At 67.7% G+C, this 55,583-nt stretch carries 53 protein-coding genes, 1 tRNA gene and 1 pseudogene (2 of these 55 cut by a window edge); 23 read left to right on the forward strand and 32 right to left on the reverse strand.

Annotated elements, in window-relative coordinates:
- A protein-coding gene (gcvP, locus tag ACPYIS_RS13475; RefSeq protein ID WP_424894514.1) for an aminomethyl-transferring glycine dehydrogenase crosses the window boundary here: on the forward strand, nucleotides 1-2,738 show its 3' portion. It extends 196 nt beyond the left edge of the window; the window shows 2,738 of its 2,934 coding nt (coding positions 197-2,934); its start codon lies beyond the left edge, outside the window; it ends in the stop codon at nucleotides 2,736-2,738.
- 237 nt (nucleotides 2,739-2,975) lie between these two features.
- Here the strand turns inward: gcvP and ACPYIS_RS13480 are convergent.
- A pseudogene (locus ACPYIS_RS13480) lies at nucleotides 2,976-3,598 on the reverse strand (dioxygenase); the annotation flags it as partial.
- Between the two features lie 201 nt (nucleotides 3,599-3,799).
- Here ACPYIS_RS13480 and aroE point away from each other — a divergent pair.
- The 5 genes from aroE (at nucleotide 3,800) to ACPYIS_RS13505 (ending at nucleotide 6,955) form a co-directional block, all read left to right on the forward strand.
- Complete coding sequence (aroE, locus tag ACPYIS_RS13485; protein WP_299019607.1) at nucleotides 3,800-4,633, forward strand: shikimate dehydrogenase; 834 nt, start codon at nucleotides 3,800-3,802, stop codon at nucleotides 4,631-4,633.
- Between the two features lie 39 nt (nucleotides 4,634-4,672).
- Nucleotides 4,673-5,629, forward strand: coding sequence for a transaldolase (tal, locus tag ACPYIS_RS13490; RefSeq protein WP_425973718.1), 957 nt, complete (start codon nucleotides 4,673-4,675; stop codon nucleotides 5,627-5,629).
- Nucleotides 5,630-5,644: 15 nt separating this feature from the next.
- Entirely contained in the window at nucleotides 5,645-6,346 is a 702-nt protein-coding gene (locus tag ACPYIS_RS13495; protein ID WP_299019604.1) for a glutathione S-transferase family protein, read from the forward strand.
- Nucleotides 6,347-6,389: 43 nt separating this feature from the next.
- A complete protein-coding gene (locus ACPYIS_RS13500) occupies nucleotides 6,390-6,869 on the forward strand; it encodes a MerR family transcriptional regulator (protein ID WP_299019600.1) in 480 nt (159 codons plus the stop codon).
- Nucleotides 6,870-6,878: 9 nt separating this feature from the next.
- A tRNA-Pro gene (locus ACPYIS_RS13505) sits at nucleotides 6,879-6,955 on the forward strand.
- Nucleotides 6,956-7,051: 96 nt separating this feature from the next.
- On the opposite strand, the gene ACPYIS_RS13510 is transcribed toward ACPYIS_RS13505, so the two are convergent.
- Entirely contained in the window at nucleotides 7,052-8,608 is a 1,557-nt protein-coding gene (locus ACPYIS_RS13510; protein ID WP_425973719.1) for an AAA family ATPase, read from the reverse strand.
- A gap of 62 nt (nucleotides 8,609-8,670) precedes the next feature.
- Complete coding sequence (pmbA, locus tag ACPYIS_RS13515) at nucleotides 8,671-10,092, reverse strand: metalloprotease PmbA (RefSeq protein WP_299020575.1); 1,422 nt, start codon at nucleotides 10,090-10,092, stop codon at nucleotides 8,671-8,673.
- Nucleotides 10,093-10,114: 22 nt separating this feature from the next.
- On the opposite strand from pmbA, the gene yjgA reads away from it, so the two are divergent.
- Together yjgA and mog are read left to right on the forward strand one after the other, a co-directional pair.
- Entirely contained in the window at nucleotides 10,115-10,753 is a 639-nt protein-coding gene (yjgA, locus tag ACPYIS_RS13520) for a ribosome biogenesis factor YjgA (RefSeq protein ID WP_299020550.1), read from the forward strand.
- Entirely contained in the window at nucleotides 10,750-11,346 is a 597-nt protein-coding gene (gene mog / locus ACPYIS_RS13525; RefSeq protein WP_424858915.1) for a molybdopterin adenylyltransferase, read from the forward strand. Before yjgA ends, mog begins: the two co-directional genes overlap by 4 nt.
- 42 nt (nucleotides 11,347-11,388) lie before the next feature.
- On the opposite strand, the gene cysE is transcribed toward mog, so the two are convergent.
- Together cysE and ACPYIS_RS13535 are read right to left on the reverse strand one after the other, a co-directional pair.
- Entirely contained in the window at nucleotides 11,389-12,159 is a 771-nt protein-coding gene (gene cysE / locus ACPYIS_RS13530) for a serine O-acetyltransferase (RefSeq protein WP_299020573.1), read from the reverse strand.
- 53 nt (nucleotides 12,160-12,212) lie between these two features.
- Complete coding sequence (locus ACPYIS_RS13535) at nucleotides 12,213-12,971, reverse strand: RNA methyltransferase (RefSeq protein ID WP_424860181.1); 759 nt, start codon at nucleotides 12,969-12,971, stop codon at nucleotides 12,213-12,215.
- A gap of 98 nt (nucleotides 12,972-13,069) precedes the next feature.
- Here ACPYIS_RS13535 and ACPYIS_RS13540 point away from each other — a divergent pair, with 98 nt between their 5' ends.
- The 5 genes from ACPYIS_RS13540 to ACPYIS_RS13560 all read left to right on the forward strand — a co-directional run bounded on the left by ACPYIS_RS13540 (nucleotide 13,070) and on the right by ACPYIS_RS13560 (nucleotide 19,200).
- A complete protein-coding gene (locus ACPYIS_RS13540; RefSeq protein WP_299020543.1) occupies nucleotides 13,070-13,924 on the forward strand; it encodes an inositol monophosphatase family protein in 855 nt (284 codons plus the stop codon).
- 2 nt (nucleotides 13,925-13,926) lie between these two features.
- Nucleotides 13,927-16,611: a DNA mismatch repair protein MutS gene (gene mutS, locus ACPYIS_RS13545; RefSeq protein WP_424895244.1), complete on the forward strand. Its 2,685-nt coding sequence runs from the start codon at nucleotides 13,927-13,929 to the stop codon at nucleotides 16,609-16,611.
- Nucleotides 16,612-16,702: 91 nt separating this feature from the next.
- Nucleotides 16,703-17,395, forward strand: coding sequence for a protein-L-isoaspartate O-methyltransferase family protein (locus tag ACPYIS_RS13550; RefSeq protein ID WP_299020541.1), 693 nt, complete (start codon nucleotides 16,703-16,705; stop codon nucleotides 17,393-17,395).
- Between the two features lie 15 nt (nucleotides 17,396-17,410).
- On the forward strand, nucleotides 17,411-17,761 hold the full coding sequence (locus ACPYIS_RS13555; protein WP_299020539.1) for a rhodanese-like domain-containing protein: 351 nt from the start codon (nucleotides 17,411-17,413) through the stop codon (nucleotides 17,759-17,761).
- A 71-nt stretch (nucleotides 17,762-17,832) separates the two neighbouring features.
- Nucleotides 17,833-19,200 (forward strand): TolC family outer membrane protein, encoded by a 1,368-nt coding sequence (locus tag ACPYIS_RS13560; RefSeq protein WP_424894512.1) that lies wholly within the window; start codon nucleotides 17,833-17,835, stop codon nucleotides 19,198-19,200.
- On the opposite strand, the gene ACPYIS_RS13565 is transcribed toward ACPYIS_RS13560, so the two are convergent.
- Genes ACPYIS_RS13565 through ACPYIS_RS13575 form a run of 3 tightly spaced genes read right to left on the reverse strand, consistent with a single transcriptional unit; the run spans nucleotide 19,175 to nucleotide 23,077 of the window.
- Complete coding sequence (locus ACPYIS_RS13565; RefSeq protein WP_424894511.1) at nucleotides 19,175-20,506, reverse strand: 3-deoxy-D-manno-octulosonic acid transferase; 1,332 nt, start codon at nucleotides 20,504-20,506, stop codon at nucleotides 19,175-19,177. The two genes, ACPYIS_RS13560 and ACPYIS_RS13565, sit on opposite strands and share 26 nt — an antisense overlap.
- Nucleotides 20,507-20,561: 55 nt before the next feature.
- Nucleotides 20,562-21,650: a glycosyltransferase family 4 protein gene (locus tag ACPYIS_RS13570; RefSeq protein ID WP_424894510.1), complete on the reverse strand. Its 1,089-nt coding sequence runs from the start codon at nucleotides 21,648-21,650 to the stop codon at nucleotides 20,562-20,564.
- Nucleotides 21,651-21,664: 14 nt separating this feature from the next.
- Nucleotides 21,665-23,077, reverse strand: coding sequence for a phosphomannomutase/phosphoglucomutase (locus tag ACPYIS_RS13575; RefSeq protein WP_299020531.1), 1,413 nt, complete (start codon nucleotides 23,075-23,077; stop codon nucleotides 21,665-21,667).
- 68 nt (nucleotides 23,078-23,145) lie between these two features.
- Between ACPYIS_RS13575 and ACPYIS_RS13580 the strand changes: the two genes are divergently transcribed.
- Nucleotides 23,146-24,048: a DMT family transporter gene (locus tag ACPYIS_RS13580; protein WP_424894509.1), complete on the forward strand. Its 903-nt coding sequence runs from the start codon at nucleotides 23,146-23,148 to the stop codon at nucleotides 24,046-24,048.
- Here ACPYIS_RS13580 and ACPYIS_RS13585 read toward each other — a convergent pair.
- The 7 genes from ACPYIS_RS13585 to thrS all read right to left on the reverse strand — a co-directional run bounded on the left by ACPYIS_RS13585 (nucleotide 23,996) and on the right by thrS (nucleotide 31,448).
- A complete protein-coding gene (locus ACPYIS_RS13585) occupies nucleotides 23,996-24,355 on the reverse strand; it encodes an integration host factor subunit alpha (protein WP_424858911.1) in 360 nt (119 codons plus the stop codon). The two genes, ACPYIS_RS13580 and ACPYIS_RS13585, sit on opposite strands and share 53 nt — an antisense overlap.
- A 62-nt stretch (nucleotides 24,356-24,417) precedes the next feature.
- Nucleotides 24,418-26,841, reverse strand: a complete 2,424-nt coding sequence (gene pheT, locus ACPYIS_RS13590; protein ID WP_424894508.1) for a phenylalanine--tRNA ligase subunit beta — start codon at nucleotides 26,839-26,841, stop codon at nucleotides 24,418-24,420.
- 21 nt (nucleotides 26,842-26,862) lie between these two features.
- Entirely contained in the window at nucleotides 26,863-27,933 is a 1,071-nt protein-coding gene (gene pheS, locus ACPYIS_RS13595) for a phenylalanine--tRNA ligase subunit alpha (RefSeq protein WP_424894507.1), read from the reverse strand.
- A 125-nt stretch (nucleotides 27,934-28,058) separates the two neighbouring features.
- Nucleotides 28,059-28,439, reverse strand: a complete 381-nt coding sequence (rplT, locus tag ACPYIS_RS13600) for a 50S ribosomal protein L20 (RefSeq protein WP_299020516.1) — start codon at nucleotides 28,437-28,439, stop codon at nucleotides 28,059-28,061.
- 35 nt (nucleotides 28,440-28,474) lie between these two features.
- On the reverse strand, nucleotides 28,475-28,678 hold the full coding sequence (gene rpmI / locus ACPYIS_RS13605) for a 50S ribosomal protein L35 (RefSeq protein ID WP_299020512.1): 204 nt from the start codon (nucleotides 28,676-28,678) through the stop codon (nucleotides 28,475-28,477).
- Between the two features lie 223 nt (nucleotides 28,679-28,901).
- A complete protein-coding gene (infC, locus tag ACPYIS_RS13610) occupies nucleotides 28,902-29,507 on the reverse strand; it encodes a translation initiation factor IF-3 (RefSeq protein WP_299020554.1) in 606 nt (201 codons plus the stop codon).
- A 15-nt stretch (nucleotides 29,508-29,522) separates the two neighbouring features.
- Nucleotides 29,523-31,448, reverse strand: coding sequence for a threonine--tRNA ligase (gene thrS / locus ACPYIS_RS13615; RefSeq protein WP_424894506.1), 1,926 nt, complete (start codon nucleotides 31,446-31,448; stop codon nucleotides 29,523-29,525).
- Nucleotides 31,449-31,665: 217 nt separating this feature from the next.
- Between thrS and ACPYIS_RS13620 the strand changes: the two genes are divergently transcribed.
- Nucleotides 31,666-32,244, forward strand: a complete 579-nt coding sequence (locus ACPYIS_RS13620) for a malonic semialdehyde reductase (RefSeq protein WP_425973720.1) — start codon at nucleotides 31,666-31,668, stop codon at nucleotides 32,242-32,244.
- A gap of 28 nt (nucleotides 32,245-32,272) precedes the next feature.
- Here the strand turns inward: ACPYIS_RS13620 and aceA are convergent, their stop codons facing one another.
- The 4 genes from aceA to nadC form a co-directional block, all read right to left on the reverse strand.
- Nucleotides 32,273-33,592: an isocitrate lyase gene (aceA, locus tag ACPYIS_RS13625; RefSeq protein ID WP_425973721.1), complete on the reverse strand. Its 1,320-nt coding sequence runs from the start codon at nucleotides 33,590-33,592 to the stop codon at nucleotides 32,273-32,275.
- 332 nt (nucleotides 33,593-33,924) lie between these two features.
- Entirely contained in the window at nucleotides 33,925-34,539 is a 615-nt protein-coding gene (locus ACPYIS_RS13630; protein ID WP_299020501.1) for a hypothetical protein, read from the reverse strand.
- 160 nt (nucleotides 34,540-34,699) lie between these two features.
- Complete coding sequence (gene nadA, locus ACPYIS_RS13635; protein ID WP_299020498.1) at nucleotides 34,700-35,797, reverse strand: quinolinate synthase NadA; 1,098 nt, start codon at nucleotides 35,795-35,797, stop codon at nucleotides 34,700-34,702.
- A gap of 7 nt (nucleotides 35,798-35,804) precedes the next feature.
- Nucleotides 35,805-36,701 carry a carboxylating nicotinate-nucleotide diphosphorylase gene (nadC, locus tag ACPYIS_RS13640; protein ID WP_424858908.1) on the reverse strand — a complete coding sequence of 299 codons (897 nt, stop codon included), beginning with the start codon at nucleotides 36,699-36,701 and terminating at the stop codon, nucleotides 35,805-35,807.
- Nucleotides 36,702-36,795: 94 nt separating this feature from the next.
- Between nadC and panB the strand changes: the two genes are divergently transcribed.
- A complete protein-coding gene (gene panB, locus ACPYIS_RS13645; RefSeq protein WP_299020493.1) occupies nucleotides 36,796-37,671 on the forward strand; it encodes a 3-methyl-2-oxobutanoate hydroxymethyltransferase in 876 nt (291 codons plus the stop codon).
- Between the two features lie 13 nt (nucleotides 37,672-37,684).
- Nucleotides 37,685-38,536 (forward strand): pantoate--beta-alanine ligase, encoded by an 852-nt coding sequence (gene panC / locus ACPYIS_RS13650; protein WP_424858907.1) that lies wholly within the window; start codon nucleotides 37,685-37,687, stop codon nucleotides 38,534-38,536.
- 21 nt (nucleotides 38,537-38,557) lie between these two features.
- Here panC and ACPYIS_RS13655 read toward each other — a convergent pair whose 3' ends face one another.
- From ACPYIS_RS13655 to ACPYIS_RS13670, 4 genes are all read right to left on the reverse strand, one after another.
- Entirely contained in the window at nucleotides 38,558-39,580 is a 1,023-nt protein-coding gene (locus tag ACPYIS_RS13655) for an NAD(P)H-dependent glycerol-3-phosphate dehydrogenase (protein WP_299020487.1), read from the reverse strand.
- 45 nt (nucleotides 39,581-39,625) lie between these two features.
- Nucleotides 39,626-40,078, reverse strand: a complete 453-nt coding sequence (gene secB / locus ACPYIS_RS13660) for a protein-export chaperone SecB (RefSeq protein ID WP_299020484.1) — start codon at nucleotides 40,076-40,078, stop codon at nucleotides 39,626-39,628.
- 156 nt (nucleotides 40,079-40,234) lie between these two features.
- A complete protein-coding gene (gene grxC, locus ACPYIS_RS13665) occupies nucleotides 40,235-40,495 on the reverse strand; it encodes a glutaredoxin 3 (RefSeq protein WP_424858906.1) in 261 nt (86 codons plus the stop codon).
- A gap of 22 nt (nucleotides 40,496-40,517) precedes the next feature.
- Nucleotides 40,518-40,922, reverse strand: coding sequence for a rhodanese-like domain-containing protein (locus ACPYIS_RS13670; protein ID WP_299020479.1), 405 nt, complete (start codon nucleotides 40,920-40,922; stop codon nucleotides 40,518-40,520).
- Between the two features lie 106 nt (nucleotides 40,923-41,028).
- Here ACPYIS_RS13670 and gpmA point away from each other — a divergent pair, with 106 nt between their 5' ends.
- From gpmA to ACPYIS_RS13685, 3 genes are all read left to right on the forward strand, one after another.
- Nucleotides 41,029-41,772, forward strand: coding sequence for a 2,3-diphosphoglycerate-dependent phosphoglycerate mutase (gene gpmA / locus ACPYIS_RS13675; protein WP_424858905.1), 744 nt, complete (start codon nucleotides 41,029-41,031; stop codon nucleotides 41,770-41,772).
- A 97-nt stretch (nucleotides 41,773-41,869) separates the two neighbouring features.
- Nucleotides 41,870-43,342, forward strand: coding sequence for a S41 family peptidase (locus ACPYIS_RS13680; protein WP_424858904.1), 1,473 nt, complete (start codon nucleotides 41,870-41,872; stop codon nucleotides 43,340-43,342).
- A 23-nt stretch (nucleotides 43,343-43,365) separates the two neighbouring features.
- Nucleotides 43,366-44,115, forward strand: a complete 750-nt coding sequence (locus ACPYIS_RS13685) for a HesA/MoeB/ThiF family protein (RefSeq protein WP_424858903.1) — start codon at nucleotides 43,366-43,368, stop codon at nucleotides 44,113-44,115.
- On the opposite strand, the gene ACPYIS_RS13690 is transcribed toward ACPYIS_RS13685, so the two are convergent.
- From ACPYIS_RS13690 to ACPYIS_RS13715, 6 genes are read right to left on the reverse strand one after another with little or no spacing between them, the layout of a single operon-like run.
- Nucleotides 44,060-45,001, reverse strand: a complete 942-nt coding sequence (locus tag ACPYIS_RS13690; RefSeq protein WP_424858902.1) for a DUF429 domain-containing protein — start codon at nucleotides 44,999-45,001, stop codon at nucleotides 44,060-44,062. The genes ACPYIS_RS13685 and ACPYIS_RS13690 overlap by 56 nt on opposite strands.
- Nucleotides 44,998-45,423: a BLUF domain-containing protein gene (locus tag ACPYIS_RS13695; protein WP_424858901.1), complete on the reverse strand. Its 426-nt coding sequence runs from the start codon at nucleotides 45,421-45,423 to the stop codon at nucleotides 44,998-45,000. Before ACPYIS_RS13695 ends, ACPYIS_RS13690 begins: the two co-directional genes overlap by 4 nt.
- Nucleotides 45,424-45,435: 12 nt before the next feature.
- A complete protein-coding gene (folE, locus tag ACPYIS_RS13700) occupies nucleotides 45,436-46,167 on the reverse strand; it encodes a GTP cyclohydrolase I (RefSeq protein ID WP_424860179.1) in 732 nt (243 codons plus the stop codon).
- Between the two features lie 41 nt (nucleotides 46,168-46,208).
- Entirely contained in the window at nucleotides 46,209-47,462 is a 1,254-nt protein-coding gene (gene clsB, locus ACPYIS_RS13705) for a cardiolipin synthase ClsB (RefSeq protein ID WP_424858900.1), read from the reverse strand.
- A complete protein-coding gene (locus ACPYIS_RS13710; protein ID WP_424858899.1) occupies nucleotides 47,459-48,244 on the reverse strand; it encodes an endonuclease/exonuclease/phosphatase family protein in 786 nt (261 codons plus the stop codon). The genes clsB and ACPYIS_RS13710 overlap by 4 nt, the downstream gene beginning before the upstream one ends.
- A 48-nt stretch (nucleotides 48,245-48,292) precedes the next feature.
- Nucleotides 48,293-49,573 (reverse strand): HD-GYP domain-containing protein, encoded by a 1,281-nt coding sequence (locus ACPYIS_RS13715; RefSeq protein WP_424858898.1) that lies wholly within the window; start codon nucleotides 49,571-49,573, stop codon nucleotides 48,293-48,295.
- Between the two features lie 253 nt (nucleotides 49,574-49,826).
- On the opposite strand from ACPYIS_RS13715, the gene ACPYIS_RS13720 reads away from it, so the two are divergent.
- The 3 genes from ACPYIS_RS13720 to ACPYIS_RS13730 all read left to right on the forward strand — a co-directional run bounded on the left by ACPYIS_RS13720 (nucleotide 49,827) and on the right by ACPYIS_RS13730 (nucleotide 53,181).
- Nucleotides 49,827-50,645 (forward strand): flagellin, encoded by an 819-nt coding sequence (locus ACPYIS_RS13720; protein ID WP_424858897.1) that lies wholly within the window; start codon nucleotides 49,827-49,829, stop codon nucleotides 50,643-50,645.
- Nucleotides 50,646-50,790: 145 nt separating this feature from the next.
- Nucleotides 50,791-52,203, forward strand: coding sequence for a flagellar filament capping protein FliD (fliD, locus tag ACPYIS_RS13725; protein ID WP_424858896.1), 1,413 nt, complete (start codon nucleotides 50,791-50,793; stop codon nucleotides 52,201-52,203).
- Nucleotides 52,204-52,359: 156 nt separating this feature from the next.
- Nucleotides 52,360-53,181 (forward strand): flagellin, encoded by an 822-nt coding sequence (locus tag ACPYIS_RS13730; RefSeq protein WP_424858895.1) that lies wholly within the window; start codon nucleotides 52,360-52,362, stop codon nucleotides 53,179-53,181.
- Nucleotides 53,182-53,214: 33 nt separating this feature from the next.
- On the opposite strand, the gene ACPYIS_RS13735 is transcribed toward ACPYIS_RS13730, so the two are convergent.
- The 3 genes in view from ACPYIS_RS13735 to ACPYIS_RS13745 are tightly spaced (each overlapping or abutting the next) and all read right to left on the reverse strand, a layout consistent with a single transcriptional unit that may run on beyond the window.
- Entirely contained in the window at nucleotides 53,215-53,919 is a 705-nt protein-coding gene (locus ACPYIS_RS13735) for a cytidylyltransferase domain-containing protein (RefSeq protein WP_424858894.1), read from the reverse strand.
- Nucleotides 53,912-54,973 carry a nucleotidyltransferase family protein gene (locus tag ACPYIS_RS13740; protein ID WP_424858893.1) on the reverse strand — a complete coding sequence of 354 codons (1,062 nt, stop codon included), beginning with the start codon at nucleotides 54,971-54,973 and terminating at the stop codon, nucleotides 53,912-53,914. The genes ACPYIS_RS13735 and ACPYIS_RS13740 overlap by 8 nt, the downstream gene beginning before the upstream one ends.
- A protein-coding gene (locus tag ACPYIS_RS13745) for a NeuD/PglB/VioB family sugar acetyltransferase (protein ID WP_424858892.1) crosses the window boundary here: on the reverse strand, nucleotides 54,970-55,583 show its 3' portion. It continues 34 nt past the right edge of the window; the window shows 614 of its 648 coding nt (coding positions 35-648); the start codon falls outside the window, past its right edge; the stop codon is at nucleotides 54,970-54,972. Before ACPYIS_RS13745 ends, ACPYIS_RS13740 begins: the two co-directional genes overlap by 4 nt.

Here is a 55,583-nt window from a genome sequence, read left to right on the forward strand (position 1 = left end):
AAGCACAAGCGCTGGCCGAACTGAAAGCCATCGCGCAAAAAAACCGTGTGCTACGCAGCTTCATCGGGCAGGGCTACTACGGCACGCACACGCCCGGCGTCATCTTGCGCAACATCCTCGAAAACCCCGCCTGGTACACCGCGTACACACCCTATCAGGCCGAAATCTCGCAGGGCCGCCTGGAGGCGCTGGTCAATTTTCAGACCATGGTCACCGACCTGACGGGCATGGACATCGCCAACGCGTCCATGCTGGATGAGGCGACCGCCGCCGCCGAAGCGATGACCCTGGCGCGCCGCTCGGTCAAGGCCGAGGGTGCGGTCATCGTCGTCTCGGGCGACTGCCATCCGCAAACCCTCGAAGTGGTGCAGACGCGCGCACGCCCGCTGGGCCTGCACGTGGTGGTCACCCACAGCGCCGAGGCGTGGGCGCAAGCGCTGCAGCGCCACGATTACTTTGCCGTGCTCACCCAGTATCCCGCCACCACTGGCCGCATCGACGACTGGCGCGCCGACGTGGCACGGGTGCACGAACGGGGGGCGGCCTTCATCGTCGCCACCGACCTGCTGGCACTCACCTTGCTCATGCCGCCGGGCGAGTGGGGGGCCGACATCGTGGTCGGCAGCAGCCAGCGCTTTGGCATGCCCATGGGCGCAGGGGGGCCGCACGCCGGCTTCATGGCCTGCCGCGACGCCTACAAGCGCTCGCTGCCCGGGCGCTTGGTCGGCGTGAGCGTAGACGCCCATGGCCAGCCCGCGTACCGGCTGGCCCTGCAGACGCGCGAGCAGCACATCCGGCGCGAAAAGGCCACCTCCAACATCTGCACCGCGCAGGTGCTGCCAGCCGTGGTGGCCAGCATGTACGCTGTCTATCACGGCCCCGACGGGCTGCGGCGCATCGCCGAGCGCGTGGCGCGCTACACCGCCATCCTCGCGCGGGGCTTGAGCGAACTGGGCCACGCCCCGGCCAACGGCAGCGCCTTCGACACGCTGTGCCTGCACACCGGCGCAGCCACCCAGTCGCTGCTCAACCGTGCGCGCGAGCGCGGCATGAACCTGCGTGTCATGGGGCATGGCAACCTTGGCATTGCGCTCGACGAGACCACCACCCGCGACGACATCCAGGCGCTGTGGTCGGTGTTTGCCACGCCGGGCCAGCCACTGCCCGACTTCGACGCCTGTGCAGCGGCCACCGACACCCTCATCCCGGCCGGGTTGCGGCGCACCAGCCCGTATCTGACGCACCCCGTCTTTCACCGCTACCACAGCGAAACCGGCATGCTGCGCTACATCCGCAGCCTGTCGGACAAAGACCTGGCGCTGGACCGCACCATGATCCCGTTGGGCTCGTGCACGATGAAGCTCAACGCCAGCAGCGAGATGATCCCCATCACCTGGCCGGAATTTGCGCACGTGCACCCGTTTGCGCCTGCCGACCAGCTGGAGGGCTACCGGCTGCTGGATGCGCAATTGCGCGCCTGGCTATGCCAGGCCACGGGCTACGCCGCCATCAGCCTGCAGCCCAACGCGGGCTCGCAAGGCGAATATGCGGGCTTGCTCGCCATCCAGGCCTACCACGCCGCGCGGGGACAGCCGCAGCGCGACGTCTGCCTCATCCCCACGTCGGCGCACGGCACCAACCCGGCCAGCGCCCAGATGGCCGGGTTGCACGTCGTGCCCGTGGCGTGTGACCCGCAGGGGAATGTCGACCTGGACGACCTGCGCGCCAAGTGCGAGCAGTACAGCGAGCGCCTGTCGTGCATCATGATCACCTACCCCAGCACGCACGGCGTGTTCGAGACCGGCGTCAAGGCCCTGTGCGACCTGGTGCACCAACACGGCGGCAAAGTCTACATCGACGGCGCCAACATGAACGCGCTGGTCGGCCTGGCAGCCCCGGGGGCGTTCGGGGGCGACGTCAGCCACCTCAACCTGCACAAGACCTTTTGCATCCCCCACGGCGGCGGCGGCCCGGGCGTGGGCCCGGTGTGCGTGGTGGCGGATCTGGCCCCCTACCTGCCGGGGCACGCCACGGCCCATGCAGCGTGCGCCTACGCCGGCGGCGCACGCGCGGATGCGACGGTCGGCGCGGTCTCGGCCGCCCCGCTGGGCAACGCCGCCGTGCTGCCCATTTCGTGGATGTACATCCGCATGATGGGGGCCGAGGGCCTGTTGCGCGCCACGCAGACGGCCATCCTGGCGGCCAACTACGTCAGCGCCCGCCTGCGCGCGCATTACCCCACGCTGTACGCCAGCGCCAACGGCCACGTCGCGCACGAATGCATCCTGGACTGCCGCGGCTTCAAAGACACGAGCGGCATCCTGGCCGAAGACATCGCCAAGCGGCTCATGGATTACGGCTTTCACGCGCCCACGTTGTCGTTTCCCGTGCCCAACACGCTGATGGTGGAACCCACCGAGAGCGAGACGCTGCAGGAGCTGGACCGCTTCATCGACGCCATGATCGCCATCCGGGAAGAGATCCGCGCCGTCGAGCTGGGCGTGTGGCCGCGCGAGGACAATCCGCTCAAAAACGCCCCGCACACCGCGCAGCGCTGCCTGGCCGAGGACTGGCCCCACCCCTACACGCGGGAACTGGGTGCCGCCTTGCCGTTTCACCGCGCGCACGGTCGAGCCGGCAGCAAATACTGGCCACCCGTCGGCCGGGTGGATAACGTGTACGGCGACCGCAACCTGTTTTGCAGCTGCGTGCCGATGACGGAGCTGGCCGACGCGTGATCGCTGCCACCCAGCATCATCAGTGGGCGCGGCTCTAGCGACGAAACCAAGTGGGTGTCCTGAGTCGGGTCCCCTTTTCCATCCGCCCCATGGTCAGCTGATGGCATAACTGTCCATCGCCAGATACCGGTACTGGACTTCGCGCGTGATCGCCTGCACCGTCGCTGCCCCCTCCCGGGGCCAGCGCGCCACTCCCAGGGCAAAGAACAACGGCAGCAGGTGCTCGTCGGTCGGGTGCGCGCGCTCCGCTTGCGGCGCCCGCACGCGCCACGCCAGCAGGGCATCCAGATCGCGGGCCTGCAAGGCATTCCAGACCCAGTCCGAAAACGCCACCACATAGGGATCGGGCGGATCCTGAATCGCCGGGCGTTGGCCGAAGAACTCCATCAGGTTGTGGGTAAGGCTGCCCGAGCCCACCATCAACACGCCATCCTCTCGCAGCGCAGCCAGTGCCACACCGATGGCGTACACCTGCGCCGGCCCTGCAGTAGCCGGGAGGGCCAGCTGCACCACCGGCCAGCGGGCCTGGGGCAACAGAAAGCGCAGCGGTGACCAAGCGCCATGGTCGCGCGGGCGCTGCGGGTCCTCGGCCGAAGCGATACCCGCTGCGCGCAACGCTCGACGACCCTGCGCGCCAGCGCGGGATCACCAGGTGCAGGGTACTGCAGGCGGTACAACGCCGGCGGGAAGCCACCGAAGTCGTGCCATGTGGGCGGCTGAGGGTGACTGCCCACCGCAGCCACCTCGTCCATCCAGTGCGGCGACATGACGACCACTGCACGCAAGTCGTCGCGGGCAGCCAGCGACTGCCCCCAACGCTGCAAGGCGACACCGGCGGCGCCGGGCGCCAAGGCCATCATCGGCGAGCCATGCGAGACGAACAGAGCGGGCAAGGCGGACACGGCAAGCTCCAGGCGAACGACGGGTTGTATCGTAGCTGGTCCATGGACGACCACCCGTCAACGGTGTTGACGACCATATCCAAAACGCCGAAGCAACGACGCGAGGCTGCCATGCCCCTGGCTGGTGGCGGAGGGGCCGCCATCGGCGACAATCGCGCCATGGACCGCTACGCCGTCATCGGCCACCCCATCGGCCACAGCAAATCGCCGCTCATCCACACCTGGTTTGCCCAGGCAACCGGGCAGGCGCTCACCTACACCGCCATGGAGGCCCCGCTGGACGGTTTTGCCGCCACGGTGGATGCCTTTCGCGCGGCGGGCGGGCGCGGGGTCAACGTGACACTGCCGTTCAAGATCGAGGCGTGTGCCTATGCCGATGAGGTTAGCGAGCGCGCGCGGCTTGCCGGTGCGGCCAATGCCTTGGCGTTCGACGGCACGCGCTGCCGCGCCGAAAACTTCGACGGCGTGGGGTTGGCGCGCGACATCACGGTCAATCTGGGCCACCCCGTCGCTGGCCGCCGCGTGCTGATGCTGGGCGCCGGGGGCGCCGCGCGCGGGGCGCTGCAGCCGCTGCTGCAGGCCGCACCCACACTGCTGCTCGTGGCCAACCGCAGCGCCGACAAGGCGGCGGCACTCGTGGCGTCGTTTCACGCGCAGGGGTGGGGCCACGGGGTCTTGCGCGCCGCCGCGCTCGATGAACTGGTGGACGCCGGACGGTTCGACATCGTCGTCAACGCCACGTCCGCCAGCCTCGTCGATCAGGCGCTGCCGTTGCCGCCCCAGATCTTCGGCCCCGACACCCTGGCGTACGATATGGTTTATGGTCAGGGGCTGACGCCCTTCTTGCGCCAAGCCCAGCAGGCGGGCGCGGGTCGGCTCGCCGACGGCATCGGCATGCTGGTCGAACAGGCGGCCGAGGCGTTTGCCTGGTGGCGCGGCGTGCGCCCCGACACCGCGGCCGTCATCCAGCGTCTGGCCACGCCGCTGACCTAAACCCGCCCCGGCTTTCTTTCGCCTTCGCTGTCACACCGCATGAACCAGCTCGACGCCCTCAAGCGCCACACCACCGTGGTCGCCGACACCGGCGACTTTTTGCAGATCGCGCAGTACCAGCCCCGCGACGCCACCACCAACCCGTCGCTGATCCTGAAGTCCGTGCTCAAACCCGAGTACGCGCCGCTGCTCGACGACACCGTTACCCGCTACCGCGACCACCCCCTGGACGAAGTGGTCGACCGGCTGCTGGTGCGCTTCGGCACCGAGATCCTGCGCATCGTCCCGGGCCGGGTATCGACCGAAGTCGACGCGCGCCTGAGCTTCGATACCCGCGCCACCATCCAGCGCGCTCGGCGCCTCATCGCGCTCTACGAGGCCGAGGGCGTGCCGCGCGCGCGCGTGCTGATCAAGATCGCTGCCACCTGGGAAGGCATCCGCGCCGCCGAAACCCTGGAGCGCGAGGGTATCCATACCAACCTGACGCTGCTGTTCGCCTTTTGCCAGGCGGTGGCGTGCGCGGACGCGGGCGTGCGCCTGATCTCGCCCTTCGTCGGCCGCATTGTCGACTGGCACAAGGCACGCGCCGGCGCCCAGTGGGACGAGGCGGCAATGGCAGGCACCCAAGACCCAGGCGTGCAATCCGTCACCCGCATCTGGCGGCACTATAAGCACTTCGGTATCGCCACCGAGGTCATGGGCGCGAGCTTTCGTCACACCGGGCAGATCCTGGCCCTGGCTGGCTGCGATCTGCTCACCATCAGCCCCGAGCTGCTGGCGCAACTGGCCGCCACCAAAGGCGACGTCCCGCGCCAGCTCGACCCCGCCGAAGCCGCCCAAGCCGACCTGCCGGAAATCCACTACCGTGCCGGCGACGAGGCCGCCTTTCGGCTCGCGCTCAACGACGACGCCATGGCCACCGAAAAATTGGCCGAAGGCATCCGGCTCTTTTGCGCCGATGCACAGCGGCTCGACGCTCTGATCCACTCACGCTGACCCACGGGAGTGCCCATGACGAGCTTGGTCGTTCATCACTTGGAACACTCGCGCTCGCAGCGCGTGCTGTGGCTGCTGGAAGAACTGGGCGTGCCCTACGAGCTGCGCCTGTACCGGCGCGACGCCCGCACGCGCCTAGCCCCGCCGGAACTCAAGGCCGTGCATCCCTTGGGCAAGTCGCCCGTCATTACCCATGGCGATGTGACGGTGGCCGAATCCGGCGCCATCCTGGAATACCTGGCCGAGACCTTTCCCCCCGCCCCACATAGCGAACTGGCCGGCTTGGTCCCCGCGCCGGGCACGGCCGCGCACCGCGACAACCGGTTTTGGATGCACGTTGCCGAAGGATCGTTGATGAACTGGGTGGTCATGAAGCTCGTATTCGTCAACATCCCCCAGCAGCGCATGCCGTTCTTTGCTCGGCCCATCGCGCGCGAGATCAGCCGGCAAGTGCTGCGGCGCTTCGTCGATCCCAACATCGACACCGCGCTCGAGCTGCTGGACCACACGCTGCGCGATCGCCCCTGGCTGACCGGCGAGCGGCTGGCACTGGCCGACTTTCAGATGAGCTTTGCCGTCGAGGCGGCGCTCGCGCTGGGCGGACCGCACGCTGCTGCGCGTCACCCCCACGTGGCGGCGTACCGCGAGCGCTACCGCAGCCGCCCGGCTTACCAGCGCGCGCTCGCCAAAGGCGGCCCCGAGATCATGGGCCTGTGACGGCGGTTGCGCTACATTAGTGGGCTGCCGACTTCGCTCCACCATGTGCTCTGCACCTGCGCTTCCCCCCATTCCTCCCAAGCGCTACTTCACCATTGGTGAGGTCAGCGAGCTGTGCGGGGTCAAACCCCACGTGCTGCGCTACTGGGAGCAAGAATTCACCCAACTGCGGCCCATGAAGCGCCGCGGCAACCGGCGCTACTACCAGCACCACGAAGTGCTGATGATCCGTCGCATCCGCGAACTGCTGTACGAGCAAGGGTTTACCATCCAGGGCGCACGCAACCGGCTGGCCGAATGGAGCCAGCAAGAGCGCGCCGCGCGCAAGGACCAGGAAGGGGATGGTGAACCCTCTACCCCCCCAGCATCCGCGGGTGAGATCTTGCCCACGAGCGTGGTGGACGCCATCGAGCCGCCGCCCGCCTGGGACGCGTCGCAGCGCCGTTCACTGCTGGCCGAGCTGCGCGCCATCCGCGCCCTGCTCGACCCCGCAGTCCGGAAAGCGCCTGAAAACACCGTATAATGGCGGCTTCGGCGTGTAGCGCAGCCTGGTAGCGCACTTGCATGGGGTGCAAGGGGTCGCGAGTTCGAATCCCGCCACGCCGACCAAACCCATCCAGGGCTGACGTGAGTGATCGCGTCAGCCCTTGTTCTTTCTTGGGTTTAGGGCAGACCCAGCGCTTCGTCACCGGCGCGGTGGAACGTCTATTGGCACGCCAAATGCTCGGCGTCAAACCCCACCACGCGACGCGACTCGCGGCTGAACTCGATGCCCACCAGGTGAATGGGCACGCCCGCCATGCGGTATTTGGCGGCGTAGTCGCGGGCCTTGAGTTGCGCCAAGGCCTTCCCTTCCGGCTCCAGCTCGACCACTTTGAACTCGAACAGGTAGATCCGCTCAGGCAGTTTGACCGTGAGGTCGATACGGCCTTGGCTCGTCACGTCTTCGGCGATCAAATCCAGCCCCAGCGCCGCGATGTGGCTGTAGAAGACGCTGGCCCAGTAGCCCTCGTACTGCGCGATCGGGTTGTTGCGGTACCAGTCGTGCGGGATGGCGGCGTAGAGGCTGTCGATATGGGTTCTGAGGCCCGATAGGTCACCCGCGTGCAGCACGTCGTAGAGCCGACTGATCGCCCGTCCCGCCGCCGACGGCGCACCCACCAGCGCCTTGACCAGCGCGTCGTTGAGGGCGCTTTCGACCTCCAGGTTGGGGTAGCCCAAGGTGTACTCGATGCGCGCGCCAGTGCGGCGCTGGCCGCGAAACGTCAGGTACCCCGTCTGCCACAGCAGCGCCTCGGTGGTCATGCCCTCGACATCGAAGCTGTTGAGCAGCTCGTCATCCGCCCGCAGCGACGCCAGCTCCGGGGTGAAGCAGCCGCGCTGCGTCAACACGTCGATGAGGAACGTCGGCGTGCCCGTCTCGAACCAGTAGGGGCGAAAGACACGTTCCTGAAAAAGCAGCAACAGATCGAAGGGGTTGTAGACCGAATCCCCCAACCAGTTGTAGCCGTTGTACCAGTCGCGGATCGCCTGGCGGTCGAGTCCTTCCAGTTCCGGCGCGAAGACGGTATCGACATCCGCTTCCGTATAGCCACAGATGGCCGAGTATTCCGCCGAGACGGTGATGTCGCGCAGGTTGTTGAGCCCCGAGAAGATCGAGACCTTGCTGAACTTGGAAACCCCGGTCAGGAACGCGAACCGGATGTGGGCGTCCTGATCCTTGATGACGGAGTACAGGTTGCGCAAGCCCTCGCGCATGGCGCGCGCCACCTCCGGCTCGGTTAGGTTGTCCAGGATGGGTTTGTCGTATTCATCGACCAAAACGACGGCGCGCTGGTCGAACCGCTTTTCCCCGGCCTGGATGAGGTTGGCAAAGCAGCCGGCGATGTCGTCCACATTGGGGCATGTGATGCCCAGCCGTTCGCGGTTTTGCTCCAGGTTCCAACGGATGCGCTGATCGAGTTCTGCCCGACTCTGTACCCTCCCCCCGCCGAAGCTGATCCGAATGACGGGATGTTTCTTCCCCCAATCCCACTTGTCGTGGCAGTACAGCCCCCGAAAGAGCGGCTCGTTGCCGGCGAAGAGCTCAGCCAGCGTGTCCAGAAACAGGCTTTTGCCAAAGCGTCGCGGGCGTGACAGGAAGTAGTGCGAGCCCGATTCGATCAGCCGAAGCGCGTACGGCGTCTTGTCGACGTAGTAGTAATCGTCGCCGCGAATCTTGGCGAAGGTCTGGATGCCGATGGGCAGCTTCTTGCGCATCATGGGTCTGATTATGCGCCGCTGCACGCCTTGGGCGCGGGGGGACCTCCCCACGCCTGGGACACTCAGCTGCCCGCCACCTTCATGCGGTCGATCAGCACCGATCCCACGTTCTTGGCCCCCAGGTTATACACATCCGCCCCGATCGCCTGTATGCCGCGAAACATCTCCTTGAGGTTGCCGGCGACGGTGATCTCTTGCACCGGGTAGGCGATGACGCCATCCTCGACCCAAAAGCCCGCAGCGCCGCGCGAGTAGTCGCCCGTCACCGGATTGACGCCCTGCCCCATGAGTTCGGTGACGAACAGGCCGCGGCCGAGCTTGCGCAGCATGGCGGGTAGGTCGTCACCGGGTTCGGTCAGGCGGCTGGTCATGAGCAGGTTGTGCGAGCCACCCGCGTTGCCCGTGGTGCGCATGCCCAGCTTGCGCGCCGAATACGTGCTCAAAAAATACCCCTTGATGCATCCCGCGCCGACCACGGGGCGCGCCACCGTGCGCACGCCTTCGTCGTCGAACGGCGCGCTGCCCTTGGCGCCGATCAGGTGCGGATCTTCCCAAATGTCGATATGGGACGGGAACACCTGCCGCCCCAAGCTGTCGGGCAAAAAGGTGGTGCGCCGGTACAGCGCGCCGCCGCTGATGGCCTGCACGAAGGCCCCCAGCAGCCCGGCAGCCAGCGGGGCATCGAACAACACCGGGCATTCGGTGGTGGCGATCTTGCGTGGCCTCAGGCGCGCCAGGGCCCGCTCGGCCGCGTAGCGACCCACCGCCTCCGGGCTGGCCAGCTCGGCCGGGTTGCGCTGCGAGCTGTACCAATAGTCGCGCTGCATGCCGTTGCCTTTGCCAGCGATGGGGGAGACCGATAGGCTGTGGCGCGAGCTGGGGTAGCCACCGGCGAATATCCCCTGGCGGCCGCGCTCGCCACCGCGCATGTGCTCGGCCCAGAAGTGCGACTGCTGCGCCGACACCGAGGCGCCTTCGCTGTTGGTGATGCGCGGACTGACCGCAAACGCCGCCGCCTCGCAGCGCAGCGCCAGCTCGACCGCCAGTTCGGCCGTGATTGGCCAAGGATAGAACAGCTCCAGGTCGGGATAGTCGTTGGCGATGTCGATCTCGTCCGGCAAGCCAGCAGCCGGATCCTCGGCGGTGAAGCGGGCGATGTCGTACGCCGCCTGCACGGTGCGTCGGATGGCGTCGGGCGAAAAATCCGACGTGGACGCGTTGCCGCGCCGCTGGCCGAGATAGACGGTGATGCCAAGCGACTTGTCCCGGTTGCGCTCGACGTTTTCGAGCGCGCCACAGCGCACCGACACGCTCAGGCCGCTGCCCTCGGAGACCTCGACACCGGCGTCGGCCACGCCCAGCTGGCGCGCGTGTTTGAGGGCCAAGTCGGCCAACTCGCGAAACTGGTCTTGCGAAAACTGAAATCCCGCCAAGGGGCCGGATTCGGCGGCGGGCGCGGGGGAGGGGCGGGTTTTTTTCTTCATGTCGCTGGCTATGATACCGGTCATGCCACGCAAACCGACCAAGGGGTACTGGGTTCGGGGCCACTTCGTCGCCTATGGCAGCGAAGAGGACACCGAACTCAAACGCGCCGCCAAATGGGACGCAGACCTCAGCAAGACCGACTTGAAAAAACGCAGCGCCCATCTGCAGGCGGTGGGTGAGCAGCTGCTCACGCTGAAACCGTCGCTGCTGCAGGGCCTGGACCTGCCGCCATCGCTGCGGGAAGCGCTGGCCGAGGTCAAGCGCATCGATGACTTCGAGGGCCGGCGGCGCCAGCTGCAGTACGTGGGCAAGCTCATGCGCCAGCTCGACGATGCGTTGGTGGCCACCATCGAGGCGACGCTGGCCGAACAACACCGGGGCAGCGCCGCGCAGACCGAGCGCCTGCATGCAGCCGAGCAGTGGCGCGAGCGGCTGGTGGCCGACGATGCCGCCCTCGACGCCTGGCGCGAGCTGGAGCCCGACGCCGACTGGCAGCGCCTGCGCGCCCTCATCCGACAGGCGCGTAAAGACGCGCAGGTTCATCCCGATCCCGCACCCGGCCAGGCCCAGCGCAAGGGCCGCGCCTGGCGGGAGCTGTTTCAACACGTGCGCGCCGTCCTCGACGCGCACGAGAGTCCATCCACCGTTGCCCGCCCATGAACACCCACGACCCCGTCACCATCGGCATCGTCTCCGTCAGCGACCGCGCCAGCAGCGGCGTCTACGAGGACAAGGGCCTACCCGCGCTGCGCGACTGGCTGAACCGCGCGCTCAAAAACCCGGTCACCTTCGTCGAACGGCTCATCCCCGATGAGCGCGAGCGCATCAGCGCCACCCTGGTCGAGCTGGTCGATACCTGCGGCTGCTCGCTGGTGCTGACCACCGGCGGCACCGGGCCCGCGCCGCGCGACGTCACGCCGGAAGCAACGCTGGCCGTCGCCGACCGGGAGATGCCGGGCTTTGGCGAGCAGATGCGCCAGATCAGCCTGCGCTTCGTGCCCACGGCCATCCTGTCGCGCCAGGTGGCGGTCATCCGTGGCCGCAGCCTCATCATCAACCTGCCCGGGCAGCCCAAATCGATCGCCGAGACGCTGGAGGGCATGCGCGACGCCGACGGCAAACCCGTGGTGCATGGCATTTTTGCCGCCGTGCCCTACTGCATCGACCTCATCGGCGGCCCCTACCTGGAGACGAACGACGCGGTGTGTGCGGCGTTTCGGCCCAAGTCCGCCATTCGTGCTCCTCGTGCCTGAGCGGCCAGAGCGGCCACAGCGTCAACAACGCAGGCCGCTGCTTCACTTGCCGATCAGTTGGTTGAGGCGCTCGGCCTCGAAGTGCTCGGTCTTGGCGGCGTCCGAGGGCAGGCATTCGCCGCGCTGGGCGCAGGCCAGCTTTTCGATGGCCTGCCACAGCAGCGCGATCTGGTGCTCGTGGTTGGCCGCGTTGTCGATCAGTCCGCGCATCGCCAGGCTCAGCGGGTCGTCGTTTTGCGTCACGCCGTAAGCCGAAAACCCCATCCTGGCGGCCGCGGCCTCGCGCTTTTCGTCTGCGTCAGCCACGATGATGCGCGCTGGGTTGCCCACTGCGGTGGCACCGGCCGGCACGGGCTTGGTCACGACCGCGTTGCTGCCGATCTTGGCACCATCCCCCACGGTAAAGCCGCCCAGTACCTTGGCGCCCGCGCCGATGATGACGCCGCGCCCGAGCGTCGGGTGGCGCTTGGTGCCCTTGTACAGCGACGTGCCACCCAGCGTCACACCGTGGTAGATGGTGCAGTCGTCGCCCACCTCGGCCGTCTCGCCGATGACCACGCCCATGCCGTGGTCGATAAAGACGCGCTGCCCGATGCGCGCGCCGGGGTGGATTTCGATACCCGTCAGCCAGCGGTTCCAGTGCGAAATCCAGCGCCCCAGCCACTTCCAACCCCGACGCCAGCACGCATGCGCCACACGGTGCAGCCAGATGGCGTGCAAGCCGGGATAGCAGGTCAACACCTCCCAGCGCGAGCGCGCGGCGGGGTCGCGCTCGAGGATGGCGTCGATGTCGGCTTTGAGGCGCTGAAACATGGGGGACATGGTGCAATGTGGCGGGCCTGGCGAGCGCCCATGGGCCCCACAGTCTAGCGCCTGCCGCCGCGCGCGGCGTCGATCATGGCGCGCGCCACCCCGCGCAGGATGTGGACTTCCGACACCGTCGGGGCAGCGCGCAGCAGCAGGCGGCGCAGGCGCGGCATCAGCTTCTTGGGCGCCGCCGGGTCGAGGAAGCCGACCGCGGTGAGCGCCTCCTGCCAGTGGGCCAGCAGCCCGGAGAGCGCGGGCGCGTCCGCGGGCGGGTCGGGCGCAGGGCTGCGCGCCGTCAGCACCTGATGCTCGCTGGCAAATCCACCCAAGGCCAGCCGCCATTCGTAGGCGATGAGCTGGACCGCAGCGGCCAGATTCAGCGAACCATAGTCGGGCGCAGTGGGGATGCGCAGGCACACGTGGCAGCGGTAGACGTCCTCGTTGGCCAGCCCGTAGCGCTCGGGCCCGAACACGAAGGCCACGCCTCCCGTCTGCCCGGCCAGCGCGCGCGGTGCCAGCGCTGGCAAATACCCGCGCGGCTCGGCAGTCGGGGGGCCGAAATCGCGCGGGGTCATGGCCGTCGCACACAGGTGGCTCATGCCCTGCAGGGCGTCATCCAGCGTGGCAACGATGCGCGCGCGTTGCAGCAGATCGGCCGCGCCACTGGCGCGCTCGATCGCCTCGGGCCGCTCGAGCACATCGGGCCAGCGCGGGCGCACCAGCACCCAGTCGTCGAAGCCCATCACCTTGAGCGCGCGCGCCGCGGCGCCCACGTTGCCGGCGTGGCTGGGCTCGATCAGGACGAAACGGGTGGCAATCACGACAGGCGCGCTTGGGTCAACCCCGGGGGTACCGGTACAATGCCATTATCGCCGCTGCCATCGGGCAGTCCCTCTTGCGTTCTTGCCCACCATCCATGTCTGCTCACCTCCACCCCATGCTCAACGTGGCCATCAAGGCCGCACGCGCCGCTGGTGCCCTCATCAACCGGGCTTCGCTCGATCTCGACACGCTGCGGGTCGGGGCCAAGCAGACCAACGACTTCGTGACCGAAGTCGATCACGCCGCCGAAGCCGCGATCATCGAAACGCTGTTGGGGGCCTACCCCGAGCACGGCATCTGGGCCGAAGAGTCCGGCCGCCGCGAGGGCAAGGGCAAAGGCCGCGCCTACACCTGGATCATCGACCCGCTGGACGGCACGACCAACTTCATCCATGGCTTTCCGGTCTATTGCGTCAGCATCGCGCTCATGGTGGATGGCCGCCTCGATCAGGCCGTCATCTACGACCCCACGCGCAACGACCTGTTCACCGCCAGCAAGGGCCGTGGCGCGTACCTCAACGACCGGCGCATTCGCGTGGCCAAGCGCACCCAGCTGCGCGACTGCCTGCTGAGCACGGGCTTTCCGTTCCGGCCGGGCGACGCATTTCAGACCTACCTGCGCATGCTGGGCGACGTCATGCCGCGTGTCGCGGGCGTGCGCCGGCCCGGCTCGGCCGCGCTCGACCTGGCCTATGTCGCAGCGGGCTTCAGCGATGGGTTTTTCGAAATGGGATTGAGCCCGTGGGACGTGGCGGCGGGGGCACTGTTGGTCACCGAAGCCGGCGGCTTGGTCGGCAACTTTACCGGTGAGGCCGATTTCCTGGAAACCAAGGAATGCCTGGCGGCCAACCCGCGCATCTACGGACAGCTGGTGAGCGTGCTCAGCCCCTACAGCCGCTTGGCCTGCGCTCCCGCGGAGCCGACGCGCCCCGACGACCCGACCCCGTGACGATGACGACGCCCGACGCCGCGGACGCCCTCGCCTGCGGCGGCGCCCCCGCTGCGCCGCTGGAAGCCCACACGCCCATGATGCAGCAGTATCTGCGCATCAAGGCGCAGCACCCCCGCACGCTGGTGTTTTACCGCATGGGGGATTTTTACGAGCTGTTCTACGACGACGCGCACAAGGCCGCGCGACTGCTCGACATCACGCTCACCACGCGCGGGCAGTCTGCCGGCGCGCCGGTGGTGATGGCGGGGGTGCCCGTGCATTCGGTCGAGACCTATCTGGCCCGCCTCATCCGGCTGGGCGAGTCGGTGGCCATCTGCGAGCAAGTGGGCGACGTCGGGCAAACCAAGGGGCCCGTGGAGCGGCAGGTGGTGCGCATCGTCACCCCGGGCACCCTCACCGACAGCGAGCTGCTAGCCGACAAGGCCGACGCCGTGTTGCTGGCCGTCCACTTGGGCGCGCGTCGCCGCTGTGGGCTGGCCTGGATGGCCGTGACCGAGGGCACCATCCACCTGGCCGAATGCGACTGGCCGCAACTGCGCGCCTGGCTGACCCGCATCGCTGCGCAGGAGCTGCTGCTCAGCGCTGAGATCCCCCCCGCCGCCGAAGCCGAGCTGCGCGGCTGGCTGGAGCAGGTCGGCACCCCCTCGCACCCGGCGCTGACCGTGCGGCCCGCCTGGGCCTTCGACGCCGCGCTGGGCCAACGCAAGCTGTGCACCCAGCTGCGGGTGGCGAGTTTGGCGGGCTGGGGCGCGCAGGACGTGGCGGACGCGCACGCGGCCGCCTCCGCCCTGCTGGACTATGCCGAGCACACCCAGGGCCGGGCACTGGGCCACGTGCATGCGCTGCGCGTGGTGCGGCCCGATGCGCTTATCGACCTGCCCGCCACCACGCGCCGCAACCTGGAACTCACGCACACCCTGCGCGGCGAACCCGCCCCCACCCTGCTGTCGCTGCTGGACACCTGCGCCACCGGCATGGGCAGCCGCCTGCTGCGTCGCTGGCTGCTCGAACCCCCGCGCGACCGCGCCATCGCCCGCGCCCGGCTAGCCGTGGTGGACGCGCTGCGCGCGCACGGCCCCGAGGCGCTGCGCCCGCGGCTGCGCGGCATGAGTGACGTGGAACGCTTGGCCGCGCGCATCGCACTGCGCCAGGCGCGCCCGCGCGAGCTCGCGGGACTGGCGCAGACGCTGCAGCGCAGCGCGCAACTGGCGCAGGCGGTGGCGGCGCTGGCCGACCAACACCCCGCCCCGCTGCTGGTCGAGCTGGCGCAGCACCTGCAGCCGCCCATGGCCGTGGCCGAGCTGCTGACGCGCGCCCTGCTGCCCGAGCCCGCCGCCCTGCTGCGCGACGGCGGCGTCATTGCCCACGGCTATGACGCCGAGCTCGACGAGCTGCGCGCGTTGCAGTCCAATGCCGACGCGTTTTTGCTCGACCTGGAAGCGCGCGAGCGCGAGCGCACCGGCATTTCCAACCTGCGCGTGCAGTACAACAAGGTGCACGGCTTCTACATCGAAGTCACCCAGGGCCAGCTCGACAAAGTACCCGACGACTATCGCCGACGCCAAACGCTGAAAAACGCCGAGCGCTTCATCACCCCCGAGCTCAAGGCCTTCGAGGACCGAGCGCTCAGCGCGCAAGAGCGCGCGCTCGCGCGCGAAAAATGGCTCTACGACCGCTTGCTCGACGAGCTGCAGCCCCACGTGGTGGCCCTCGGCACGCTGGCGCGGGCGCTGGCCACGCTGGACGTGCTGGCGACACTGGCCGAACGCTCGCTCACACTGGACTGGCACGCTCCCACTTTCGTGCCTGAGCCCCGCATCGACATTCGCCAGGGGCGCCATCCGGTGGTGGAAGCGCGCCTGATGGAAACCGGTGCCGGCCCCTTCGTGCCCAACGACACGGCGCTGGATGCACGCACGCGCATGCAGATCATCACCGGCCCCAACATGGGGGGCAAATCCACCTACATGCGGCAGGTCGCGCTGATCGTGCTGCTGGCCAGCGTCGGCAGCTACGTGCCAGCGCAACAGTGTCGCCTGGGGCCGATCGATGCCATCCACACCCGCATCGGCGCGGCGGACGACCTGGCCAACGCCCAGTCCACCTTCATGCTGGAGATGACCGAAGCCGCCCAAATCCTGCACCAAGCCACCGAACACAGCCTGGTGTTGATGGACGAAATCGGCCGCGGCACCTCCACCTACGACGGCCTGGCACTCGCGGGCGCCATCGCCACCCATCTGCACGACCGGGTGCGCGCGTTCACGCTCTTTGCGACGCACTACTTCGAGCTCACCGAATTCCCCGCGCGCCACCCCGGGGCGGTCAACGTGCACGTCAGCGCCGTCGAGGGCAAAGGGCGCGACATCGTCTTTTTGCACCAGATCGAGCCCGGGCCCGCCAGCCGCAGCTACGGCGTGCAGGTCGCGCGTCTGGCCGGGATACCCGCGGCCGTCATTCAGCAAGCGCGCCACACACTGGCCCAGCTCGAGGCGCACAGCGCGCAGGCGCAGCGCCAAATCGACCTGTTTGCCAGCGCGCCCGAGCCGCAGGCCACACCCAGCCCCGAACACCCCGTGTTGCAAGCGCTGGCCGAACTCGACCCCGACGCGATGAGCCCGCGTGACGCGCTCGATGCCCTGTATCGCCTGCGCGCGCAACTGGATCGCCCGGCTGGCGCGTGATGGCGTCGCATCGATAGGATCTGGGGCGCGCGTGCCCCAGTTCGGTAGAATGACGGCATTGGCCCGCTGAAGATACCTGCAGGAGTATGGCATGAGCGCCGCGACGTTCGACTTCGAAAAAGCCCGCTTCAACATGATCGAGCAGCAAATCCGTCCGTGGGAAGTGCTGGACGCGACGGTGCTGTCGTTGCTCGGCCAAATCAAGCGCGAAGCCTTCGTGCCACCCGCTTATCAAGCGCTGGCGCTGTCGGATCTGGAAATTCCACTGTCGCAGCCACCCGTCGAGGGCGAGTGCATGCTGGCACCCAAGGTCGAGGCCCGCATCCTGCAGGATCTGGCACTCAAGCCCACCGACAACGTGCTCGAGATCGGAGCCGGGTCGGGCTACATGGCGGCGCTCATGGGCCGCATGGCGCGCCAAGTGCTGACGTTGGAGATCAACCCGACGCTGGCCGACATGGCGCGCACCAACCTGGCCCGCGCCGGCATCGACAACGTGCGGGTCAAAACGGCCGACGCCGCCGCGGGGCGCTTCGCCCCTTGCGTCGATCAGGCCCCGTATGACGCCATCGTACTCAGCGGCTCGGTGGCCGAGGTGCCCACCGATTTGCTGGAACTGTTGCGCGTGGGCGGACGGCTGTTCGCCGTCGTGGGTGAAGACCCCATCATGCGCGCCACCCTGGTCGTGCGCGGCAGCGAAACCGGCTACCACAGCGAAGAACCGTGGGACATCGTGATTCCGCGGCTGCGCAATTTCCCTGAACCCGCGCGGTTCCGCTTCTGAAACCCACCCTCCACCATGGTGCCCCACATTCGCCCCGCCCAGTTGCCCCAGTGGCTGCAACAGTGCCGCGCGCAGGATGCGACGGCCCTGCCCATCGTGCTCGACGTGCGTGAACCGTGGGAGGTGCAGACCGCCAGCGTGCGCGCCGATGGCTTCGAGCTGCGCCACATGCCGATGGCCAGCATTCCCATGCGCTTGGCTGAGCTACCCAAAGACCGGCCCATCGCCTGCCTATGTCATCACGGTGGCCGCAGCGCCCAAGTCGCGCATTTCCTGCACCGGCAGGGTTTCGACGACGTGGTCAACATTGCTGGGGGCATCCACGCCTGGGCACACGAACTGGACCCCTCGGTCCCGCAGTACTGACGCGCGCGTGCAGGCGATGGCCGTTCTTCGTATACTCCCGACCGTATAGATTTTGATAGGGACCGTTTGCCATGCTGCCGCTCGCCCATCCCCCGGTCACATCCGCTCGCTCGCTCGCCGCACGGGTCCTGCGCCCCGCCTTCGCCGCCGCCTTGTTGGCCAGTGCCGCCGCAGGCGCACACGCGCAAAATCTGCAGACCCTGCTCGACGCTGCCCAGGCGTACGATGCCGCCTACCTGGCCGCCAAGGCGCAATTCGACGCCAGCCGCGCCCGCGCGGAGCAGGCGCGTGCGCGCGTGCTGCCAACCGTGGGGTTGTCGGCCGAGGCATTCGTCAATCGCCGTGACAGCTCGGTCAGCGCGCTGGACGACACGTTCAACAACCAGTCGGCCAAAATTGCCGCCAGCCATCCGCTGTACCGCCCCGGCAACCACCTCGAGGTCGAACAGGCCGAGCGCTCGCTGCAAGCTGCCCAGGCACAACTGCAAGCCGCCGAGCAAGACCTGATCGTGCGTCTGTCGCAGGCGTACTTCGACGTGCTCGGCGCCGAAGACACCTTGGCGTTCGTGCGCGCCCAAAAGGCCGCCGTCGAGCAGCAACTCGCCGCCGCCAAGCGCAACTTCGAGGTTGGTACCGCCACCATCACCGACACGCGCGAGGCGCAAGCGCGCTACGACCTGGTGCTGGCGCAGGAAATCGCCGCCGAGAACGACCTTCGCGTCAAGCGGCTGGCGCTGGACCAATTGGTCGGACGCAGCGACACCCAGCCATGGCGGCTGCCCGCAGCGGTGGCGCTGCCCCAACCCACCCCCGACGACGTGGCCGCGTGGGTGCAGCGCGCCACGGCCGAACACCCCAGCGTGCGCGCAGCGCAGGCGGCTCTCGACATCGCCCGGCTCGAGGTGCGCAAAGCCCAGGCCGCCAAAGGCCCGACGCTCGATGCGGTGGCCCAGTACCAGTGGGCACGCGCTCCTGGGCAGACGCCGCCCTTCCCCTACGTGCGTAACCAGACGGCCAGCATCGGCGTGCAGTTCAACCTGCCGCTCTACACCGGTGGCGCACTGGACAACCGCATCAAGGAGGCAGTGGCCCTGGAAGACAAGGCCCGCAACGACGTCGAACGCGCGCTGCGTGCGGTCAGCCAAGCCACCCGCGCTGCCTTCTTTGGCGTGCAGTCGGGCTTGGGCCAGGTGCGCGCGCTGGAGGCGGCCGAGGCGTCGAGCCAGAGCGCGCTGGAGGCCAACCAGCTCGGCTATCAAGTGGGCGTGCGCATCAACATCGACGTGCTCAACGCCCAGAGCCAACTGTTCGAAACCAAGGCCCGGTTGGCCAAAGCGCGCTACGACGTGCTGGTCGGCAGCCTGCGGCTGCGGCAGGCGGCTGGCGTGCTCAAACCCGAGGACCTGCAGCCCCTCAACGCGCTGCTGCAGCCCCGCTGAGATCCCACCAGCGCAGCACGGCGTGCGCGCAGCGCTGCGCCGCCCCCGCGTGTTGCGACAGCAAAGCGCGGCAGCCTGCCTGCGCCTGCTGCAGCGCGGCGGGATCGACGAGCAACGCCAGCGCCCGCTCGACGGCCGCGCCCATGTCCTCGACGCGCCACGCGGCGCCGGCCTCGATCGCCGCGCTGGCCGCTTGAGCGAAATTGAAGGTGTGCGGCCCCATCAACACGGGGCATTCGCACGCCGCGGCCTCGATCAGGTTTTGCCCCCCGAGCGGTGCAAAGCTCCCGCCCAGCAGCGCCACTTGCGCCAGCGCGTAGTACCACGGCATCTCGCCCAGGCTGTCACCCAGCAGCACATCGGCCTGCTGGTAAGCCGCTGGCCAGGCGGGCGTCTCGGTATCCAGTGCGCCGAGCGCACTGCGGCGCACCACGGCCAGCCCCGCGCGCTGCAACAGCGCCTCCACCGCATCGACGCGCTGGGGGTGACGCGGCACCACGAGCCACAGCGGCGCTGCGCCTCGACCGAGACCACGCCGGGCGCGCCAGGCGTCGCACCACAGGGCCTCCTCCCCCTCCCGGCTGCTCGCCAGCATCAGCATCGGTCGGCCCTGCGGCCAGTCGGCGGAGCGGGTGGCGGCCTGCCAGGCGATGCGCCAGCGCCGCCCCAGCGACCACGGATCCGGGTGCCACGGCACGTCGAACTTGACGTTGCCGATGATCTGCCCTCGTGGCGGATCGACCGGTGCGCCCAGGTCATGCAAGCGTTTGGCATCCGCCGCCGTTTGCGCCAACACCCCCGACAGCCCCCGATACGTGGGACCGGCGAGCCAGGATAGGCGCCGCGCGCGCCGCCACGACCGTTCGTTGAGGCGGGCGTTGGCCAGCAACAGCGGCACCTGCGCGGCGCGACACCCCGCGACCAGCTGCGGCCAGACCTCGGTCTCCATCAACACTCCCAGGCGCGGCCGAAAATGCGCGAGAAACCGCTGCACCGGCCCCGGCGCATCCCAGGGCAGCCACGCCTGCGCATCACCCGGTTGCAGGTGGCGGCGCCCCTCGGCACGGCCGGTGGCAGTACCATGCGTCCACAGCACGCGAATGTCGGGGCGCTCGGCACGCAGCGCGCGCAACCACAGGGCGGCAGCGCGCGTCTCGCCCAGCGATACCGCATGCACCCACAGCCACCCGGACGAGGGCGGCCCCGCATAGTGGCCAAACCGTTCCTCGACGGCTTCGGCGTAGCCGGGCTCGCGCCGGGCACGGTGCGCGAGTTTGCGCCGCAGGATCGGCGACAGCGCGCCCATGACCCCACCGTAGAGTGCCAGCGCCCACCACTCGGGGAGGGATCGTGTCTCGCCCTCAACCACCGCGAAACAACCGTTCGTACACCGCGCCGATGCCCGCCGCCTCGTGCGCGAGCGAAAACCGCTCCGCCACGCGCGCCCGCGCCGCCTGCCCCATGTGCTGCGCGGCTGCGGGGTCGGCCAGCACCCGGCGCACGGCCGCCGCCAAGCCGACGGGGTCGCCGGTATCGACCAGCTCGCCCTGCACCCCCGGCTGCACCAGCTCCTCGAACGCGCCGGTGCGCGAACACACGAGGGCGCAGCCGCAGGCCGCGGCCTCGAATGGCGTCAGCCCAAACGGCTCGTAGCGCGGGCAGGCCACGCACACCAGGCACCGCTGGTACCAGCGGTGCACCTCGGCCGCCGGTACTTCACCCAGAAAGCGGATGCGCTCGCGCAAACCCGCAGCATCGATGCGTGCCTGCAGCGAGCGCTGGTACGCCTCGTGCTGCGGCATGGCACGCCCGGCGATCACCGCCGTCACTTCCGGCAGGTGCGGCAGGGCAGCGATCATCGCGTCCACGAACACATCCGTGCCCTTGTCGGGCCGCACGCGGCCAAAGACACCGATCCCGTAGCGTCCGGGCAGGCCGCTGTCGGCCCAGGCGCTGGCCTTGTCGGGCGGGGGGCTGAAGCGCTGCAGGTCGACGCCGTGTGGCACCACCGCCGTGGTGTTGGGCACGAAGCTCGCAGCCTTGGGCGTGGTGGCGATGACCGCGTCCATGCGGCTGATGAGCCAACGCGGAAACCACCCGTGGCGGTGCTGCGCGGCCGAGGTGAACACGAGCCGGATGGGCAGCTGCAGCACGTCGCGCGCCCACAGGCCGGCGGCCATTTCGTGGTCGCGCCGCACATGCCAGATGCGAAACGGCCGCCCCACCGGCGCCCGCCGGGACAGGGCGATCGCCTGCCGCAGCGTCATGCCGGGCATGCCGTGCGGCAAGGGAGTGCCACAGTACGCCAGCCGCCACTGGCGCGCCTGCAATGGCACCAAGGCGTTGACCGTGGCCGACACCCCGGTGTAGCGGCGCTTGAGGTTGAAGACGATGACCTCGGGATCCGGGTCCGGCGACAACACGATCTGGTGCACGGGCGCTGCGGTCATGGCGTGGCGGACGGTCAATGGGCGGCGTCACCCAGCACGGCGTCGGGCTTGACGCGGCGCAGCCACTGCAGCATGTCGGCCTGGATGCGCGCCAGCGCCTCGGGCGTGTGCCCCTCGAAGCGCAGCACCAGCACCGGCGTGGTGTTGGAGGCGCGGATCAGCCCAAACCCGTCGGGCCAGTCCACGCGCAGGCCGTCCACGGTGCTCACCTCCGCCGGCGCCTCGAAGCGCGCCACGCGCTGCAGCTCGGCCACCACGCGGTGCGGCTCGCCCTCGGCGCACGCCACGTTGAGCTCGGGCGTCGAGTGGCTATTGGGCAGCGCCTCGAGCACCGCGCCCGCATCGGGGTGGCGGCTCAGGATTTCCAGCAACCGGGCCGCCGCATAGCTGCCGTCGTCAAAGCCATACCAGCGCTCCTGAAAAAAGAGGTGGCCGCTCATCTCCCCCCCCAAGGGCGAGCCGACCTCGCGCATCTTGGCCTTGACGAGGGAGTGACCGGTGCGGTACATCAGCGGCACCCCACCCGCGGCGCGGATGGCGGGGGCGAGCCGCTGGCTGCATTTGACGTCGTACACGATGGTGCCCCCGGGCACCCGCGACAGCACGTCGGCAGCCAAGAGCATGAGCTGGCGATCCGGGTAGATATTCTGGCCACTGGGCGTGACCACACCCAGGCGGTCACCGTCGCCGTCGAACGCCAGGCCCAGCTCGGCCCCGGTGCGCTGCACCGCCTCGATGAGGTCACGCAGATTCTCGGGCTTGGACGGGTCGGGATGGTGATTGGGAAACGTGCCGTCTACTTCGCCATAGAGCACCGTCACCTCGCAGCCGAGCGCCCGCAGCAGCGCCGGCGCCGAGGCACCGGTGACGCCATTGCCGCAATCGACCACCACCCGCATGGGCCGTGCCAGCCGCACGTCGCGCACGATGCGCGCGAGGTACTCGTCCAGGATGTCCAGACGCCGCACCTGGCCCAGCGCGGCCGCAGAACCGGTGGGCTCGCCCGCCTCCATCGCCGTGCGCAGGGCTTGGATGTCGTCGCCGTAGATGGCGCGGCCTGCCAGCACCATCTTGAAGCCGTTGTGGTGTTTCGGGTTATGACTGCCCGTAACCTGGATGCCACTGCGGCAATGAACCGCCGCCGCGTAGTACAGCATCGGGGTCGTCGCCAGACCGATGTCGAGCACATCGACCCCGGCGGACGCCAAGCCGTCGATCAGGGCCGCGGCCAACTCCGGGCTGCTCAGGCGGCCGTCACGCCCGACCGCCACCACCGCTTCACCCATGGCGCGCGCGCGGGCGCCGAACGCCCGCCCGAGCGCGCGGGCAAATCCGGCATCGATAACCTCCGGCACGGTACCGCGGATGTCGTAGGCCTTGAAGGCATGGGCGGGCAAGGTCGGGCGGGCGGCAGCGGCAAGGGTCATGGCAAGCGGGCTTGGCGGTCGGGTGTGTGACAGGGCTCCGATTGTAGGTGCGGTTATCATGCGCGCCTATGTCGCCCCGTCTCGCGGCCGAATTCGTCTTGTTGGCAGCCCTGTGGGGCGCGTCCTTCCTGTTCATGCGCCAGGCGGCGCTGGCCTTCGGGCCCGTGGCCACGGCTGGGCTGCGCGTGGCCATCGCTGGGGCGGTGTTGTTGCCGGTGCTGGTACTCAGTGGGCATTGGCGCGCCTTTCGGGCGCACGCGGGGCGCATTTTGTTCGTTGGCCTGCTCAACGCCGGCATTCCCTTTGGCCTGTTCGCCTACGCGGTGCTGTCCATCAGCACGGGGCTGACGGCCATCCTCAACGCCACCGTGCCGCTGTTTGGCGCGCTGGTGGCCTGGCTGTGGCTGGGCGACCGTCCGGGGCGCTGGCGCGCGCTGGGCCTGGCGCTGGGATTCGTGGGCGTGGCCTTGTTGTCGTGGAACAAGGCGCACTTTGGCACGGGCGGCACCGGCTGGGCCGTGCTGGCCTGCCTGGGGGCGACGGTGCTGTACGCGATCGCGGCCAGCTACACCAAGAAATACCTGATGGGCATCCCCCCGATGGCCACGGCGGCCGGCAGCCAGTTCGGCGCCACGCTGGGGCTGCTGCTGCCCACGGTGTGGACGTGGCCCACGCAGCCGGCTGGGGCCGATGCCTGGCTGGCCGTGGGGGCCGCCGGTGTGTTGTGCACGGCACTGGCCTATCTGCTCTACTTCCGGCTGATCGAAGCCGCTGGCCCCGCGCGCACGCTGACAGTGACGTTTTTGATCCCGGTGTTCGCCGTGGCCTATGGCGCGCTGCTGCTGGGCGAGACGATCACCCCGTGGATGGTGGGCTGCGGCGCCGTGATCTTGATCGGCGTGGCGCTCTCCAGCGGACTCATCGATCCGCGTCGCTGGCGTCTGGCGCGCCGACCTGCAGCGCTTCCTTGAGCTTGGGCGAGGCGTGGAAGGTCACCACGCGCCGCGCCTCGATCGGCACCAGCTCACCCGTGCGCGGGTTGCGCCCCGGGCGCGGTGGCTTGTCGCGCACCTGAAACTGGCCGAAGCCGGCGATGCGCACGTCCTCCCCCGCGATCAGGCGCTCGGCGATGAGGTCGAAAAACGCATCGACGATGTCTTTCGACTCGCGTTTGTTGAAGCCAATGCGGTCGAACAAGCGTTCGGCCAACTCGGCTTTGGTCAGGGTGACGCCGTCGTCGGCGTCTGCGGTGTGCGGTCGGGAGTTGCGCGTCGCCATGGCCGCAATCGTAGCAGGACCGGCGCGGCCAGGGCCAACCGCGCCCCTCGATGCGACCACTGTCAGGCGCGCAGGCGCGCGCCGATGCGCTGCTGCAGGGCCTGCAACACCGACTGCACCACGGCGTCGATCTCGTCGTCGGTCAGGTTGGCATCGTGCCGCTCCAGGGTCAGGCGCACGGCCAGGCTCTTTTCGCCCTCGGCCAGCCCCCCGGCACCGGCCACCTTGGGTCGGTAAACGTCGAACAGCACGGCGTCGCGCAACCACGGCTGCTGCGCGGCCACCTCGCCGATAGCGGCCATCAGCTCGGCGTGCGTGACCGCCTCGCGCACGACGACGGCGATGTCGCGCTGCACCGGGTGGTGGCGGCCAACGGGCTGCGCCGACGGCAACGGGCGCTGCAAGACGGCGTCCAAATCCAGCTCGAACAGCACCGGGGCCTGCAACCAACCCTCGGCCTGGCGCCAACGCGGATGCAACTCACCCACGAACCCGATATCACGGCCGTCGAGGCGCACGCGCGCGCAACGCCCGGGGTGCATGGCCGGATGCTGGGCCGGCTCGAAGACGGCGCGGCGCGGGGCCAGCAGCGCCTCCACATCGCCCTTGACGTCGTAGAAATCGACCGGCCGTGCGGGCACCCCCCATTGCAGCGCCGACTCGTCGCCCCACGCCAGCCCCGCCACGCGGCGCGGCTGGTCGATGCCGGCGACCGTGGTGTCGCTGTCCGGCACCGACGGGTCGCGCCGGAACACGCGGCCGACTTCGAACAGCCGCACGCGCGGCACCTTGCGGTCGGTGTTGTGCTTCAGCACGGCCAGCAAGCTGCCCAACAGGCTGGAGCGCATCACGCTCAAGTGGCTGGCGATCGGGTTGAGCAGCCGGATCGGGTCGGGGTTGCCCGCGTAGTCGCGCTCCCAGCGCTCCTCGACGAAGCTGAAGTTGATCGTTTCCTGATAGCCCAGTTGCGCGAGTTGGCGCCGCAGCGCGTGGATGGAGCGCTGCGACTCGGGCCGCACGCGCGGCTCGACGGGTGCCAGAGGCGGCGTGTCGGGCAGACGGTCGTAGCCGATCACGCGCGCCACTTCCTCGATCAGGTCTTCCTCGAGCTGCACATCGAACCGGTACGGCGGTGGAGTGACGGTCAGCGTGCCTTCGCCTTCGGTCACCGACAGTCCCAGCCGACGCAGCGGCTCGGCACACTCGGCCTGCGTCAGCGGCATGCCGATGACCTGTGCCGCGCGCGCCACGCGCAGCGTCACCGGCTGCGGTTGCGGCACGTTGATCACGTGATCGTCGATCGGCCCGGCCTCGCCGCCGCAAATGTCCAGGATGAGCTGCGTGATGCGCTCGATGTGCTCGCGCGTCGTGCTGGGGTCCACCCCGCGTTCGAAGCGGTGGGCGGCGTCGGTGCTGAAGTGAAAGCGTCGCGCGCGCCCCGCGATCGCACGCGGCCACCAGAACGCCGCCTCGACATACACGTTGCGCGTGGCGTTCGACACCGCGGTCGCCGCGCCGCCCATGATGCCCGCCAGCGATTCGACGCCTTGGTCGTCCGCGATCACCCCCACCGTCTCGTCCAGCGTCACCGTCTGGCCGTTGAGCAGCGTGAGTGTCTCCCCCGCACGCGCCCAGCGCACCTGCAGGCCGCCGTGAATGCGGTCGAGGTCGAAGATGTGCGACGGCCGCCCCAGCTCGAACATCACATAGTTGGAAATGTCCACCAGCGCCGAAATGCTGCGCTGGCCACAGCGCGCCAGCCGCTGCACCATCCACTCGGGCGTGCGCGCCGTGGGGTCGATGCCGCGGATGACCCGTCCCGTGAAACGCCCGCACAGATCGGGGGCTTGCACGCGCACCGGCAACACGTCGCCCAGGCGTGGCGCCACGGGCGCGAACGTGGGCGTTTGCAGCGGCGTGCCCGTCAGCGCCGCCACCTCGCGCGCCACGCCATAGACGCTCAAGCAATGCGCCAGGTTGGGCGTGAGCTTGAGGGTAAAAATCCGGTCGTCGAGTGCCAGCACCTCGCGAATGTCGCGCCCCACCGGTGCATCGGGCGCGAGTTCCAGTAGACCGCCATGGTCGTCGGACAGGCCCAGTTCGCGCGCCGAGCACAGCATGCCGTGGCTCTCCACCCCGCGCAGCTTGCCCACGCGGATCTCGAACGGCCGCCCATCATCGCCCGGCGGCAGCACCGCCCCCACCCGCGCACAGGGCACGCGAATGCCGGCGCGCGCGTTGGGCGCGCCACACACGATGGCCAACGGCGCGCCCTGCCCCACGTCCACCCGGCACACACGCAGCCGGTCGGCGTTGGGGTGCGGCTCGGCGCTCAGGATCTCGCCCACCACGACACCGCTGAAGGGCGGGGCCACCGGCGCAAGCGACTCCACCTCCAAGCCCGCCATCGTCAACACGTCGGCCAGACGGTCGCTGTCGAGTGCCGGGTTGCAAAAGGCACGCAGCCAAGATTCGGGAAATTGCATCGGGAAGCCTTTCTTTCCACCTCAACGGAACTGCGACAGGAAGCGCAAGTCGCCTTCGAAAAACAGGCGCAGGTCGTTGACACCGTAGCGCAACATCGTCAGCCGATCCGGCCCCATGCCAAACGCAAACCCCATGTAGTGCTCCGGGTCCAGCCCCATGTTGCGCACCACGTTGGGGTGCACCTGGCCCGAGCCGGCCACCTCCAGCCAACGCCCGGCCAGCGGGCCACTGGCAAACTGAATGTCGATCTCGGCGCTGGGTTCGGTAAACGGAAAGAAACTCGGCCGAAAGCGCAGCTTCAGATCGTCGCTCTCGAAAAATGCCCGACAAAACGCGGTGAAGACGACCTTGAGATCCTTGAAGCTCACGCGCCGCCCGATCCACAGCCCCTCGCACTGGTGAAACATGGGCGAGTGCGTCGCATCGCTGTCCACCCGGTACGTGCGCCCCGGCGCAATCACGCGGATCTCGGGCATGTCGCCAGCGAACAGGCCCTCACCCGTCACGCCTGCCGCCGCGCGCGCGCGCTTGACGTGCTGCACCGCATGCCGGATCTGCATCGGGCTGGTGTGCGTGCGCAGCAAATACGGCGCGGATTCGCTGCCGCCTTCGACGTAGAAGGTGTCATGCATCGAGCGCGCCGGATGGTCGGCGGGCGTGTTGAGCGCGGTGAAGTTGAACCAGTCGGACTCGATCTCGGGGCCGTCCGCCACCTCGAACCCCATGGAGGCAAAGATGGCCTCGATGCGCTCCAACGTCAGGCTCACTGGATGCAGCCCGCCCGCGCCGCGCTGGCGGCCCGGCAGCGTCACGTCCAGCGCCTCGGCTTGCAGCTGGCGCTGCAGCTCGGCCTCGGCCAGCGCCGCGCGGCGCGCCTGTAGCGCCGCCTCGATCGCCTGCTTGGCCTGGTTGATCGCTGCACCAGCGGCCTTGCGCTCCTCGGGCGCGAGCGCCGCCAATCCCTTCATGCGCTCGGTGAGCGCGCCGCTCTTGCCCAGAAAACGCGCCTTGGCGTTTTCGAGTTCGCTGGGGGTGTGCGCTTGCGCAAACTGCTCGCACGCCAACTGCACCAGGGATTCGAGGTCGTTCATGCGGTATTCCAAGACAGGGCGGGAAGAGGGGAAGACAGAAACCCCACAAAGACGAACGGGCCAGCGCGCGCGGCGACTGGCCCGTGGTCGGACGGATCGGCCACCCACACGGGCGGCCAGCTGCGTCAGGCAGCCGTCGCTGCCGCCGAACCTTGCAGCTGGGCCTTGACGCGCTCGACGATGGCGCCGAACGCCGCCTTGTCGTGGACGGCCATGTCGGCCAACACCTTGCGGTCGATCTCGATCGACGCCTTGCGCAGCCCGTTGGCAAACTGGCTGTAGGTCAAGCCCAACTCGCGCGCCGCGGCGTTGATGCGGGCAATCCAGAGCTGACGGAACACGCGCTTGCGGGCACGGCGGTCACGGTAGGCGTACTGACCCGCCTTCATCACCGCCTGCTTGGCAACGCGAAACACATTCTTGCGGCGGCCACGGAAACCCTTGGCCAGGGCGAGCACCTTCTTGTGGCGGGCGCGTGCGGTTACACCACGTTTGACGCGAGGCATGGATGGACTCCTGGTTCGTTACGGGGCGCCGCCTGTCACAGGCCGGCAAACGGCATCATCTGCGCGATGTGGCCCATGTTCGTCTCATGGACGTTGGCCGGGCCGCGCAGCTGGCGCTTGTTCTTGGTCGTCTTTTTGGTCAGGATGTGGCGCTTGTACGCCTGACCGCGTTTGACGGTGCCACCGGGACGAACGCGAAAGCGCTTCTTCGCGCTGCTCTTGGTCTTCATCTTGGGCATGATGAGTCCTTGTCGTTGAGATTTGTGCTCGTGAGGCGCCCCGGCACACCCGCCAGGGACTTGTTGGCCCCGAGCCACTTGTGGTTGGCCCCCGCACCCGTGCACGGAAGCGGCTTCGCTCGCCGAGCCGACACCGTTTGAAGGCACGAGCCCGACCACGCGAAGCCGCTCATTATAGCAGGCGCTGCACGCCCCCGGCGCGCCGCCCGCCGCTGCGCTGAACTCAGGCTGCCGGCGCTGCCGGGGCGTCGGCCTTACTCGCCGACCCACCCTTTTTGCGCGAGGGCGCGATCATCATGATCATCTGCCGTCCCTCGAGCTTGGGGAACTGCTCGACGACGATGCTGTCGCCCAGTTCCTGGCGGATACGCTCCAGCAGCGCCAGACCCAGCTCCTGGTGCGTGATCTCGCGCCCACGAAAGCGCAGCGTGACCTTGCATTTGTCGCCTTCATCCAGGAAGCGCCGGATGTTGCGCATCTTGACCTGATAGTCCCCCTCGTCAGTCGCGGGACGGAACTTGACTTCCTTGACCTCGATAACCTTTTGCTTGGCCTTGGCCTCGGCCGCCTTCTTTTGCTCGGCGTATTTGAACTTGCCGTAGTCGATCAGGCGACACACGGGGGGCGTGGCCATCGGCGCGATCTCGACCAGATCGACGTCGAGCTCGCCTGCCATGCGCAGGGCCTCCTGGATCGGTACGACGCCGATCTGCTGGCCATCGGGGCCGGTGAGGCGGACTTCGGGGGCAGTGATCTCGCGGTTCAGGCGGTGCTGGCGCTCCTCGCGCTGGCGACGATCACGAAACGAACTGGGACGGGTGGTAGCGATGGTGGGTTTCCTCTTTCAATGTCTGGACGCGATGTCCGAACGCAGGCGTTGCACGAAGTCGGCCACGGGCAGGACACCGAGGTCCTGATTACCGCGCGCTCGCACGGCCACCGTGCCGGCCGCCTTTTCCTTGTCACCAACGACCAGGATGTAAGGCACCTTCTGCAAGGCCTGTTGCCGGATTTTATAGGTGATCTTGTCGTTGCCAAGATCCAGGACTACCCTAAAGCCTTGATCCTGCAGCGTCTTGGCAATTTCGCCACAGTATTCGGCCTGGGCGTCGGTAATATTGAGCACCGCCACCTGCACGGGCGACAGCCACACCGGCAGCGCCCCCGCGTGCTGCTCGATCAAAATGCCAATGAAGCGCTCGAGACTGCCCACGATGGCGCGGTGCAGGATGACGGGGCGCTGGCGGCTGCCGTCTTCGGCCACGTACTCGGCATCGAGCCGCTCGGCCAGATTGAAGTCGACCTGGATGGTGCCGCACTGCCACTCGCGGCCAATAGCGTCCTTCAGGGTGTATTCGATTTTGGGGCCGTAGAAAGCGCCGTCGCCCTCGGAGATGACGAAGTCGCAGCCGGCGTGGCGCAGGCTATCCATGAGCGCCTGCTCGGCCTTGTCCCACAGCGCGTCCGAGCCGATGCGCGCCGCCGGGCGGGTCGAGACCTTGTACAGGATCTCGGTAAAGCCAAAATCGGCGTACACCTTCTTGAGCAGCCGCGTGAACGCGTCACACTCGGGCAGGATCTGATCTTCGGTGCAAAAGATGTGGCCGTCGTCTTGCGTGAAGCCGCGCACACGCATGATGCCGTGCAGACCACCGGAGGGTTCGTTGCGGTGACATTGGCCGAACTCACCGTAGCGCAGCGGCAAGTCGCGGTAGCTCTTGATACCCTGCTTGAAAATCAGGATGTGGCCCGGGCAGTTCATCGGCTTGAGCGCGTAGTCGCGCTTTTCCGACTCGGTCACGAACATGTTTTCGCGGTACTTGTCCCAGTGCCCGGTCTTCTCCCACAGCGCCTTGTCCAGGATCTGCGGCCCCTTGACCTCAAGGTAGCCATTGTCGCGATACACCTGGCGCATGTACTGCTCGACCTGCTGCCACAGCGTCCAACCCTTGGGGTGCCAGAACACCAACCCCGGCGCGTGGTCGTCGATATGGAACAGGTCGAGCTCGCGACCGAGCTTGCGGTGGTCGCGCCGCTCGGCCTCCTCCAACATGGTCAGGTATTTTTGCAGATCTTCCTTGCTGGCCCAAGCGGTGCCGTAGATGCGCTGCAGCATCTCGTTGCGGTGGTCGCCACGCCAGTAGGCGCCGGCCACCTTCATCAGCTTGAAGTGCTTGAGCTTGCCGGTGGAGGGCACGTGTGGCCCCCGACACAAATCCTCGAAAGCGCCCTCGCGGTACAAACTCACCTCTTCACCGGGCGGGATGCTCTCGATGATCTCCGCCTTGTAATGTTCGCCCAGCCCTTTGAAGTAGGCGACCGCCTCATCCCGCGGCAGCACGCGGCGCACCACCGGCTCATCGCGGGCGGCCAGCTCGGACATCTTCTGCTCGATCGCCACCAGATCATCGGGCGTGAACGGGCGTTTGTACGAAAAGTCGTAGTAAAAGCCGTTGTCGACCACCGGCCCGATGGTGACTTGGGCGTCCGGGTACAGCTCTTTGACCGCGTAAGCCAACAAGTGTGCAGTCGAATGGCGAATGATCTCCAGCCCTTCCGGATCCTTGGCCGTGAGAATCCAAACGCGGGCATCTCGCTCCAGCCGGTACGACAAGTCCACCAGGCGCGGCTGCGCCTCACCCTCGAACTGCACCTTGCCCGCGATCGCGGCCTTGGCCAGGCCTGGGCCGATGGCAGCGGCAACATCGCCCACGGTCAGCGGGGCGTCGAAAGAGCGTTGGGAACCGTCGGGAAGGGTAATTTGAATCATGTATGGGCTCACTGGCAAGAACTGGTCGGGCCCCGCCTCGGCGCAGACCAGCGCATAACCCTCCATTTTCGCACAGCGTGCCCGCCCCAGCGGTCATCGTCCGCCGTCGCAGCGGCAAAAAAGCGGGCACGCTATCATCCCCGCCATGGTCGGGGCCACGGGGCCGCCACGAGCGGCGGTGGTCCCTCAGGATCCACCCATCCGGCATTTCCATCGTATGCAGATCACCACGGAACAACTGTTCGACCACGCCCGCACCCACAACGCTTGGTTGCCGCGGGAGGTCCCCGACGCGCTGCTGCAGCGGCTGTACGACCTGATGAAATGGGGGCCAACGTCGGCCAATTGCAGCCCGACGCGTATCGTGTTCGTCAAGTCGCCGGCTGCCAAGGCAAGACTGCTGCCGTGCTTGATGGAGGGCAACCGTGCCAAGACCGAAGCGGCGCCGGTCACCGCCATCCTCGGCATGGACATGGCTTTCTACGAAAAACTGCCCCAGCTCTTTCCCCACAACCCCGAGGCACGCCGCTGGTTCGAGGGCAACCCCGAGCTGATCCAGACGACCGCCCTGCGCAACGGCAGCCTGCAAGGCGGCTATTTCATTCTGGCGGCGCGCGCATTGGGTCTGGATTGCGGACCCATGAGCGGCTTCGACGCCGCCGCGGTGGATGCCGCCTTTTGGGGCGGCACCACGGTACGCACCAATTTCTTGTGCAACCTGGGCTACGGCGACGCCAGCCAACTGTTCCCACGCGGGCCCCGGCTGCCCTTCGATGAGGCTTGCCGCATCGAGTGATCGGCGGCAGCCGGGGCACCCCCGGGGGTCAGTGGAACTGCTCTTCTTCGGTCGACCCGGCTAGCGCCTTGACGCTGGAGGAGCCGCCCTGGATGACGGTGGTCACGTCGTCGAAGTAGCCCGCGCCCACTTCCTGCTGGTGCGACACGAAGGTGTAGCCCAGCTCGCGCGCCTTGAACTCGGGCTCTTGCACCATGTCCACATAGTGCTTCATGCCCTGGCCGCGCGCGTAGTGGTAGGCGAACATGAACGTGTTGTACCAGTTGATGTGGATGCCCGCCAGCGTGATGAACTGGTACTTGTAGCCCATCTCGGAGAGCTTGTCCTGGAACTCGGCGATCGTCTTGTCGTCCAGGTTCTTCTTCCAGTTGAAGCTGGGCGAGCAGTTGTAGGCCAGCAGCTTGCCCGGGCACTTGGCATGCACCGCCTGCGCGAACTCGCGCGCAAAGCCCAGGTCGGGCGTGCCGGTCTCACACCACACCAGATCGGCGTACGGCGCGTAGGCCACACCGCGGCTGATGGCCTGCTCCAGGCCATTCTTGACGCGGAAAAAGCCTTCTTGCGTGCGCTCACCGGTCAGGAACGGCCGGTCGTTGGCATCGTGGTCGCTGGTCAGCAGGTTGGCCGCCTCGGCGTCGGTGCGCGCCAGCACGATGGTCGGCACGCCCATGATGTCGGCCGCAAAACGCGCCGCCACCAGCTTCTCGATCGCCTCTTGCGTCGGCACCAGCACCTTGCCGCCCATGTGGCCGCACTTCTTGACCGCCGCCAGCTGGTCCTCGAAGTGCACGCCCGCCGCGCCCGCGGCGATCATGTTCTTCATCAGCTCGAACGCGTTGAGCACGCCGCCGAAGCCGGCCTCGGCGTCAGCCACGATGGGCAGGAAGTAATCCACATAGCCCGCGTCACCAGGGCCGATGCCACGGCTCCACTGGATTTCGTCGGCGCGCTTGAAGGTGTTGTTAATGCGGCGCACCATCGTCGGCACCGAGTCGTAGGCGTAGAGCGACTGGTCGGGGTACATCGTCTCGGAAGTGTTGGCATCGGCCGCCACCTGCCAGCCCGACAGATACACCGCCTCCAGCCCCGCCTTGGCCTGCTGCATGGCCTGACCGGCGGTGATGGCGCCAAAGGCGTTGACGTAGCCCTTCTTGGCCTCGCCGTTGATCAGGCGCCACAGCTTTTCGGCACCGCGCTTGGCCAGCGTGTGCTCGATTTGCACCGAACCACGCAGCCGCACGACGTCGGCCGCGGTGTAGTTGCGCTTGATGCCCTTCCAGCGCGGGTTTTCGGCCCAGTCTTTTTCGAGGGCGGCAATCTGTTGCTCGCGGGTGAGGTTTTGTGACATGTCGACACTCCTGTGGTGGATGGGATGAAACCGCTCGGGACCATTGCCAGTGGGCTGATGGATACCCTGACCTGTTGCCTACAGTATAAGTCTTATATAAGACACATCACTGGTCTTGTGTCTTATACAAGACATTTTTTGATCTTTTAGAATCAAAGATGTAGCGACGCTATGCCACAATACGAAACCTTATTTCCGTGATACGAAAACTTGCAAATGCGGCGCGCCTCCTTGCTTTCACGATGGCGCAGCAGAGTTTCACCATATGAAAGTAGGGCGATGTCTGGGGCGCCATCGCCTTTGACCGGCGATGGGCCCGCGCCAGAACCCCATCACCGCGCGGTCGGCGCCGCAGACGAGCGCTGCAACTCCCAGCGCGCCGCCAACCGACCCGCGAATATGATGTGTAGGTGGGCGCCATCGGCCTGGGTACTGAGGCGCACGCCCGGCTGCGGCACCGGCTCCACCGCCGCCACTTGCAGCAGCCCCGTCGGCCAGCGCACCTGCAGGTCGGCCTCCATCGGCAGGTAGCCATCCAGATAGCGGCGCATCAGCGGCCCGACGTGCAGCCGCCAGCGCCCATCTTCCAGCGCATCGAGCGCGCGCGAGCGCAGGTCGATGCACACCGTGCCGCCGCGCTGCACCCCGGCTAGCTCGACCCGGTGCCCGTCCACCCAGGCGCGCTCCACCCCTTCCGCGCGCACGATCTCGATGTGTTGCACGCGATCGCGGTTGAACAGCACGACGATGCGCGGGTTGGGGTCGAGTTGCCGGTGGCAGGTCTGCACGCGCACCACCCCATCGCGCAGGCTGGACTCTTCGATCTCGACGCGCGAGTCATAGCGGTACGCGCCCGCGTCAGGTCGCTCGGCCAAAAAGCGCAGCTCACCCTCGCGCGCCACGTCGTCGAGTTCGAGCGGACGTGCGGGCGCCGCCAACGCTGCCATGAGTGTGGCCAACCCGACCGCGCACCTGGTTACCCAACCTTTGCCATCACGCATCGCCATTCCCCGAGCCTCATCGACCTAACCCATTGTGGGCGGCACTTTTCGCCAGGTCTCGAGGGTGGCCAAAAGCCACGCCAGGGATGGGGTTGTCGGGCCAGGGTCAAGCGGCGCCGATGCCCGGCACCAGCGCCCCGGCCGGCTCCCCGCGCCGCAGCGCGGCGGTGAAGGCCAGCATGCGCTCGATCGGCTGCCGCGCGCGGGGAATCAGCGCGGGATCGACATGGATTTCGTTGAGGCCCGTTTCGAGCACCTCCAGCACGCCCCGCAGGCTGTTCATGGCCATCCAGGGACAGTGGGCGCAGCTCTTGCAGGTGGCGCTGTTGCCCGCCGTGGGCGCCTCGATGAAGCGCTTGCCCGGGTTGAGGGCGCGCAGCTTGTGCATCATGCCGTTGTCGGTGGCGACGATGAACACCTCGGCGTCGAGCTCGGCCGCGGCCTTGAGGATCTGCGACGTCGAGCCCACCACGTCGGCTTGCGCCACCACCTCGGCTGGGCTTTCGGGGTGCACCAGCACCTTGGCGCCCGGGTGGTCGCGGCGCAGCTGCTCCAGCTCGAAGGCCTTGAACTCGTCGTGCACCACACACGAGCCGCGCCACAGCACCATGTCGGCACCGGTTTCGCGCTGGATGTAAGCGCCCAGGTGTTTGTCAGGCGCCCACAGGATTTTGTGGCCCGCATCGCGCAGCGCGCGCACGATGTCGAGCGCGCAGCTGGAGGTGACCAACCAGTCCGCTTGCGCTTTGACCGCCGCGCTCGTGTTGGCGTAGACGACCACGGTGCGGTCCGGGTGCTGGGCACGAAACGCCGCAAAATCGTCCGCCGGACAACCCAAGTCGAGCGAGCAGGTCGCGTCCAGATCGGGCATGAGCACCGTCTTTTCGGGCGACAGGATCTTGGCCGTCTCGCCCATGAAGCGCACGCCCGAGACGACGAGCGTGCGCGCCGGATGGTCGCGGCCAAAGCGCGCCATCTCCAGGCTGTCGCTCACGATCCCGCCGGTCTCCTCGGCCAGATCCTGCAAGTCCGGGTGCACATAGTAGTGCGACACCATGACGGCGTTGCGCTCGCGCAGCAGCGTGCGGATGCGCGCTTTGAGCGCCTCGCGCTCGGCTGGCGAGGGCTCCTCGGGCACGCGCGCCCACGCGTGGCGCGTGGTGCAGGCGGGCTGTTCGACATCGACTTCGATCAGGGTAGCCATGGTGACATCAAATGGGGTATAGCCGCATCGACAGGTCGATGGCGCGAATGTCCTTGGTCAGGGCACCAACCGAGATGCGGTCGACGCCCGTCTCGGCCAGCGCGCGCACGGTCTGCAGGTTGACGCCTCCGGAAATCTCCAGCACGGCGCCGCCGTCGGGATGGGCGTCGTTGATGCGCACCGCCTCGCGCAGCGTGGCCAAATCCATATTGTCGAGCAAGACGACGCGCGCGCCCGCATCGAGCGCCTCGCGCAACTGCGCCAGCGTCTCGACCTCGATCTGCACGAACAGCGCCTGCGGCGCGAGCGCCTGCACGCGCTCGAGCGCCGCGCGCACACCGCCCGCAGCGGCGATGTGGTTTTCCTTGATGAGCACGGCGTCGTGCAGGCCCATGCGGTGGTTCAGACCGCCCCCCACACGCACCGCGTATTTCTGCGCCACACGCAGACCCGGCAGCGTCTTGCGCGTGTCGCAGATGCGCGCGCGCGTGCCCTGTACCGCTGCCACGAACTGCGCCGTCTGCGTCGCCACCGCCGACAGGGTTTGCAAAAAATTGAGCGCCGTGCGCTCGGCCGACAGCAGCGCGCGCGCCTGCGCCTGCACCTCGAACACCACCGCCCCGGCCGCGACGCGCTCGCCATCGCGCACGTGCCAGCGCCACTGCGCGCTGGGGTCGAGCGCCTGCACGGCGGCGCGCACCCACGGCTCGCCGCACACCACCGCCGGCTCGCGCGCGATCACCCGCGCCCCCATGCGCAAGTGGGCATCGACCAGCGCGGCCGTCGCGTCACCGGTGCCCACGTCTTCGGCCAGCGCGCGCGCCACGTCGGCGGCCGCCTGGGCAGCGATGTCGGGCAAGGGGGGCTGCAGGGACAGCGGATCGGGACGAGCGGAAGAAGCCATCGTGAAGTGCTACGAAAACGCCAGCCGCTAGCATAGCGGCATTGGCAAGGGCCCTGTATGGAATAGACTTGCGCGTCTCGTCGAGAAGCTGACCATGACCGATCCCACCGCCCGCACCCCCTACGGCACCCTGCCCTCGGCGTCGCCACTGCCGCCGCGCAAGCCCATCAGCCTGCCGCGCCTGCACGAGATGCGCGAGCGCGGCGAAAAAATCGCCATGCTCACCGCGTATGACGCGACGTTCGCCGCGGTGGCCGACCACGCGGGCGTGGATTGCTTGCTGATTGGCGACTCGCTGGGCATGGTGTGCCAGGGGCGACCCAGTACCGTGGGCGTATCCCTGTCCGAGATGGTCTACCACACCGAGTGCGTGGTGCGCGGCGTGCGTCGCGTGCAGGGCACGGTGTGGATCATCGCCGACCTGCCGTTTGGTAGCTACCAAGAATCACGCGAGCAGGCCATGCGCAGCGCCGCCGCCCTCATGCAAGCCGGCGCGCACATGGTCAAGCTCGAGGGTGGCGGCTGGACGGTGGAGACCGTGCGCTTTTTGGTCGAGCGCGGCATCCCCGTGTGCGCCCACCTGGGCCTGACCCCGCAGACCGTGCACGCCATCGGCGGCTATCGGGTGCAAGGCCGCAGCGACGCCGAGGCACAGCAACTGCGCCGCGACGCGCTGGCGCTGCAGGACGCGGGCGCGGCCATGCTGGTGTTGGAGATGGTGCCCGCGGCGCTGGCCGCCGAGATCACGCAGCAGCTGCCGCGCTGTCACACGATCGGCATTGGCTCAGGCTCGGGCACCGCGGGCCAGGTGCTGGTCATGCACGACATGCTGGGCGTGCACTTGGGCAAAACGCCAAAATTCGTGCGCAACTTCATGGACGGGGCGGCCAGCGTGCACGACGCCATGGCCGCCTACGTCGCCGCCGTCAAGAACGGCACCTTCCCCGACAACACCCTGCACGCGTGGTAAACGCCGCTGCCTCATGCAAGTCATCCACACCATCGCCGAACTGCGGCAAGCCCTGGCCCGCTACGACAGCCCCGCCTTCGTGCCCACCATGGGCAATTTGCACGACGGCCACCTGGCCCTGGTGCGGCGTGCGCGCACCCTGGGCGATGTCAGCGTCGTCAGCATCTTCGTCAACCGGCTGCAATTTTTGCCACACGAAGACTTCGACACCTACCCACGCACGCTGGACGCCGACTGTGCCCGGCTGGCCGAGGTCGGCTGCGACATCGTCTTTGCGCCCGCCGAGTCCGAGCTCTACCCGCAGCCGCAGACCTTCAAGGTGCAGCCGCCTGCGGCGCTGGCCGACCTGCTGGAAGGGCACTTCCGCCCGGGCTTTTTCACCGGTGTGTGCACGGTGGTGATGAAGCTGTTCCAGTGTGTGTTTGCCCAAGCCAAAGGCGAGCGCCACGCCGTCTTTGGCAAGAAGGACTACCAGCAGCTCATGATCATCCGGCAGATGGTGCAGCAGTTCGCGCTGCCCATCACCATCCACGGTGGCGAGATCGAGCGTGCCCCGGATGGATTGGCACTGAGCTCTCGCAACGGCTACCTGTCGCCACAGGAACGCGCCGAGGCGCCGCAATTGCTGCTGGCGCTGCGCACGCTGGCCGCGGGCGTGCTGGCGGGCGAGCACAACCTGGCCGCGCTCGAACACCATGCCATGCAGACCTTGGCCGCGCGCGGCTGGCAGCCCGACTACCTGACGGTGCGCCGCCGCGAAGACCTGCAGCCCCCCACCCAGCACGACCTGCAACCCGGTCGGCTGGTGGCCCTGGGGGCTGCGCGCTTGGGGCGCACGCGCTTGATCGACAACTGGGAATTTTGACGCCCGGCCCCGCCGGAGCGCTCATTCGGCCACCGAATCGCGCGCCATCAGGCGCGTGACCGCATCGCGGGGCTGCAAAGTCCCATCGAGCAGCGCCACCACGGCGCCGGTGATGGGCATGCGCACGCCCAGCGCGTGTGCACGTTGCGCCACGGTGCGCGCGCTGTAGACGCCCTCGGCCACGTGCCCCAGCGACGCCACCGCCTGCGCCAGGCTCATGCCCTGCGCCAGCAGCAGGCCGACCTGGCGGTTGCGGCTGAGGTCACCAGTGGCGGTGAGCACCAGATCGCCCAAGCCCGACAGTCCCATGAAGGTCTCGGCCCGTGCCCCCAGCGCCGTGCCCAGGCGCGTGATTTCGGCCAGCCCCCGGGTGATGAGCGCGGCGCGCGCATTGTGCCCCAGGCGCAGCCCGTCGCACAGGCCGGTGGCGATCGCCATCACGTTTTTCACTGCCCCGCCCACCTCGACCCCCACCAGGTCGTCGTTGGCATAAACGCGCAGGTGGCCGCCATGAAACGCCTGCACCAGCGTGGCGCGCACCCCCGCATCGGCACTGGCGGCCACCAACGCCGTGGGCAGGCCGGCCGCGACCTCCTGCGCAAAGCTGGGGCCACTGAGCACACCCACGCGCAGCGCCGGCGCGACACGGGCAGCGATCTCGTGTCCGAGCAGCCCTTCGGCGCTGCCCTCGGGCGGCCGCTCGAAGCCCTTGCACAGCCAGGTCACGGGCACCGCCGCGCGCCCCGCCTCGGGCAACATCCGGGCCAGCCACTGCAGCCACTGGCGCAGCCCGGCCATGGGGGTGGCGACGACGACCAAGTCGGTCTGCGTCAGCCACGGCAGCAGCCCCTCGGGGTCGCCGCCTGCGCACACCAACCCGGGCGGCAGCGGCACCCCGGGCAAATAGCGGGCGTTGACCCGCTCGGCGCGCAGGCGTTCGGCCTGCGCCGGGTCGCGCACCCACAAGTGCACCTGGTGGGTGACGCTGGCGGCCAAGGCCAGTGCCGTGCCCCAGGCACCGGCACCGATCACCGTGATGTGCATGGCGCGATCGCGTGACGCGCGGTCCTCGACGGTCGGTGTGCGCCTTTAGGCGTTGGCGGTCGCGCCGTTGGCCTGCTGGGCCTGCTGCTGCTCGTACATGGCCTGGAAGTTGATCTCGGCCATGTGCACGGGCGGAAAGCCCGCGCGGGTGATCAGGTCGGCCACGTTGGCGCGCAGATAGGGGTAGATGATCTGCGGGCAGGCAATGCCCAGGATGGGACCCATCTGCTCCTGCGGCAGATTACGGATCTCGAAAATGCCCGCCTGCTTGCACTCGACCAGAAAGACGGTGCGCTCGCCGATCTTGGTGTGCACGGTGGCCGTCACCCCCACCTCATACACACCGTCGGCCAACGCCTGCGCCTCGACGCCGAGCTGGATGTCGACGCTGGGCTGCTGCTGCTCCAGAAAGATGGCGGGCGAGTTGGGTTGCTCGAGCGACGACTCCTTCAGGTAGACGCGCTGGATTTGAAAAACCGGGGTTTGATCGTCGGACATGGTGACAGGCAGGTTGGGCGGGGACGCCACGGCATGTGGCCCCGCGGGTCGAAAACTCACGGGCGACGCGATCGTCACCCGTGACTGCGCCCGATTATGCCGGAGGATGAGACCGCAGCCCTCGCCCCGGGCGCGCCTACCATCATCGACCGACCGTCAGCGCCCCTGCAGCAAGGGCGTCAGACCGCCCGCCGCGTCCAGCGCGTGCAGGTCGTCGCAGCCGCCGATGTGGCGCCCGTCAATGAAGATCTGCGGCACGCTCGTGCGCCCAACCCGTCGCGCCATCGCCTCGCGCACGTCGGGCCGACCGTCGACGTTGATTTCCTCCCACTCGGTCACGCCGCGCGCGCGCAGCAGCGCCTTGGCACGGTGGCAATAGGGGCAATAGTCACTGCTGTAGATCTGTACGTGCGCCATCGGGGTGTCTCCAGATACGGCATCAGGCCTTTTGCACCGGCAGGCCTGCACTGCGCCAGGCGGCCATGCCCCCTGCCAGCGACACCGCGCGCTCGTAGCCCAATTTCTTGGCGATGGCCACCGCGCGCCGCGAGCGCATGCCCGAGGCACACACCAACACCAGCGGCGTGGCCTTGTTCTTGACCGCCTGGGGCAACTGCTGCTCCAGCGCGTCCAACGGAATGTTGCGCGCCCCCGCGATGTGCCCTCCTGCATACTCTGACGGCGAACAGACGTCGATCACCACCGCTTTTTCTCGGTTGATGAGCTGCACCGCTTGCGTGGGCGTCACCCCGCCCGCAGCGCCACCCGCCGCCGGCCACAACAGCAACACGGCCGAGCCCACGGCCACGGCCACCAAGATCCAGTTCTGCGCAATGAAATCCACGCCGTTTGCCTTCCATCATTGGGTTGAGGGCCCGCGGCCCAACACGGGTGGTATTCTAGAATGTCGCTTTGTCTGGCGCCCGCCGCCGCTCCATACCCCTGCCACCATGCACAAGCTCGTCCTCATCCGCCACGGCGAATCCACCTGGAACCTGGAAAACCGATTCACCGGCTGGACCGACGTCGACCTCACGCCCACCGGCGTGTCGCAGGCGATGTCGGCAGGGCGCCTGCTCAAGGCTGAGGGCTGGGACTTCGACCTGTGCTTTACCAGCGTGCTCAAGCGCGCCATCCACACCCTGTGGTACGCGCTGGACGAGATGGACCGCGCCTGGCTGCCCGTCATCAAAGACTGGCGGCTCAACGAGCGCCACTATGGCGCGCTGCAGGGCCTCAACAAGGCCGACATGGCGCGGCAGTACGGTGAGGAACAGGTGCTCGTGTGGCGCCGCAGCTACGACGTGCCGCCGCCCCCGCTGGATCCCAACGACCCGCGCAGCGAACGCCACGACCGCCGCTATGCGCACCTGCCTCCTGAGCGGATTCCGCTGACCGAGTGCCTCAAGGACACGGTGGCGCGCGTCGTGCCCTACTGGAACGACACCATCGCGCCCGCCATCCGGCGCGGCGAGCGCGTGCTCATCTCGGCGCACGGCAATTCGATCCGCGCGCTCATCAAGCACCTGGATGGTATCTCGGACGCTGACATCGTCGGGCTCAACATCCCCAACGGCATTCCGCTGGTGGTCGAGTTCGACGATGACCTGCGTCCGCTGCGCCGCTACTATCTGGGTGATGCGGCCGCGGCCGAGGCGGCAGCAGCAGCCGTGGCCCACCAAGCCAAGGCCTGACAAAAGCGCCCAATATCGCCAGGCCCGTCCGGAACCGGGCGAGCGCAGCGGCGCTCCAAGAGGTATATTGAGGCGTCGATTGACGAACGGGACTGTCATGGGGCACAAATTGAAGATTGCCGGTTGGATCGCGCTGGGGGCGCTGGCGGGCGCATTGACGACCGTGCAACTACAAGCCACGGCGCGCGCATCGCTGGCGCCATTGCCGTTGGAAGAGCTGCAGCAGCTCGCAGCGGTCTTCGGCATGATCAAGACCGACTACGTCGAGCCGGTCGATGACAAAAAGCTCATCACCGACGCCATCTCGGGCATGGTGTCGGCGCTCGACCCCCACTCGCAGTATTTCGACAAAAAGAGCTTCAAGGAATTTCGCGAGGGCACGTCGGGGCGCTTCGTGGGCGTCGGCATCGAGATCACGATGGAGGACGGCCTCGTCAAAGTCGTCTCGCCGATCGAGGACTCGCCCGCCTTCCGCGCCGGTCTCAAGGCGGGCGACCTGATCACCAAGATCGACGATACGCCCGTCAAAGGCCTGACCATCAACGACGCGGTCAAGCGCATGCGCGGTGAGCCCAACACCCGGGTCACGCTGACCATCTTTCGCCGCGACGAAAACCGCACCTTCCCGGTCACGATCACGCGGCAAGAAATCAAGACGGTGAGCGTGCGCGCCAAGGTGGTCGAGCCCGGTTACGCCTGGGTGCGCGTATCGCAGTTCCAAGAACGCACGCTAGAGGACTTTGCACGCAAGGTCGAAGAGATCGTGCGCGCGGAACCGCAGCTCAAGGGCTTGGTGCTCGACCTGCGCAACGACCCTGGCGGCCTGCTGGACGCGGCCATCGGACTGTCGGCGGCGTTTTTGCCGGACGACGCTGTGGTGGTCAAGACCGACGGCCAGCTCGAAGAAAGCAAAGCCACCTACCGGGCCCGCCCGCGTGACTACCTGCGCCGCGCCGGCAACGACCCGATCGCCCGCCTGACCGAGCAGACCAACGGCTTACTCAAGCGCATCCCGCTCGTGGTGCTGGTCAATGAAGGGTCAGCCTCGGCCAGCGAAATCGTCGCCGGTGCGCTGCAAGACCACAAGCGCGCGACCATCATGGGCAGCCAGACCTTCGGCAAGGGCTCGGTTCAAACCGTGCGCCCGCTGGGGCCCGATACGGCACTGAAACTCACCACCGCGCGTTACTACACACCCAGCGGCCGCTCCATCCAGGCCAAGGGCATCGTGCCCGACGTGTGGGTGGACGAAACGCCCGAAGGCAACCTGTTTGCCGCGCTGCGCACGCGCGAGGCGGATCTGGAAAAGCACTTGGCCGGCCCCGACGAGCGCCCCATGAACGAAGCCGAACGCGAAGCCGCACGCCAGCGCGAGCGCGAGCGCGAGGCGGCCCGCCAACGACTGGAAGAAGAACGGCGCAAAAACCCGGACGCCCGCCTGCTGCCCGAGTTTGGCTCGGACAAGGACTTCCAGCTGCAGCAAGCGCTCAACCAGCTCAAGGGTCTGCCGGTGGCGGTCAGCAAGACCGCCAGCGAGCGCCCAGCCAAAAACGACGGCGCGGCCAACTGACCAACCCAACGCCCTGCCCGCCCATGACCGACGAGCAACTGCTGCGCTACTCGCGCCACATCCTGCTCGACGACATCGGCATCGAAGGCCAAGAACGGCTGCTCGCCGCGCACGCGGTGGTGGTGGGCGCGGGGGGGCTGGGCTCACCTGTGGCCCTGTACCTGGCCAGTGCTGGCGTTGGCCGCATCACCCTCATCGACCCCGACACGGTGGACGCCACCAACCTACAGCGGCAAATCGCGCACGACCTGTCGCGCGTGGGCCTGCCCAAGGTGCAGTCGGCGCAAGTGGCCATGCACGCCATCAACCCCGAGGTGCGCATCGACGCGCTCCAGCAACGCGCCGATGACGCCCTGCTCGACCGCGTGCTGCCCGGCGCCGACGTACTGCTGGACTGCACCGACAACTTCCGCACCCGGCACCTCATCAACCGCGCCAGCGTGCGCCTTGGCGTGCCGCTGGTGTCCGGTGCGGCCATCCGCTTCGACGGCCAGCTGTCGGTCTACGACCCCCGCCAGCCTGCGTCACCATGCTATGCCTGCCTGTTCCCCGACACCGACGCGCTGGAGGAAACCCGCTGCGCGACGATGGGGGTATTCGCACCGCTGGTCGGCATCATCGGCACGCTACAGGCGGCCGAGGCGCTCAAGCTCATCGTGGGCATGGGCTCACGCTTGGTGGGCCGGTTGTTGATGCTCGACGGCCGCGGGCTCGCTTTTAGCGAGGTGGCGTTTGCGCGTCAGCCGGACTGTCCGGTGTGCAGCCAGCGGTGACGATCCAGCCCTCCAGGGGGGCGAACGGCGGCAACCCCCAGCAGGGGTGACCGGCCTCGTGCTGCTGCAGACCCCACGCGGCCTGCAGCAGGCACAGCACAGCGTCCAGCGCATCGCCGCTGGCATCGGCCACCAGTGCCTCGGCCAACGCCGGGCTCACGCACAGGCGCAGACCGCTGCTCGCCAGCAGGGGCGCGCTGCCCTGCTCCAGCGCGCGCAGCAGGTCTGCCCGGGCGAGCCGGTGCGGCACACTCTGGCGCCGGCGGTCGTCGCTTTTATACGGACGACGGCCCAATACGCTGCGCGCCAGCAGCCCGGGGTAGGCCTCGAGCGCGACGCGGTCGCTGTCCTGCTCGGGCTCATGCAGCCCGGGCAGCGCCACCCCCGCCGCCAACAAGCGCGGCACCCCCGCGTGCAACATAAAGGCCACGGGCGGGTTGACCCATTTCATGCTCGGGCTCGACCCTGCCGACCCATCCGTGGCCCGGTGGGCAAGCTTGTGCCCTGCTGGCCGTGCGGCACAAAAAGCGGCGAAGGTGGCGCGGATCTGGGCACGCTCCAGCGCGGCGTAGTGCGTTATACAGTCACACCATTGCAGCGGCCAACCCAACGCCTGCACCAGCGCGCGCGGCAGCCCGAAGGGAAAATCGAAACCCCCGACCCACGGGCCGTCCTCGCGCAACGCCTGGCTCCAGACCGACAGGCTGTCGTACGGCCGCAACGCGTCGAGCACCACCTGCTGCGGCGCACCCATCGGCCCCAGCAAGCGGCCCACCGCATGCACGATCGGCTTGCGCCGCGTGGGCGCACTGGTGAAGTCGCACCCCAGCAGCCGCGGTCGCGTCGTCTGTGCGGCGGGCTCGCCTGCGCTGCCCTCGGCGCTCACACCCGGCCGATGATGCTGGCGGTGGCCATGAGCTCCTCCAGCAGCGCCAGCGACACCTTGCCCGAGACGCTGTAGGGGTCGAACTCCGGCCGCTCGGAGTATTTCAGCACGATGGACGTGTTGAGCTTGGTCAGGTTGACCTGCCCCATCGTCCAGCCGCCGAAGCGCCGCTCGGTAATTTCTTCGTACAGCAACAGCTCCACGTCGTGGTGGCGCGGGTCTTCGATGATCTGGCGGTACAGCCGGTTGACCGCATCGCGCCCGCCCTCGATGGCTTGCAGATAGATACCGCCGCCGTAACACAGAATGCCCGTGATGCCATTGTGCAAGTTATGGTGGCGCGCGGCGTGCAGAATGTCCTCGATGTCCTGCGCGGTATGCTCCGGCCGCGCCCGGCTGACGTACAAAAGCCTCACCAGCATGGCTTTCCCCCCTCAACGGGCGCCGTCTTGGCGCGGGATCAGCGACAAAAATTCGCGCCGCAGGTTGGCATCCTTCAAAAACACCCCGCGCATGACGGAGTTGATCATGCGGCTGTCCATGTCCTTGACGCCACGCCACGCCATGCAGTAGTGTGTCGCCTCCATCACGATGGCCAGTCCGTCGGGCTGGGTTTTTTCCTGGATCAAGTCGGCCAGCTGCACCACCGCCTCTTCCTGGATCTGGGGCCGGCCCATGATCCATTCGGCCAGGCGGGCGTACTTGCTCAGGCCGATTACGTTGGTGTGCTCGTTGGGCATGACGCCGATCCACACCTTGCCGATGACCGGGCAGAAGTGGTGGCTGCACGCGCTGCGCACGGTGATGGGCCCCACGATCATCAGCTCGTTCAAGTGCTCGGCGTTGGGGAACTCGGTGATCGTCGGCGCCTTGACATAGCGGCCCGCGAACACCTCTTTGAGGTACATCTTGGCCACTCGACGCGCGGTGTCTTCCGTATTGTGGTCGTTGGCGGTGTCGATGACCATCGCATCCAGCACCGCCTGCATCTTCTCAGCCACCTCGTCGAGCAGCTGCTCCAGCTCGCCGGGCTGGATGAAGTCGGCGATGTTGTCATTGGCGTGATAGCGCTTGCGCGCCGCTTTGATGCGCTCGCGGATGCGCACGGAAACGGGCACGCCTTCATCGGCGGTGGTGGCGTCGGTCATGGTCTCGGGGGCTTTCATCAGCATGCATCCATCCTAACACCAGACCGTGAACCCCGCCATCAATACCGGTGCCCGGTGATGAACAGCACCGCGCGCATCACCGCAAACGCCACCCAGTCGCGCGCGCGCTCGTGCCACGGGCGGCGCTGCAGGGCGCTCAACTCCAGCGCCACGCCCGCGGTGTGCAGCAGGTGGTCCAGGCGCGCGCGCAACTGGCGCACGAAGCGCGCGTCCGTCGTCACCACATTGGCCTCGCGCGCCAGCAGCAAGCTAATGGGGTCCAGATTGGTCGAGCCCACCGTCGCCCAGTGGGTATCGACCAGCGCCACCTTGGCGTGCAGCGCGCTGGGCGCGTATTCATGGATCTGGACGCCCCGGCGCAGCAGCCAGGCGTGCACCGGGCGCGGCGCGTGGTACTGCAAAAACCGCTCGTACTTGCCCTGCACCAGCAGCCGCACGCGCACGCCACGCGCCGCCGCTTGCGCCAGCGCATGCCGCAGCCGCCGACCCGGGATGAAATAAGCATTGGCGATGATCACCTCCCGGCGCGCGCCTTCGATCGCACTCAGGTACGCGCGCTCGATGTCGTGCCGGTGACGCACGTTGTCGCGCCAGAGAATCGCGGCACGCGCGCCCTGCACGACCGCAGCCGCCTCGTCCGCTGCGGTGGCTTGCCTGTGACGCAGCCAGCGGCGCCAACGGCGCGGCAGTCCCATCACCGCGCCGGACGACGACCGCCAGGCATTGCGCCACGCCGCGCGAAAAGCGTGCTCGCGCATCTGCCCCACCGCCTGCAGCCGCCACCACAGCCGCTCCATCGTCGCCAGCATCTCCGCCACCAGCGGGCCACTCACCTCCATCGCATAGTCCAGCCGTGGCTGCGCCAGCCGCCCCAGCACCACGTCGTCCAGGTCATCGATCAGGTTGATCCCGCCGCAAAACCCCACCACGCCATCGACGACGCACAGCTTGCGGTGCAGCCGACGCCAGCGGCTGGGGATGAGCAGCCCCAGCCGCCCCAGCGGGGCATAGGTGCGCCACTGCACACCGGCGTCGGCAAAGCGGCGCTGCCACTCGGGCGGAATCTCGGGCGTGCCCACCGCATCGACCACCAGCCGCACCTCCACGCCGCGCTGGGCGGCGCGCACCAACGCCTCGGCGACGGCCAGTGATGCGTTGGCGAACACGAAGATGTACGTCTCGACGTGGATCAGGCGGCGCGCGCGCTCCATGGCTTGCACCATGGCTGGGAACAAGGCGCGCCCTCCCTCCAGCAGGCGCAGGTGATGCCCTGGTTGCAGGGTAGCGGTCATGCCAACTCGACCTCCGCCACCAGCGGCAGGTGGTCGGACCAGCGCGCCCACTCCCCGCGCGGCGGCACGGCCACGGATTGCACCTGCGCCCCCCGCGCGTAGATGCGGTCCAACGGCAGCAGCGGCCAGCGCGACGGATACGTCGGCACGCGCGCTTGCGCAGCGGTATGCAGCCCCAGGGCCGCCAGCGGCGCGTGCAGCTGCTCGCCCCAGTCGTTGAAATCGCCCGCCACCAACAGCGGCGCCTGCGGCGGCACGTGCTGCGCCACATAGTTGCCCAGCGCGCGCACCTGCCGTTCGCGGCTGGCGTGGATCAGCCCCAGGTGCACCACGATCACGTGCAGGGCGCTATCCCCCGCGCGCGAGCGGGGGTAGGGCGTGTCGCCGACATCCTCTGGCAGCGCCAGCACCGCATGCAACAGGCCGCGTTGCTCGAAGCGGTGGTCGGACACATCGCAATGCCCGTGCGCCACGATGGGAAAGCGGCTCAACAGCGCATTGCCATGCTCACCATGGCGCGTGCGCGCATTGGTGCGGTACAGCACGTGGTAGCCGGGGGGTGCCAGAAAGCCCGCCTGATCCCCCGCTGGCCAGTGGGCAAAGCGCCGCTGCAACCGGTGGTGATACGCTCGCACCTCTTGCAGGCAAACGACATCGGCGCGCAGCTCGGCCACCGCGCGCGCCAGGTTGTGGATCTCCAGCCGCTTCAGCGGCCCCACGCCCTGCACACCCTTGTGGATGTTGTAGGTTGCCAAGCGCACGGTTCGCTGACGTCTCGTCATGGGTCTGTCTCGGTGGCCATCGCCAACGGCCGTTTGGCGTTGGAGCGATCAGCGCAGCCCCGCCGCTGGCGTGCGAGAAAACAATAGCAGCTTCACCATCTCATCAAGGTTGATGCGGGCACGCACCACCGATCCCGGCACGGACTCGGCCACCGCCAGCTCCGTGCGGCTGGTATCCACCAACTTGGGCGAGCCCAACGGCTCACCCGCGCGGTTGACCACGACCGCCGCCACCGGGGTCGCCGCCTTCGGCCCGGGCCGCAACACCAGCGCCAGCTCGCCCGACTGCAGCCGCACGAACGTGCCGGGCGGATACAGCCCCAGCAGCTGCACCAGGGCCGCACCCACCTCGTCTTGTTGCCCCCCGGTGCGGAAAAACACCGCCAGCCGCGCGGATTCGCGCGCGCCCCGGCCGGGGCGGCTGGCGCGCGGACTCATGGACGCAGTGTAGCGGTCCAGCACCTGGATGATGTGTGCCAGCGCCTCGCCGGGCGGGCGCGCCGCCAGCGGCACCCCTGGCGCCAGCGCGCTGTGGTGCAGCGTCACCGCCTGCAGCCAGACGGGGTCGTCCACCCCCGCCTGCCGCAGCAGGCGCGCGCCCTCCTGCGCGTGGGCATCGATCTGCGCCCGCTGCGCCGGCGACGGCGGCGCGGCCTGCGTCGCCAGCGCATCCTGCAACTGCAGCATCGCCACGTTCATGGTCGCGGTGGCCAGCACCAGGGTACGGGTGCGCGCCTCATCCAGCCCCAGGCGCGGTGCCAGCCGGCGCGCCAGCACCGCGCACTGCAGCGCGTGCAGCACGCTGTAGTCGCTGGGGCTGCTGCAGGCGCGGTACGTCAACACCAGTGTCGCCGACTCCATCGCCCCCGGCGTGCGCTCCCACTGCTGAATATCGGCCCACAGCGCCGCCAGGCGCTGGCGTGTCTCGTTCGGCCCCCAGGCGCCCTGCGCGATGTTGGCCAGCAAGCGCCGCAGGCGCGCCGTCACCTCGGCACACTGCTCGGGGAACGTCCCCCGCAGTGGCTCTCGGCCGGCTGCCTCGTCCTCCAGCGACACGTAGCGGTCCAGATCTTTGATGGCGGCCTTGTGGATCTCCGCGCGCAGCAGCCCCTGCATCAGCACCTTGACCGCCAGTTCCGATTCCTCGAACGGCACGAACACCCGCCGCCGCGCACGGATGCCCTCCAGCTGCGCCTCGTCCTCGATGCGCAGACCCTTGGCCAGCAGCACCTGCCCGGTCTCGTCCAGCAGGGTAAACGGCAGCGTCAAGCCCACCCGTAGCTGCTCCATGGGCAGCGGAACGGGCTGGAGCCGGTCGGGGGTAGTCATGGTGGAGACGGCTTGGACGCAATCACGGCGTGCTCGGGCAGGCTGTCGATTCTAGTGGCCCCGACTGGCCTCTGGGACCCGCAGCACTGTCCTGACGCCGCAGCCAGCGCCAACGATACGCACCGGAAGAAACCCTCAAGTTCGGGCCGACAGGGCCGATATAGCAGGCAACCGGTAGTTCAACGGACCACCAGCAGCGGGCACGGGGCCCAATGCGGTGCATCCACCGGGCTTACCCACAGGAGCGACCGTCATGAGCCTGTCCATCAACACCAACCCGATTTCGCTGAACGCCCAGCGCAACACCGTCAACAACATGCAGTCACTGCAAACGACGATGGCCCGCTTGTCGTCGGGACTGCGCGTCAACACCGCCAAGGACGACGCCGCTGGCTTAGCGATTGCAGAGCGGATGCAATCTCAGGTACGTGGGCTCGGCATGGCGCTTATCAATGCCGGCGACGGTCTTTCCATGGTAGAGGTTGCCGACGGGGCTTTGGGATCCGTCACCGACGTTTTACAGCGTATTCGGGAGCTTGCTATTCGTTCGCGGAACGGCTCGAACGACGACACATCGCGGGCGAACCTGCAGACAGAATTCACCCAGCTCCGCGCCGAAATCGGTCGCATCCGATCACAAACGAGCTTTAACAATCGGCAAATTCTTGGTGGTGGAGCCACATCGTATGCCTTCCAGGTAGGAGCCAGTCAAGGGCAGACAGTAACCGTATCGATGCGCAGCATTGGATCAATCTCTACCGCGTTGGGTGCTGGGACAATATCCACAGTAGCGGGCGCCAGCGCCATGTTGGCCACTATCAACACGGCCATCCAAAGCGTGGTGACGAACCGGGCACGCCTCGGCGCCGTGATGAGTCGATTTGAGAACATCATGAGCAACATTCGCATCGCAGCGGAGAAGCAGTCTGCCGCCCGCGGCCGCATCATGGACGCCGACTTCGCCGCCGAGACGGCCAACCTCAGCCGCACCCAGATCTTGCAGCAAGCCGGCACCGCCATGATCGCCCAGGCCAATCAGCTGCCGCAAAACGTCTTGGCCCTGCTGCGCTGATCACGGCGCCAACGCCACGCAACCAACGGCCTGACGCCTGCCGGCGTCAGGCTCGGTCGCTGGACAGTAAGGGTATCGCCCGCTTTTTCTCCTTGCGCCCAGACGCCTGTCGACGTATAACACGCCACTGTCGCAGGAGTAGACCATGGCCATCTCAGCCCCCGGCGTCGGCAGCGGACTCGACGTCAACGGTATCATCTCTCAGCTTGTCGCCCTCGAGCGCAAGCCGATCCAGCAGATCCAGTCCCAGATCGGCGGTCTGCAGAGCAGCATCTCGGCGTGGGGCCAAATCAAGTCTGGCCTGGCCAAGTTGCAGGATGCGGCTGCGAAGCTGCTCGACACGTCGCTGTGGCAACGCAATACGGCGACCTCCAGCAACGAAAACTCGTTATCAGTCCGCACCAGTGGCGGGGCCATGGCCGGCAGCTACCAGGTCAGCGTACAGGCGCTGGCACAAGCCCAGTCGGCGCGAACGGCCACTGGCTTTGCAGCTGGAACCCCTTTGGGATTGGAAGGCCGGCTGGAGTTCACGCGCGGCACCTGGAGCGGTGGCAGCTTCAGCGCCGGTGGCACCCCGGTCAGCGTCACTGTCACCGCGACGGACACCCTGAGCGACATTGCCACCAAAGTCAACCAAGCCAATGCCGGGGTCACGGCGGTGGTGGTGCGCAGCGGAGGCCAGGAGAATCTGGTCTTCAAAAGCAGCCAGACAGGGGCGTCCCAGGGCTTCGAGATCCGAGCCTATGACGCCAACGATGACCTGATCACCGACGGCACCACAGGCTTGGGGGCGTTGTCGTATTTCAACAACGGTGGGGGTATCGTCGGGTTGACGCTGAGCGCCGCCGCACAAGACGCCGTGCTCGAGATCGACGGTATCGCTGTCACATCGGCGTCCAACACCTTTAGCGATACGATTGCTGGCTTGACGCTGGAAGCCAAGAGCATCACGCCCTCCCCCGCCACGGTCAATGTGCGCAGCGATACCGCCGCCATGGCCGAAGCCGTCAAGGCGTTTCAGACGGCATTCAACGAACTGAGCAAAACCATCAAGGACCTGACGCGGGCCGACCCCACTGGCCAGGGCAACGGGCCGCTGCGCGGCGACCAGGCCGCGATCGGTATCCTGACCATGCTGCGGAATTACGCTGGTGCGGAAGTGGCTGGTGGTCCGCTCGCACGACTAAGCGACTTAGGACTTTCATTTGAGCGCGATGGATCTTTGTCCTTGAACACCTCCGCGTTAGAGGCAGCGCTCGCTGCCCCCGAAGCAGTGCAGAGAGTATTCGCTGATACTCCGGCGGGTGTGGCCCGGGGTATCCGCGACTTCACTCGCGATGCACTCGCAACCGAAGGGTCTGCCGCTTTGCGCGAGAAGTCACTCAAGGATACGGTGAACCGAAAAAGCGAAGAAATGCGTCGCATCGAAGAGCGAGCAGCCCGTAACGAGCAACGCCTGCGCGCCCAGTACACGGCACTGGACACCAAGATGGCCCAGTACAACAGCCTGAGTAACTACATCACACAGCAGCTTGGGAGCTGGTCTAAGCCCAAGTAAGCATTCCTTCGATTTGGACTGGCAAAGCCCCGCTTTTCGGGGCTTTAATGTTTTTGACCTTGCCGAAAATATGGCCATGGGCAGTCGGCACGTGTACACCCCGCAAGCGCCGCGCCTTCGTAGATACACCTCTTGCCGATGTGAAGGAGTCGAACCATGGCGCTGACCATCAACACCAACGTGATGTCGCTGAACGCCCAGCGCAACACCGTCAACAACATGCAGTCGCTGCAAACGACGATGGCCCGCCTGTCGTCGGGCCTGCGCGTCAACACCGCCAAGGACGACGCGGCAGGGCTGGCCATCGCCGAGCGGATGCAATCTCAAGTGCGCGGCTTGGGTATGGCCCTCATCAACGCTGGCGATGGGATTTCGCTGGCAGAAGTGGCGGATGGTGCCTTGTCCTCCCTTTCCGACGTGTTACAGCGAATTCGCGAATTAGCGATCCGTGCGCGCAACGGAACTAACGACGATACCGCCCGTGCCAATCTGCACACTGAATTTCTGCAGCTACGCCAGGAAGTCGGCCGAATTCGTGCCCAAACCAGCTTCAACAACCGACAGATCCTGGGGGCGAACGCTAGCGCTTACTCTTTTCAGGTGGGGGCGAGCCAAGGACAGGTTGTTACGGTAAATATCACGAGTATCGGTTCCATATCCACTGCGCTCAACGCCCTAACAATCTCTACTGCCGGGGGCGCTAGCGCCATGCTGGCAACGATCAACACAGCGCTACAAAGTGTCGTCACGCGCCGCGCCAATCTCGGGGCGATTATGAGCCGCTTCGAAAATATCATGAGCAACATTCGCATCGCAGCGGAGAAGCAGTCTGCCGCCCGTGGCCGCATCATGGACGCCGACTTCGCCGCCGAGACGGCCAACCTCAGCCGCACCCAGATCTTGCAGCAAGCCGGCACCGCCATGATCGCCCAGGCCAACCAGCTACCACAAAACGTGCTGCGTTTGCTGCAGGGCTGACGTCTCAGCCAAATGCCACAGCGAAAGCGGCACTCAGCCGCTTTCGCCACTGTGCCAGCGCAGCAAACAGTCTGCCATCGCCAGATCGAGCGGGGTGTCGATGTCCACAGAACGCTCTGGCGGCATCACGTAGGCGACGGTCTCGTCGGTCACAAACGAGCGCGTGCGGCGCAGCCAGTGGGTCTGGGCGACATACACCGCGCCATTAAGGGCGTACAAGGCTGGCGCGTCTTGGCGCCGCTGCGGCCGTTCCCCATCCGGCAAGAAGGATTGCAAACGCCCTTGGGCCGAGAGTCGAAACAGCCACCACGGCGGCATGTGCGCCTCGGTCACGCTGACGCAGGCTGGCGCACCCGTCGCCAGGCACTGTTCCACGGCAGCATCGATGTCCCGTGCCGACCGCAGCGGAGACGTCGGCTGCAGCAGCACCACCCATTCGGCATCCGGCAGGCACGCCAGGGCGTGCAGCACGACGTCGATGCCCGGAGTCTCGTCTCGGGCCAGCTCGGGCGGACGCACGAAGGGAACCTCAGCCCCCCACGCACGGGCAACGGCCAAAATCGCCTGGTCGTCGGAGGACACGACCACGCGATCGATACTGCGGGCTTGACGGGCCGCCTCGATGCTCCACGCGATCAGAGGTTTGCCCGCTACGTCCCGGATATTTTTACCGGGCACACCCTTGCTACCCCCGCGGGCGGGGATCAAGGCAAGGACACGCGAGCCGCGCTCAGCCACGGCCGATCACTTGCAAAATATCGCGCTGGGCGGCCTCGAAATCGCCCATGCGCCCAATGTCGAGCCAATACTCGTGCACGGGGAACATGCGTACCTCGTGCCCGGCTACGATCTGGCGCTTGAGCAAATCGGGCATGTCCAGGCGCACACGCGGCTCGATGGCATGCACGACTTGCGGCGCCAGTACGTAGATGCCCGCGCTCACGAAGAAGTGATGCACCGGCTTCTCGGTAATGTCAGTGATACGCTGTCCTTCGTGCGCGATGACGCCGTACGGCACCTGAAAATCGTACTGGCGCGTGCAGACGGTGGCCGCGGGCGTGTGGCGGTCGTGGTCTTGGAGCAGCGCCTCGTAATCGACGCGCGTCATGATGTCGCCATTGACCACGATCACTGGGCGCTGCACGGCTTCCTTGGGCAGCAGCCCTAGCGCCCCCGCCGTCCCCAGCGGCTCGTCCTCGTGAATGTACTGGACGGTCACGCCCCAGCGGCTGCCGTCCTGAAAGTGCTGGATGATCTGCTCGCGCAGATAGTGCACCGAAATATAGAACCGGTAGAACCCATAGTCGATGAGATCTTGCAGAATATGCTCGAGCATGGGTTTACCACCCACCGGCAGCATCGGCTTGGGGCAGCGATCGGTCAAAGGGCGCAGGCGAGTCCCAAACCCCCCCGCCATCAAAAATACCGGGTTTTCCAGCCGGGGGCGCTTGAGCAAGTCCGTCAACGTCTCCAGCCCGACGAGCACGCCGCTGTCGTCCACGATCGGCACCTGCAGCACTTGGGCACTGCCCAACAGTTGCAGCGCCTCCTCGCGCCGATACTGTGGCGGCAACACACGGGGCTGGGCGTTCATCACCTCGGCCACTGGCGCATCCAGGCTCAAATGGCGCAGAATGCCGCGACGGATGTCGCCATCGGTCACCGTGCCGATCAGCCGCCCGGCGTCGTCCGTCACCAGCGCGATGCGCTTGGCCCCGCGGTCGATCACCTCGATGGCGTGGCGAAGGGTGTCATGGCTGCGCAGACATAGGTTTTGCCAGTCGCTCGTCATGTCGGATCTCCCAGCCGCTTGAAGGGGTGCCCTGGAATATAGCGGTGCCGCGGCGGAACGTCGCATGTGACCGTGGCGCCAGCGGCCACCTCGGCGCCGTCGCCGATGACCACGCGCGGCAACACGACCGCGCCCGCCCCCACGAAGGCACCCGCGCCAACACGCACATCGCCGCACAGGACGGCACTGGGCGCGATGTGGGCACCCTCACCGATGACGGTATCGTGGTCGATGCGCGCCCCGGTGTTGATCAGTGCGTGCATGCCCAACGACACCCCAGGCTGCACGATTGCCCCGGCCATCACCTGCACGCCATCCGCCACGGCAGCCCGGCGGGACACAACGGCCGACGGGTGCACCAGCGCCGGGACGGGCAGCCCCAATTGGCGCAAGCGTGCGCACATCGCCTGACGCAGCCCCATGCGGCCCGGGACCGCCCCGATGCCAACCGCGTAGGCATACCCCGCTGCTTGCGCCGATGCGAGCCAGGCGTCGTCGCCCAACACCGGCACGCCATCCCATTCGGCCCCGACGGGCTGTTCGGGCGTCAGCACGCCCGCCACCGTGCGGCCCATGCACTGCAGCACATCCAGCACCACGCGGGCGTGGC

It is taken from the genome of Tepidimonas sp. HKU78, assembly GCF_049860815.1.
Classification (GTDB): Bacteria; Pseudomonadota; Gammaproteobacteria; order Burkholderiales; family Burkholderiaceae_C; genus Tepidimonas.

Excerpts from the sequence above, each read along its gene's own strand:
- aroE (WP_299019607.1), top strand. The coding sequence starts at position 3,800 with ATGGACCGCTACGCCGTCATCGGCCACCCCATCGGCCACAGCAAATCG.
- tal (WP_425973718.1), top strand. The coding sequence starts at position 4,673 with ATGAACCAGCTCGACGCCCTCAAGCGCCACACCACCGTGGTCGCCGAC.
- ACPYIS_RS13495 (WP_299019604.1), top strand. The coding sequence starts at position 5,645 with ATGACGAGCTTGGTCGTTCATCACTTGGAACACTCGCGCTCGCAGCGC.
- ACPYIS_RS13500 (WP_299019600.1), top strand. The coding sequence starts at position 6,390 with ATGTGCTCTGCACCTGCGCTTCCCCCCATTCCTCCCAAGCGCTACTTC.
- ACPYIS_RS13510 (WP_425973719.1), bottom strand. The coding sequence starts at position 8,608 with ATGATGCGCAAGAAGCTGCCCATCGGCATCCAGACCTTCGCCAAGATT.
- pmbA (WP_299020575.1), bottom strand. The coding sequence starts at position 10,092 with ATGAAGAAAAAAACCCGCCCCTCCCCCGCGCCCGCCGCCGAATCCGGC.
- yjgA (WP_299020550.1), top strand. The coding sequence starts at position 10,115 with ATGCCACGCAAACCGACCAAGGGGTACTGGGTTCGGGGCCACTTCGTC.
- mog (WP_424858915.1), top strand. The coding sequence starts at position 10,750 with ATGAACACCCACGACCCCGTCACCATCGGCATCGTCTCCGTCAGCGAC.
- cysE (WP_299020573.1), bottom strand. The coding sequence starts at position 12,159 with ATGTTTCAGCGCCTCAAAGCCGACATCGACGCCATCCTCGAGCGCGAC.
- ACPYIS_RS13540 (WP_299020543.1), top strand. The coding sequence starts at position 13,070 with ATGTCTGCTCACCTCCACCCCATGCTCAACGTGGCCATCAAGGCCGCA.
- mutS (WP_424895244.1), top strand. The coding sequence starts at position 13,927 with ATGACGACGCCCGACGCCGCGGACGCCCTCGCCTGCGGCGGCGCCCCC.
- ACPYIS_RS13550 (WP_299020541.1), top strand. The coding sequence starts at position 16,703 with ATGAGCGCCGCGACGTTCGACTTCGAAAAAGCCCGCTTCAACATGATC.
- ACPYIS_RS13555 (WP_299020539.1), top strand. The coding sequence starts at position 17,411 with ATGGTGCCCCACATTCGCCCCGCCCAGTTGCCCCAGTGGCTGCAACAG.
- ACPYIS_RS13560 (WP_424894512.1), top strand. The coding sequence starts at position 17,833 with ATGCTGCCGCTCGCCCATCCCCCGGTCACATCCGCTCGCTCGCTCGCC.
- ACPYIS_RS13565 (WP_424894511.1), bottom strand. The coding sequence starts at position 20,506 with ATGGGCGCGCTGTCGCCGATCCTGCGGCGCAAACTCGCGCACCGTGCC.
- ACPYIS_RS13570 (WP_424894510.1), bottom strand. The coding sequence starts at position 21,650 with ATGACCGCAGCGCCCGTGCACCAGATCGTGTTGTCGCCGGACCCGGAT.
- ACPYIS_RS13575 (WP_299020531.1), bottom strand. The coding sequence starts at position 23,077 with ATGACCCTTGCCGCTGCCGCCCGCCCGACCTTGCCCGCCCATGCCTTC.
- ACPYIS_RS13580 (WP_424894509.1), top strand. The coding sequence starts at position 23,146 with ATGTCGCCCCGTCTCGCGGCCGAATTCGTCTTGTTGGCAGCCCTGTGG.
- ACPYIS_RS13585 (WP_424858911.1), bottom strand. The coding sequence starts at position 24,355 with ATGGCGACGCGCAACTCCCGACCGCACACCGCAGACGCCGACGACGGC.
- pheT (WP_424894508.1), bottom strand. The coding sequence starts at position 26,841 with ATGCAATTTCCCGAATCTTGGCTGCGTGCCTTTTGCAACCCGGCACTC.
- pheS (WP_424894507.1), bottom strand. The coding sequence starts at position 27,933 with ATGAACGACCTCGAATCCCTGGTGCAGTTGGCGTGCGAGCAGTTTGCG.
- rplT (WP_299020516.1), bottom strand. The coding sequence starts at position 28,439 with ATGCCTCGCGTCAAACGTGGTGTAACCGCACGCGCCCGCCACAAGAAG.
- rpmI (WP_299020512.1), bottom strand. The coding sequence starts at position 28,678 with ATGCCCAAGATGAAGACCAAGAGCAGCGCGAAGAAGCGCTTTCGCGTT.
- thrS (WP_424894506.1), bottom strand. The coding sequence starts at position 31,448 with ATGATTCAAATTACCCTTCCCGACGGTTCCCAACGCTCTTTCGACGCC.
- ACPYIS_RS13620 (WP_425973720.1), top strand. The coding sequence starts at position 31,666 with ATGCAGATCACCACGGAACAACTGTTCGACCACGCCCGCACCCACAAC.
- aceA (WP_425973721.1), bottom strand. The coding sequence starts at position 33,592 with ATGTCACAAAACCTCACCCGCGAGCAACAGATTGCCGCCCTCGAAAAA.
- ACPYIS_RS13630 (WP_299020501.1), bottom strand. The coding sequence starts at position 34,539 with ATGGCAGCGTTGGCGGCGCCCGCACGTCCGCTCGAACTCGACGACGTG.
- nadA (WP_299020498.1), bottom strand. The coding sequence starts at position 35,797 with ATGGCTACCCTGATCGAAGTCGATGTCGAACAGCCCGCCTGCACCACG.
- nadC (WP_424858908.1), bottom strand. The coding sequence starts at position 36,701 with ATGGCTTCTTCCGCTCGTCCCGATCCGCTGTCCCTGCAGCCCCCCTTG.
- panB (WP_299020493.1), top strand. The coding sequence starts at position 36,796 with ATGACCGATCCCACCGCCCGCACCCCCTACGGCACCCTGCCCTCGGCG.
- panC (WP_424858907.1), top strand. The coding sequence starts at position 37,685 with ATGCAAGTCATCCACACCATCGCCGAACTGCGGCAAGCCCTGGCCCGC.
- ACPYIS_RS13655 (WP_299020487.1), bottom strand. The coding sequence starts at position 39,580 with ATGCACATCACGGTGATCGGTGCCGGTGCCTGGGGCACGGCACTGGCC.
- secB (WP_299020484.1), bottom strand. The coding sequence starts at position 40,078 with ATGTCCGACGATCAAACCCCGGTTTTTCAAATCCAGCGCGTCTACCTG.
- grxC (WP_424858906.1), bottom strand. The coding sequence starts at position 40,495 with ATGGCGCACGTACAGATCTACAGCAGTGACTATTGCCCCTATTGCCAC.
- gpmA (WP_424858905.1), top strand. The coding sequence starts at position 41,029 with ATGCACAAGCTCGTCCTCATCCGCCACGGCGAATCCACCTGGAACCTG.
- ACPYIS_RS13680 (WP_424858904.1), top strand. The coding sequence starts at position 41,870 with ATGGGGCACAAATTGAAGATTGCCGGTTGGATCGCGCTGGGGGCGCTG.
- ACPYIS_RS13685 (WP_424858903.1), top strand. The coding sequence starts at position 43,366 with ATGACCGACGAGCAACTGCTGCGCTACTCGCGCCACATCCTGCTCGAC.
- ACPYIS_RS13695 (WP_424858901.1), bottom strand. The coding sequence starts at position 45,423 with ATGCTGGTGAGGCTTTTGTACGTCAGCCGGGCGCGGCCGGAGCATACC.
- folE (WP_424860179.1), bottom strand. The coding sequence starts at position 46,167 with ATGAAAGCCCCCGAGACCATGACCGACGCCACCACCGCCGATGAAGGC.
- clsB (WP_424858900.1), bottom strand. The coding sequence starts at position 47,462 with ATGACCGCTACCCTGCAACCAGGGCATCACCTGCGCCTGCTGGAGGGA.
- ACPYIS_RS13710 (WP_424858899.1), bottom strand. The coding sequence starts at position 48,244 with ATGACGAGACGTCAGCGAACCGTGCGCTTGGCAACCTACAACATCCAC.
- ACPYIS_RS13715 (WP_424858898.1), bottom strand. The coding sequence starts at position 49,573 with ATGACTACCCCCGACCGGCTCCAGCCCGTTCCGCTGCCCATGGAGCAG.
- ACPYIS_RS13720 (WP_424858897.1), top strand. The coding sequence starts at position 49,827 with ATGAGCCTGTCCATCAACACCAACCCGATTTCGCTGAACGCCCAGCGC.
- fliD (WP_424858896.1), top strand. The coding sequence starts at position 50,791 with ATGGCCATCTCAGCCCCCGGCGTCGGCAGCGGACTCGACGTCAACGGT.
- ACPYIS_RS13730 (WP_424858895.1), top strand. The coding sequence starts at position 52,360 with ATGGCGCTGACCATCAACACCAACGTGATGTCGCTGAACGCCCAGCGC.
- ACPYIS_RS13740 (WP_424858893.1), bottom strand. The coding sequence starts at position 54,973 with ATGACGAGCGACTGGCAAAACCTATGTCTGCGCAGCCATGACACCCTT.